The following is a 57,671-nucleotide window of genomic DNA, read 5'->3' as shown; positions in this document are numbered from 1 at the left end:
GACACAGAATATCGGAGCAGGACGTCCGGGAATCGCCTGCCAGGCAAGAAATCTCGGCTTATTGTTCAATGGTGTGCTGGGGATCGCAATGTCGATATTTTTGTTTGCCTGTTCCGGGATGGTTCTGCATGTGGTCGGTATTGCTTCGGCACTGAGACAGCCGGCAGAGCAGTATCTTAGAATCGTAGGTGCAGGAAGTATCTTAAACGCACTGATTCCCATAATGGCTGGTTATTTACGGGCATTCGGCTATACGAAGCAGCCGTTATTCGCAACAATGACAGGCAATATTTTGAATTTTATACTGAATGCGGTATTCTTATTTCAATTTCAGCTGGGAGTGCAAGGGGTAGCAGCGGCGACAGTGATTTCCAAGGTAGTGAATCTTATGTTGTTAGTAGTGCTTGCACAACACCTGGTTCCGGCTCGAAAGTATCCGGAGAGAGGGAACAGCCGGGATATTCTATGCCAGATCATCCGTATCGGATTCCCATCCGCATTGGAGTCGATCATTTACAATGTGGCGATGACGCTGGTGATCCGGTTCCTAAATCAGATGGATGCAGATGGAATCAATGTGGCGGCGCGTTCCTACACGGTGCAGATCACGAATTTGTCTTTCTGCGTTGGAAATGCACTGGCACAGGCAAATGCCATTATGACCGGATGGTACATGGGCGCCGGGGAATACGAGACCTGTGATTGTCAGACGAGAAAGGCAGCAGTGATCGGAACGGCGCTGGCGGCAGGAACGGAAATTTTATTTGCAATGTGCGCACCGTTATTATTGCCTGTTTTTACCAAAGATGCGACTATGATAGCGTTGGTACAGAAGCTTATGTTTATCGATATTGCTCTTGAGATAGGGCGAGTAACAAATCTGGTATACGGAAATGCGCTGAAGACCAGCGGAGATGCGGTATTCCCGGTAATCATGGGAGCGGTGTTCATGTTCTTGTGTGCAGCCGGCGGAACTTATCTGTTCGGTATGCGACTGCACATGGCAGTGGTCGGAGCTTATATCGGACTGACATCGGACGAATGCTGCCGTGCAGTTGGGATGATCCTTCGCTGGAGAAGCGGTGCATGGAAGAAAAAGGGACTGGTCAGAGGATAGGAGGAATCGGAAGGATGACAGAACAGGAAAAAATGTTAGCAGGAAAAATCTATGATTGCAGTGACGAGACTTTGGGAAAGCTTCGTCTGAAAGCACATAAGCTGTCACAGCATTATAATAATGTATTTGAAGATGAGGAAGAACTGCGCAGAAGCATCATCAAGGAACTGGTGCCGAATCAAGGAAAAGGAACTTATCTGCAGGGACCGGTGTATTTTGACTATGGTGTATTTACTACTTTCGGTGAGAAATGCTATGCCAATTTTAATTTTACAGTGTTGGATACCTGCCCGGTGACGATCGGCGATAATGTGTATTTTGGCCCCAACTGTACTCTGGCAACACCCATGCACCCCTTCCGCTGGCAGGAACGGAACATGAAAGAGAAGGCGGACGGAACACTGTATGATGACGAATACGGTAAACCGATCACGATTGGTTCTAACTGCTGGATCGCAAGTAACGTCGTCATCACCGGTGGTGTAACGATCGGCGAGGGCTGCGTGATCGGCGCAGGGAGTGTCGTGACGAAAGATATTCCCGCTAATTCTCTGGCAGTCGGCAATCCCTGCCGCGTGATCCGGGAGATTACGGAGGAGGATTCTATTCAATATAAAAAAGAGTTATTCTAATATCATCAAAAGGAATAGATAAAGAACAGAGCTTTTTTGCGAAGGCTCTGTTTTTGTGTACAGATAAAATTTTTGAAGCATGGCAATTATTGTGCGCATCAGAATATTAATTTTACAAATTAAAGATTGACAAGTCGGAAAAATATGATATAGTTCTAAATGCGAATGAGTTGCATTTGCATTTAAAATAAATATGTGATTATATGTTTATCTAATGAAACAATTCAGGATGAAGCAGATGCATAATTAATAAGTGCATAACAAGTTATGCAAGAGCGGTTTTGTGAATGGATTGATTCTGAACAGTTGCTGTTTGATATCATTTAATTAATAAGGATAATAAGGAAAGGTAAGAATCATGTTAGATGTCATTTTGGATACTTTGATCGATAGTGTAAAGCTGGTGCCGTTTTTGTTCCTGACCTACCTTGCTATGGAATATCTGGAGCACAAGGCCGGAGAAAGTACGGTAAAGATGGTACGTAAGGCAGGCAAGATGGGACCGCTTTTCGGCGGCGTGGCAGGAATCATGCCCCAGTGCGGTTTCTCCGCCGCAGCCTCTAATCTGTATGCCGGACGGGTGATCACGTTGGGAACGCTGATCGCTATTTACCTGTCTACGTCAGATGAGATGCTGCCATTATTGATTTCATCGGATGAAGTTTCGGTTGCATTTATCCTGAAGATTCTGGGAGCAAAGGCTGCCATCGGTGCGATTGCAGGATTTGTGATCGACCTGGTGATCCGGGAGCAGAGAGTGCATCACCATGATCATGCACATGCAGTTTCCGCGCATGGTCACAATGCGATAGGAACACATTCCCGGGAAGGTAATTCAGCGCATGCCGGTTCTGTGAAAGCTTCTTCCGTGGGGGTATCTGCAGCAGAATCAGACGGCCATGCGTATGACGATAATGGTCATCATGACGAGGACGATTACGCAGAACACGATCACATCCACGAACTTTGTGAGCATGACCACTGTCACTGCGAAGAGGATGGCATTTTCCTGTCCGCGGTGAAACACACCTTACAGATTACCTTTTTCATCATGGTAATTGGATTTGTGCTGAATCTGATCTTGCATTTCGTAGGAGAGGATGCATTAGCGAACCTGATTCTGAACAGACCGGTGATCGGGCCGGTATTGGCAGGCATTGTGGGACTGATCCCCAACTGTGCAGCATCTGTGACCATAACGCAATTGTATATCAGTGGTGTGATCAGCCTTGGAGCCATGATGTCCGGATTGCTAGTAGGAGCGGGGGTAGGACTGTTAGTGTTGTTCCGCGTGAACCCGGATAAAAAGGAAAATCTGAAAATCGTGGGAATTTTATATGTGATTGGTGTTTTGACAGGAATTGTGATAAACTGGTTGTAGGCACAAGCAGTGCCAAAATTGAGAGCTGACTCTTTGACTGCTTGCAGGCATAAGAGGCAGATCCAATTTTGATAGGGCGACGCCCGTCCAGTGAGGGAACGCAGGGCGTTACCGAGCTGAGCAGCACTGCGGATGCCCCGGATCGCGATATAAAAGGACAGATATCTATGGAAGAACATAAATGTGAACACAATGATATTTCTTATCCCAAGGGATTAAAATGGACCAAACAGAGAAAATGCGTGTATCAGGTGCTGGAGGAAGCGACCGAGCCCCTCAGCGCCGTACAGATTTACAATCGTATTGAGAAAGAACACGAAGGCAGCGATTATGCTGTATCCACGATCTACCGGATTCTGGCAACATTTGAAGAACACGGAATGGTAGAGAAGACAACGTTCATGGGAGATGGTACCGTAGTATACGAATTGAACCGCGGGGGACATACCCATTATGCGGTGTGCCTGGAATGTCATAAGCGGATTCCGCTGCCCAGCTGCCCCTTTGCACATGTGCATTTAGAGCAGGATACCGGAGACTTCACTGTCACCGGACATAAATTAGAGCTGTACGGCTACTGCAAAAAGTGCCAGGAAGCCCGTAAAAAACAGTAATTTCACCTATTGTACAAATAAATCGAAAAAAATATTTAAATTTTTTTCAAAAAGTACTTGCATTCTTGAAAACCATGTGATAATATATGTCTTGTCGTTGCGGGAGACATAACAACGACACAGAAAATGCACCGCTAGCTCAGTTGGTAGAGCACCTGACTCTTAATCAGGGTGTCCAGGGTTCGAGCCCCTGGCGGTGCACTCAAGAGGACTGTTTTTGGAGACTTAGGAGCTCCGGGGACGGTTCTTTTTTTTGCACAGATATGCTGTGAGGAGATTTTATATGACTGCGATATTTGATACACATGCACATTATGATGATGATGCATTTAACGATGACAGAGAACAGCTTTTGGCGGATCTGCCGGGGCAGGGCATTGCCCGGGTGGTAGATGTGGGTGCGAGCCTGGCATCCTGCCGGAAAGTGTTAGAGCTGATGGAGCAGTACGATTACATATATGGAGCTATCGGCGTACATCCCAGCGAGACCGCGGAACTGACTGAGGAATCTTATTCCTGGCTGAAGGAACAGTGCCGAAAAAAGAAATGCTTGGCGGTGGGAGAGATCGGACTGGATTATTACTGGCCGGAGCCGGACCACGAGACACAGAAGAAGTGGTTCCTGCGGCAGCTGGACCTGGCGCGTGAGATCAAAAAGCCTGTTATCATTCACTCCCGGGATGCGGCGAAGGATACCGTGGATCTCATGACGGAGGCGCACGCAGAGGAGATCGGTGGCGTAATTCACTGCTATTCCTATACGAAGGAGACGGCGAAGATTTTCCTGGATATGGGATTCTACTTTGGAATCGGCGGCGTGCTGACTTTTAAAAATGCAAAGAAGCTGAAGGAAGCGGTAGAATATATCCCTATGGATCGCATCGTACTGGAGACGGACTGCCCCTATCTGGCGCCGGAACCGAACCGCGGCAAACGTAACAGTTCCCTGAACATTCCCTATGTGATCGCTGTTATGGCGCAGATTAAGGGGATCACAGAGGAAGAAGTGCGCAAGGCGGCATGGGACAATTCGCTTAAGCTGTATCATATGGAAAGATAAATGGTCAGCTGATAAAAAGGTATGATTGGTGGGGGAATTTATAGTAGCAAAAGGTAAACATTATGGAAACAAGTACAACAAAGCAGCTATTTTCAAAAGATGATCTGAAAAAACTGATCATTCCACTCTTATTTGAACAGGCACTGGCAATCACTGTGGGCATGGCAGATACCGTCATGATCTCTTCGGCGGGCGAGGCGGCGGTCTCCGGCGTATCCCTGATCGACATGTTCAATAATCTGATCATCAGCGTGCTGGCGGCACTGGCTACCGGCGGTGCCGTGGTGACCTCCCAGTTCCTCGGAGCCGGGAAAAAAGAGGACGCCTGCAAATCTGCAAAACAGTTGATCGTGTCATCGGTATGCATTACGATCGGTATATCGATTTTGGTCATGGTGTTCTGTAACGGCATCATTTCCCTGTTTTTCGGTAAAATTGAAGCGGACGTATTTCACAATGCTGTGATCTATATGATGATCTCTGCGCTGTCCTTCCCGTTCCTTGCCCTGTACAATTCCTGTGCGGCGCTGTTCCGCTCCATGGGCAATTCCCAGATCACGCTGAAGGTATCCGTGGTGGAAAATATCATTAATATCGGTGGAAACGCCCTGGGCGTCTATGTGTTGGGACTGGGCGTGGCAGGTGTGGCGATCCCTTCCCTGATCTCCCGTGCGGTGGCAGGATTCATCCTATATCATTTGCTGAAAAACCCGTCCAACGAAGTGCATTTATTAAAAGAAAGATTCCACATCGACTGGCCGGTGATCCATAAGATTTTTTACATAGGTATCCCCAGCGGGATTGAAAATGGTATTTTCCAGCTGGGACGTGTCATTGTGGTAAGCATTATCGCGGGCTTCGGAACTGTGCAGATCGCTGCCAACGGCGTGGCGAACAGCTTGGACAGCATGGGTTGTATTGTGGGACAGGCTATGAATCTGGCAATGATCACAGTGATCGGCCGTTGCGTCGGCGCCGGAGATTCCGGTCAGGTGCGGTATTATACGAAAAAATTATTGAAGATTACATACTTGTGTACCTTTATGGTAAACAGCGTCATCCTGCTGTGTCTGTCGTGGATCCTGAAATGCTACGGATTAAGCCCGGAGACCACGCAGTTATCCTATATTCTGGTCATGATCCACAACGGTATGGCGGTGTTTTTGTGGCCGGCGTCTTTTGTTCTGCCGAACATGCTTCGTGCCTGCAATGACGTACGGTTTACCATGGTGCTGTCTATTTTTTCCATGTTCGTGTTCCGTATCGGATTCAGCTATATCATCGGTGTGAACATGGGTTACGGAGCCATCGGTGTCTGGATCGCTATGGTACTGGACTGGATCTTCCGTGTGATCTGTTTTGTGAGTAGATATTTGTCCGGACATTGGCTGAAGACAGCCGGATTACAGGATAACAGATAGCAACAGTTCATCTTGTGAACATATGCGGCCACAAAGCCATACGAGCATGATTTTGTGTGCCCGGATATATTCACGGATGAACTGTTATGAGGTATAATGTGGGAAAAAGAGAGAGAGGTATGCAATATGCAGGTAGTATTGGAAAATGAAGCTTTAAAAGTAACCATCAACAGCTTTGGTGCAGAGCTTGCAAGCATTCGGGGGAAAGCAACTGATACCGAGTATCTGTGGAATGCGGATGCAAAATTCTGGAAGAGAACTGCCCCGGTACTGTTCCCCTTTGTAGGAAGTCTGAAAAATAAGGAATATCATTATGAAGGAAAGACCTATTCCATGGGTCAGCACGGCTTTGCCAGAGACATGGAGTTTGCCGTGGATGTACAGACGGCGACAGAAGCATGGTTTTCCCTGCAATCCAATGACGAAACAAAAGCAAGATTTCCGCTGGAGTTTATCCTGAAGATCGGTTATGAATTGGAAGGAAAAGACCTGAAGGTCATCTGGCAGGTGGAAAATCCGGATACGAAAACACTGTACTTTTCCATCGGAGGACACCCCGCATTTATGTGCCCCGTGGATGGAAAAGGAAAGCAGTCGGAATATTATTTTAAGTTTGATACGGACAAAGATCTGACTTACGGATTGGTGGCAGATGACGGACAAGGACTTATGGGACAGCAAAAGGATGTATTACCAGTGAAAAACGGCTATGCGCAGATCACGGAGCACTTATTTGACCGGGATGCCCTGATCGTGGAGGATCGTCAGGCTTTGGCAGTGAGCCTGTGTACTCCGGACAAAAAGCCGTATGTTACCTTAAGCTTTGATGCTCCGTTATTCGGTCTGTGGTCTCCCGCAGGCAAGGGAGCACCGTTTATCTGCATCGAGCCATGGTATGGCAGATGCGACAAGACGACCTTTGACGGCAGCTTAGAGCAACGGGAGTACAGTAATACCCTGCAGGCAGGAGAGGTATTCCGCAAGGAGTACACTATCACAATAGTATAATTACGAGAAAGCGAAAAAGCTTCTGAAAAAAGCTTCGGGCACAGAAAAAGATTGTGCCCGGAGCTTTTCTTATGCTGCTATTCAATATAAATTTATCGAATATCAATAAATTTATATTGACATTCGTATCATAGAGTGATATGTTAAGGCTACCAAGAAGGAAAGAGGTATTTATTATGGAGAAGAGAGAGTTGTCGGAAAAGGAGTTGCGGGAGAAAAAGTTATCTCTGGCGAAGGGGACAAAGTACCTGCTGGATTTCATGTTCTATGCGGGAATCCTGGTGACGATAAGTCTGCCGCTTAGTCTCAAATACATAGGAAAGTATCTGGAGGCGGTGGAGGAGCATTACCTTCCGGCGGTGATCATATTCGCCATCCTGGGTGTGCTGGCATTATTGTTGGTCAATGAACTGCGCAAGATGTTTGGCACGGTGCTTGCGGAGAACTGCTTTGTACCGGAAAATGTGGCGAGCCTTAGGAGAATGGGAGACTTAAGCTTTTTCATCGCGGCCATGAGCGCTGTGAGATGTGTGGTGTACCTGACCATTGCCATGCTGGTGATCATTCTGGTATTTATCATTGCAGGCATGTTCAGCAAAGTGCTGGCGATGGTATTTGAAGAAGCCGTGCGCTACAAGGAAGAAAACGACTTAACGATCTAAAAATTCAGTCACTCAAAATTAGAAAGGCATCTATTATGGGAATCATTGTAAATCTGGATGTAATGATGGCAAAGCGGAAGATCAGCCTGACAGAACTGGCGAATCAGGTGGATCTGACACAGGCAAATTTATCCATCCTGAAAAATAATAAAGCAAAAGCCATACGTTTCTCTACACTGGAATCCATCTGCGAGGTGCTGCATTGCCAGCCCGGAGACATTCTGGAGTATGTAGAAGACACAAAAGAAGAGGAAACCAAATAAAATCTGAGAGGGGGAGATCATAATGCAGGAAAATACAGTAGTACAGGAAACAAATTCAATAAATCAGGAACAGATTTCCGGGCAGAATGTAGTCCGGGTAGTGGAAAAGACAGAGACTGTGGAGACAAAGCGCTTGCAGGAGCACTATAATTTCTTCGGACCGGTGACTTTTCTCTATGCCGTATTCTATGCATTTTGTATGTTCCGGAACGGCTCGGGGATCACCTTCCCTTTTTTTCTCGCAGGCACTTTACTGTATTTTGTCTTCTCGCTGTCAAAACTGGAGATTACCTTGAAAAAAGGAAGCGCCTTTTACATGATCAGCATTCTGCTGCTGGGGGTATCCACCTTCTGCACCGACGGATGGGCGATCATAGGTCTGAACAAGCTGGCGGTGTTTCTATTAGTGATGTGTCTGCTGCTGAATCAATATTTTGATACGAAAAAGTGGAATCTTGGGAAATATGTGGGAAGCATCTGTCAATTGGTGGTTATGAGCTTCGGGGAACTGGGGAAGCCTTTTTCCGATGGCAAAGCCTATTTTCGTGAAAAGGGAAAAGTAAATAAGAAGGTATGGTACGGACTGCTGGGAGTGGTGATCGCACTGCCCATTCTGCTCATTGCCGCCGGACTGTTAAGCTCTGCCGATGCGGTATTTCGTAAGATGACAACGGATTTCATGAACTGGATCCGTCCGGACAATATATTCAACGTAGTCATCCGGGTAATGTTTCTGTTCTTTGCCTCCTATGCACTGACTTCCTACCTGTGTAAGCGAAGCATCCCGGAAGAAGTGAAGGATCGCAGAAAGGGTGAGCCGGTACTGGCAATTACGATTATGTCACTGCTGTCACTATTGTATCTGCTGTTTTCCGGTATTCAGATCTTCGGATTGTTCTTAGGGAAAATGCAGCTGCCGGACGGCTATACTTACGCTCAGTATGCAAGAGAGGGCTTTTTCCAGCTGCTGGTTGTCAGCATTCTGAACCTGATCCTGGTACTGGTGTGCCTCAGCTTTTTTAGGGAGAGTAAGGTACTGAAAGTGATTATGACGATTATGTCATTATGTACTTTTATCATGATCGCGTCCAGCGTAATGCGAATGATCATTTACATCCGGTATTATTATCTGACTTTCCTGCGGATCTTTGTATTGTGGATACTGGCGGTATTATTCGTCATGTTTATCGGAGTACTGATCAACATTTACAGGGAAAGTTTTCCTCTGTTCCGCTATGGTGTCGTGATGGTGACCGTGCTGTATCTTGCATTGTCCTTCAGCCATCCCGACTATATTATAGCCAGAGTGAATATTGCCAATGCACCCGGCGCAGACGGTACAGGCTGGGAAGAATCCGTGGCGCAGGATTACGGAGACGATTTTTTCGCCGGACCGTTTTTCCGGGGATCGGAATATAATGACTACTCTTATCTAAGTGATCTCAGTGCGGATGCGGCACCGGTCATTATTCCTTATATGGAGAGCCTGGGGTATGATTTTGGCGCCTATGAACTGGAGAGACCCACAGATATTATGAGCGAAGATACGCAGGCTCAGTGGTGGGGGAGTTATCAACCGAAGGGATTCGGATATTATTACCTGAACCATAATAAGAAGCGTCTGGATCAGACATCTCTGCGGACATTTAATATTTCCAGATATATGGCGCGGAAACAGATAGAGGCGAGAATCGATGGAAAATAAAGAAATGAATACGGAAAAAATAAAGTTTTATAAAAAGCATCCGGTGATGCTTGCATGGCTGATTTCTATATTTATCGGACTGGGCTATGCGCTTTTTACGATCATAGCCTCTGTTATTCATTATGAGCAAAGAGATTATGTATGGGAGATCATTAAGGCTTTTACAGAAATGTTTACCTGGGCAATTTTAATGGGAGCGGTACTGGTATTTCCTGTGGTGCTGACGATCAGCGAAGGAATCTGCCTGATCAGTGAAGCATGGGAACGTCCGGTGAAGGGAGCCTGGCTGTTTGACCAGCATGTATTTTGGCTGGGCGGATTCTATGAACTTTGTTATTTGGGGTTGATTATGGATGTGACATCCGCTGACTGGCAGACGCAGTTAAGCAATTCCAATAAACATACACCGATTTACAGTGGTTCTATGGTTACTTTTATAGTACTCATTCTGCTGGCATTTATAGGGTATGAGATCCTGCAGAGTATTCCGCTTCGGAAGCTGCCGCCACTTGTGACAGTCCTGTCGATTTCCGCAATGTACCTGGGATTGTTAGAACTGATCCTGTTCACAGTACAGATATTCAAGCCGACGATTTTGCTTGATGGATATTTGTTATTATTTCCACTGTGCTGTGTGCTGCTAGTGGTGCGACTGCTTCTGAAGAAAATACGGGAGTGGAATCACATGGTGCAAAATGCGGAAGACGAGCACTTCGGAACGGGGAAAATTCAGCAGCATCCGGTACTTCGTCTGTGCGACAGGATCTTAAGAAAAGCAGAATTGTGGCCGGTGCTGGGACTGGTATTGATGTTCCCGCTGTTGGGAATCCTGATCGCAATCCTCATGCTGTTTGGGCAGGCACCGGATTCTGTGATTAAAGCATTCACGGAGACCAGCGACTGGAATCTGTCACTAAGACAGGCACCGCAGAATGTCATGTATGATGAACATTATCTCTGCACGGTAGCTGCCGGCGGTCATGAAAAAGTCGTAAAGCCTATCCGCCTGGGGAGGCGGCATGGGCATGAAGTGATCGTGAACCGTCAGTTGTGCATCGCCAATGCTTTTGAACAGGTGTTGGAAGAACGGACTCCCGGCTTACACCGGGCACTGCGTCATTTTTATGATACTTACGGGTTCCCTGTGGCGAGACTGATCCACAGTAAATACACGGCGGATCTGGTGTATTTTATCATGAAGCCTCTGGAATGGATCTTCCTGTGTGTGCTGTACCTGACGGACGCCCATCCCGAGAACCGCATTGCCGTGCAGTATACCGGGAAGACGGCGGCGCAGGTGGAAAAAATAGTAAAATATTAACTCCCTTTTCGGAATTGTGTACCCACTGAAAACGAGCCTATAAACATGCATTCACAATGCATAAAAACACGTTCCGGCTATTTCCCACACATTGAAATATACACTTAGATAACATATAATACGAAATATATTTTGGGGAGGATTATGACCATGAAAAAGAAATTATGCAGTATTGTTTGTCTTTGCTACTTTGTTTCAATTATGTTATGTGCATGTGGAAGAAAAGAACAGGGGAATCCTATTAGATTGCCAGCCAGAGAGGATATTGTATCGATTGGTGTCTCTGACGGTGACAAATATGCTATGTCACCTAACACAGAAGGTGAAGCTACGGAGTTTATTGATGAATTTTTATCTATGCTAATGGATATGGAAACAACCAGTCAGCAATCAATCAATGATGCACCGGTCAACAAAGATTCTATTACGATCAATATAAATTGTGATGGGGCGGCAGGAACTACTCTTTTTTACTATGTAGATAAAGGAATCGAATATGTAGAACAGCCATATCAAGGAATTTATAAACCAACGCCTGCTTTAGGTAATTGTATAACTGAAATGCTTGCTTCGGCAGATAATAGACCGCTAATGGTAACATTTCAGGCATCGGTAATTGAAACGAATCATGATTCAATAATAGTAAAACCGGTAGATGGTTCTTTGGAACTTGATTCAGCAGATAAGTTTTATATATCAAACGAAGAGAACCTTGAATTGCAAATTGGAGATTTCGTAGAAATTAGCTATAACGGAGAAATAATGGAATCATATCCTGCACAATTAGGAGAGGTTTATAAAATTACCGTGATAGAACAGACAGAAGCAAATGCCATGTGGGATAGAATACCTATGGTAAGAATAGATGGTAAATTATACTACGATACAGGGAGAGAAAGCATCATGGATGCACGTTGTGGCACTATGGATGGAGAAATAACATCAACTGTCGATGGAACTGAAATACCAACAGAAGATAATCAGTCTAATTTTGGAAGTGGATTTGGTTATCAGTATGGGGCAGACGATACAATAGAAATTTATATGAATGAAAAGTGGTTCGTCTTTGAATACAGAGAAGAATCTGAATGAGAGAATAAACGATAGATAAGTCAAATTAAATTCAAAAGGCTGTCTCAATAAAGGGATAGCCTTTTTTCAATTCTCAGCCTAAATTTTCTCAATATTCAGTAGGCAAAATCCAAGATACAGTTGCTCAAATTGCTCGAAAAATTAAGAAATGTATGAATATACACTAAAATTGGGGAAATGAACAGCGGGAACACTTTTCCGAAAAGGGAGAATATTAATGGAAAAAGCTCTCCCTTTTTGATATAATAATATTTGAAAGGGAGGCTTTTTTATATGATAAAAGTGAATTGAACTAAATCGGAATTTGAGGGAGGAAACAGTATGAAAAAGATTATTGCAATGGTTCTTTGTCTTGTGTTGGTACTTTCATTGGCTGATTGTGGAAATAATGATCAAAGTTCAGATACGCATGATGCGAACTACGAAGAAGGTTATACGGCTGGCTACGAGGTTGGATATAATGATGGGAAGCAGCAAATGGTCGAAAACAAAAAGTACTTTGCACAGTTTTCGGGATCTTTTACAGCTTCCGTTGAACAACTCTTGCCGGATTACTGTGCGCTTCCGGGAAAAACGATTGCGGTAGTTCACTTCTTTCAGACTGCACCCTTTTTACTTCGCTTTCAGGAAGATATGACCGGAAAGCTTGTTGAAGGAACGGTTTATGTGTTTGAGTTCAAGACATTTGAAGTTGAACTTCCGGCTGATGAGGAAAATCCAGATATTTCGGATTATATGTACTCAATAGATGTTACTAATTATAGAGTTGCGGAAGATGGCGAGCTCGGGTTGGAGAGCATATCGCCGACTGTTGAAATAATATCAAAGTAAGTAACCGGATTATTTAATAAGCAATCACCGTGGTAAATTCTATTTAGATATCCCAGTAAAAGAATCGGATTGAACTGATAGGGCAGAAGAGGTATACTTATTTTCGGAAACGAACGGAGGTACCGGGATGGAAAAGTTTACCCCTTCAGAGCTTTGTGCAGACATTAAGATCTATGATTATAAGAAAAAAGTAAAATATGATGACAAATCCCTGGTGATTTTTGAGAAAACAGGGAAAATGATAACAGCCGGAAAAGAGTGCGAAGGAATGCTTTACACTCTTCCGGCTGATTCTATTGGTTTTTCTCCGATCGTGTTGGGAAGAGTCAGCGACTATACCTGTGCGGAAAAGATGCTAAAGCAGATGCTGTGCCGGTATCTTGGCAAGGCATCATTTACGGGATACGGAGAAGGGCTTATTTTTATTCACGAGAAACTGAACGAAGTGGAAATGAAAGCCTATTTTGATCTCCTGTATCAGGCGGGAGCCAAAAATGTGGTCTATGCAGATGAAAGCGTGAAAGGAATCCCGGAGGGAACTCCCTGGGAGGATGTGATCTGGGGAATGAAGAACACTTATAAAAATCTTCGTTTTGCAGTAGAGATCACGAAGGAACAGCCCATGGATTACCTCAGATATTCACTGGCACAGTTGGCAGAGAACTGTAAGCGGTGGGGACTGGAAGAGGAAATGTCAAAATTGCATATTTAAGAAAAAGGCTAAGGATAAATGAAGTTATTTATCCTTAGCCTAAATTATTAGCTTTGCTGATAGTAATTATGCCGGTAAAGATGATCGTCTACCTGCTGCGCCAGGTGATTCATTTCTTCTTGTGCATCAGCACCCATGGCAATATTATAAAACGCATAGGAAAACTGCTTACTGAAGAAAGGATATGCGGGGGTCTGCGGTCTGGTAAAAGAGGTATTCCGTAATTGTGAAAATAAAATATTGCTGTTGCCGGAACCAGCCTGAAAGCTGTCCATTACGTCATAAATCTCTTTTAAAACAGGAATACCCGTTAACTGACTGATCTTCAACTGGTTCTGCAGACTGAAAACATAACGGATAAATTCACAACATTCCCTGGGATATTGTGTCTGTCTGGACATGCATAATCCCCAGCTTCCATGGGGAGAAGCTGCTTTTATACCATGGGGAAGAGGGATTATGCCGATATTACTATTCCTTTTCTGCGATTGAAAATAAGCACTGGGCAGGGAAAGACTCATGGCAAAGTTTTCAGGAAAATCGGCACTGAGATCCTCCACGTGGGTATAATGATATTTATGAAATAATTCGCCCAGCCAATTCATAGCAGCGACGGAAGCCGGAGAGTTAATATATCCAGAGGTTGCCGTCAGTGTATCGTTAAAAAAACTACCATTGTTCTGCACGATAAATGGCAATCCTGCATAGCTGTTCCATTCTCCGGATTTCGGAGAAAGACCGCGTCCGGAGTCCATAAGCAAAGGATAGGGAAAAGAAGTTTTGGTCTGTATTGTATGGCAGACATTCAGAAACTCATCCCAGCTCCAGGCATCTTCCGCAGAAGTCGGAATGCGGATACCAAGGGAATGGAACAACTCCTTGTTATACAGAATACATAAAGTGGATTCCGTATAACCCAGATGATATAGTTTTCCCTGATAGGTTCCCTGTGTCACAATGGGAGACAGAAAAGAGGATAGGAAAGACGAATCCATATATCCATCAAACGGCAGCAGAGAATTCATATATGCCCAATAGGGGACATCAGGACCGTCCAGGGACAGAATATCCGGTGCATTTCCACTGGTAAAGCTTTGCAACAGCGAGTCACGCAGAGGAGCCTTATCGTTGGTGAGAAAAGTCGGTGTTACAAAAAAACCGGAAGATGTCAGATTAAACTGTTCGATCAGAGAGATCCAAAAATGTTTCTCATTATCTTCCATAGGACATAAATAAATAGATAGGTTTATTTTATCTTTGGAGCGGTCTGCTACAAAAGTACCTTTTCCTTGCTGCCGTATAATATATCCTTCAGCTTCCAGACATTTCAGGGCTTGTGTAATAGTGCTTTTACTTACATTTAAAGTACGCATTAATTCATTATCGGAAGGGATGAGATCGCCGGGACGATAATATCCGCTTTCGATTTTCTGGACAAATTCATTTTTTATAAGCATGTATTTTGGTGTTCTGGTGTTCATAAAATCCCCCACATTTTGAAAAGTGATTGACAATATATTTTTGTTATGCTAATATCATAGCATAAGTTATTCGAACAAACAAGATTAAATAAAAAAACTCTCTGCAAAAGCAGAGAGTTAAAAAATAAAACAAGTTATTCGAACAACCGAACAACTAAAAGGAGGAGAAGATGAAAAAGACATTTTCAAAAGAGAAATTATTTGACAGAACACCGCGGGTCTTTAAGCGGGATGCAACGGAAGTTCGTTTTCTGTTGGGCGGAATCGGAACAGGTAATTTTTCTATAAATTCAAGAGGAAAGTTCCTGGACTGGGAAATTTTTAACTGGCCTTCCAAGAATACGAAATTTCCGCTTTCCTTTTTTGCAATTCGTACGGAGAACAAAGAACTGGAAAAACCTATATCGAAAATTCTGGAATCGAGAATGGTTCCGCCATATACCAGCTCACACGGATATCTTCAGGCTGAATTAGTAAATCTGCCAAGAATGGAAGATTCCGAACTGATTTGTGAATATCCTTTTGCAAGGGTGAATTTCAAAGATTCCGAATTGCCCGTAAAAGTATCAATGGAAGCATATACACCGTTTATTCCTTTAAATACAGATGATTCCAGTATTCCCTGCGCAATTATCCGATACACGGTGAAAAATGTTGCAGACTGTCCGACCAAAGTAAGCCTGGTAGGTACGCTTCCCAATGCATCCGGCTTTGAGGGATATGATGTTATTGAGAACCTGAAGCTGGCCGACAGTGTAAAAAATGAATATCGGGAATTTGATGATGTGAAGGGCTTGTATTATTCACCCGAACATTTGAAAGAGGATCATTTACGGTATGGAAACATGGCGATTCTGACCAGTGGATCCAATGTAACCTATAAAACACAGTGGTTTGACGGCGAATGGGTGGATGGAATACAGGATTTCTGGGATGACTTTACCAGTGATGGACTTTTGGAAAAAGAGACCGTATCTGACAGTGTGGGATGTGAATTTGCACAATTTCATAATTTCAGTTTCCTGAAAAGAAGAGAAAAGATCGGATCCATCGGAGCATGGGAAGAACTTCAGCCGGGAGAAGAAAAAACCTTCGAATTTGTCATTACATGGTATTTCCCTAACAGAGTAAAGGCATGGATCGAGTTTGATGAGGACTACGAGAAATTCCAGCGCGGTGAATACGGAACAGTAAGAAATTACTATGCAACAAAATTCACAGATGCATGGGATGTAGCAAAATATGTATACCATAATAAGGAACGACTGGAATCAGACAGCAGAAAATTTGCCGATGCTATGTTCCATAAGACTACATTACCTTATTATGTGATTGATGCTCTGACTGCAAACATTACGAATCTTCGAAGTAATTTATGTTTCCGTCTGGAAGATGGAACTTTTGCCGGATTTGAAGGAATACGTGACTACATAGGCTGCGGTTACGGTAGTGTGCCTCATGTATGGAATTATGCACAGACGGTTGCTTTTCTGTTCCCGGATCTTGAAAAAACTATGCGTAATGTAGAATTTTTGAGAGAAACAGATGAGACAGGTTGCATGTCTACACGAATGTTTTCCGTATTTGATCAGGAACGGTATGCAATGGTTCCGGCCTGTGATGGAGAACTTGGAAGTGTTGTTCGTGTCTACCGGGATTTCAAGAATCTCGGGGATGTAGAATTTTTGAAGACCATTTGGCCCAAAGTAGTGTTGGCAATGGAATATGCCCTGAAACAATGGGATCTGGATGGAGATGATGTACTGGACGGTCAGCAGAATACAACCTATGATATTGAATTCTACGGACCGAATCCCATGACGGACAGTATCTTCCTGGCAGCACTGAAATGCTGTGAAGAGATGGCTGAGATCGTAGGGGATGAAGAACATCATCAGCTATACGCAGATGCTTACGAAAAAGGAGCTGCAAGAGCCGATCAACTGATGTTTGACGGAGAATATTATATTCAGGTACAGAAGGAGATTGATAAATATAAATATCAATTCGGAAAAGGCTGCCTGTCAGATCAGCTTCTCGGACAGTTCCTGGCATATATGGCCGGAATCGGGGAGATTTTACCGAAAGAGCATGTAAAATCTGCTATGGAATCCGTATTCAAGTATAATTACAAAACGGATTTTTATCATACGGACAGTGTACACAGAGCATATGCAATCAATGAAGAGCATGGAATGGTAGTAGCTACCTGGCCGAAAGGCGGCAGACCTAAATTCCCTTTATCCTATGCCGGAGAGGTGTGGACAGGAGTAGAGTATGAAGTAGCCGTTAATCTGATTTATTCAGGTTGTGTAGAGGAAGGTCTGACGGTGGTAAAGTCAATTCGGGATCGTTATGACGGATACAAGAGGAATCCGTTCAGTGAGATCGAGTCCGGTCATCATTATTGCAGAGCAATGGCAAGCTGGGGAGTGCTGAATGCATTATTGGGACTGCAAAGTGATATGTATCGCGGAACCTTGTCATTCCATCCTGCAATAGAAGGTGAAATGTCCAGTTTCTTCATCTGTGGAAAAGCATGGGGTATCTACAGTCAGAAGGAAGAGAATGGGAAAATGTGCAAACATATTGACATCCTGTATGGGACGTTAGATGATATTCATGTACAAGAATAAGGAGGGTACAATTATGATGAAAAAGTATTGGAGAAAAATGATGGCACTGACTTGTGCGGCCGCTATGCTGTTTACGATGGCAGGATGCGGAAATGCAGAAGGAACGACAGACGGCGCAGAGACGGCGCAGAGCTCTACGACCGCAGATGGATCCGGACAGATTACGATCAAGTTTGCAGAGCATGTTGCGGATATTCAGGCACAGGAGCCGCATCTGCAGAAGATTATCGCTGCCTTTGAAGAAAGCCATCCGGGGATTAAAATTGATATTACGGGCAAAGAAGTGTCCGAGCATAATACACAGATGACCTTACTGGCAGGAGAAAATAAGCTTCCGGATGTATTTTGGCTGGAGCAGGCAACTGCAAAGGAGTTTGCACAGAATGGGTATTTATATGATCTGACGGATGCATTGGATCAGTATGGTATCAATGACAGCCTTCTTCCCGGACTGGTGCATTCATGTACCGTTGACGGTAAAGATGTGGGAATGCCCAGTGAAGTTATGATGGTAGGATTTTATTATAACAAAGATCTCTTCCAGCAGGCAGGAATCGAAGAAGTGCCTGTTACCTATGAAGAGTTCCTGGATGCGGTAGATAAGCTGAATGCAGCCGGAATCACACCGCTGACCGTGGGTGCGCAGGATAATTACAGTATCTGGGCATTTGAGACAATGCTGGCAAGATATGGATTCTTTGAAAAGCTTGACGGCCTGAAGGATGGAAGCATTTCCTGGAATAACGAAGACTTTATTCACTATTTTGAAAAAGTAGAAGAAATGCGTGAAAAAGGAACTTTCACAAAGGACATTTCCAATATTGGATATTTTGAAGCAAAAGAGCAGTTCCTGGGTGGAAATGCAGCAATGTTCAATTCCGGAGCATGGGATATCGGTGATTTTGAGGGAAGTGATATGGCTTCTAAAATCGGATTTTTCTGGGGACCTACCTTTTCCGACAGCCAGTATGAGCAGCAGATCGGAATCAAGGCATCCGGCGGTGTTTATGTAGTATCTTCAAAGGCAGCAGAAGATCCTGCGTTGTTAGATGCAATTATGCAGTTCTGGCAGTTCTATTACGGCGAAGAGGGAACCAGGATCATTGCAGAGGATACCGCGGCATTACCGTGCTCTACATATAATGGACAGATTGACGAGAGCCAACATCCTGTACTTTCCACGATGATCACGGCATTAAATGATGACTGGAAAGCAGTAACTGAGCCGTTTAATTCACTTTCGTCCAATGTGGCATATGGATATTTTGATGCTACCTTCGGTGTTATGACCGGCGTTTACACACCGGAACAAGCAGCTGATTATGTAGAAAATTTACAAAGTGCCGAAAGATAAAACCAAAAGAGCGGTATGAAATTAAGTAATACCGCTCTTTTCTATAGAATGGAAAGGGAGAAAGCTATGTATTGGTTGAGTACAAAGAAAGCAAAAATCATTATGCTGCTTCCGACTCTTATGATTTATGCAGTATTTATTATTATTCCTGTGTTTATCGCATGTTATTATAGCTTTACGGACTACAGTGGTCTTGGAAAAGCATCATTTGTGGGAATAAAAAACTATGTTGCTATGTTCCATGATAAGCTATTTCTGATCGCATTGAAAAATACATTTTTAGTATTGTTATTCAGTGTGATATTCCTGATCGTTGGATCTTTTATGGCAGCATTATTGATGAACAAGAATTTTCACGGAAACGCATTTTTTAAAATGGTGATTTTTGCTCCCTATGTAATAGCGCCTATTATCATAGGAATTATCTGGGGATATATCCTGAATCCTAATTATGGGCTGGTAAATAGTGTATTGCACAAAATAGGACTGGATATGCTTGCTATTGAATGGATCGGTGGAACTAAATGGTCTCCATTGTCATTGGCGATCGTATTCACATGGCAGGTACTGGGTTTCCATGGAACTATTTTTTTATCCGGAATCAAAGCAATACCGGGAGATATTTACGAAGCTTGCGATATTGATGGAGCCAATTTGTTACAACGCTTGTTTTATGTGACAATTCCTATGCTGAAAGAGACCTTTATTATTAATATTGTTCTGGTGGTAACAGGCGTATTTAAAATATATGAACTGGTATATCAGATGACAGGCGGAGGACCTGCTCATCAGTCGGAGCTGCTTACCTCATATATGTATTTTACAGTATTTACATCCAGAAGGTATGGATATGGAATGGCAATTGCGGTTGCAATTCTGTTACTTTCAATTCTGGGCTCATTTTCCTATATTAAGATCACAACGAGGAAGCAAAGGAGTTAAACATGAGAAACAAGAGAATATCGATAAAAAAAGTCATTTTTTACATATGTCTGCTGGGATTGATTATTCTTTTGGTCATGCCCATACTGTGGGCTATGTTGCTTTCATTAAAGACAAATAATGAGATTGTCAACAGTCCGCTTTCTTTGCCGCAGACAATAAGCTTTGAAAATTATCAGCGTGCGATCGATACTATTGATTTTTCCAGAATGTATTTTAACACGATTTTACTGGTAGTAATATCTACTTTTTTCAGTATTTTATTTACTTTTATGAGTTCGTTCGCAATTGCCAGAATGGTTTTTCGAAACCATAAGGCATCGGAAACATTGTATCTGTTCCTGCTGGTCGGGATTGGCATTCCTATTTATGTGCTACTGTTTCCGGTATACCGGATTGATTCATTGATGGGAATCCTTGGAACCCGTTTGGGACTGATCCTGCCGTATGTTGCAGTGAACATCTCGTTCAATACCTTACTGTTTACCGGATTTTTGAGAGATATCCCCGGAGAATTGGAAGAAGCAGCAATTATCGATGGCTGCAATCTATTTAAGCTGTGTACCAAAGTGGTGATTCCGGTTATGAAACCCACGTTCGTGACGATCATTATTTTTAATGCTGTTTATATTTACAATGAGTTCCCGTTTGCATCAACCTTTATTCAGGATAATGTCTTAAACACCGTGTCGTTAATGACATCTATGTTTAAAGGACAATATTCCATGGATTACAGTGGGATCATTGCAGCGAGTCTGATGATCATGCTTCCTGAATTGGTATTTTATGTCATTTTGCAGAAGTATATTATAAGTGGTATGACTGCAGGAGCAGTGAAAGGATAAGAAAATGAGAGAAATCGTAAGGCCATCCCTACATTTTACACCACAGAAAGGCTGGATCAATGATCCTAATGGCTTGGTGTTTTTTAAAGGACAATATCATTTATTTTATCAGTATAATCCGTACCATGATAACTGGGACAGTATGCACTGGGGGCATGCGGTAAGCCGGGACCTGATACACTGGGAAGAATTGGAACCGGCACTGGTCCCCGACATGCCCTATGATAATGATAAAAACGGCGGATGTTTTTCCGGATCGGTTGTTGTACATGATGATCAGCTATTTTTATTTTATACAGGAAGAACGGAAGATGAAACCGGTATTTTTGAGACGCAAAATCTGGCAGTGTCGAAGGATGGGATACATTTCGTAAAGGCAGAAGAAAACCCGCTGATAAAAGAAGTCCCGGAAAAGGGAGGAAGAGATTTTCGAGATCCCAAGGTGTTTTTTGCACAAGGGAAATGGAGAATGATCTGTGGAGGATCCACCGGAAGAATTGAACATCCGGACAGCTGCGGAAGAATTTATCTGTTCTCTTCTACCGATCTGTACCATTGGGCGTATAGCGGAATTTTGTACGAAGCAGAGCCCGGTGAGGGCAGAATGTTTGAATGTCCGGATGCCTTCTGCCTTGATGATGTCTGGTTTTTGACAACTTCGCCGATGTATGAAAAAGACAGTGTAACGACGCTGTATCTGTCCGGACAGGTGGATTTTGACAAATGTGAATTCCATAAAGAGACAAGAGGAACCTTGGATCTTGGAACTCATTATTATGCAGCACAGACATATCCGGTATTGCATGGGGAAATACGGTCTATTGCCTGGCTGGGCGGCTGGCTGTGGATGCCTTGGATCCGGGATTTCGGTCCGGAGGAAGGTTATCGTGGAATATTGGATGTATCACGAGTGTGGTATTTAGATGATAACAGGCGTTTGTGCGCAAAAGTGGCTGATAAAGTGAAATCTGAGATGAAGCTCTTCAGCAGAACATTGGAAAAACATTGGGCCGGTGAAAACATACTACCGCAAAGTCAGCCGGTTATGGTAGAACTGAAGGGAAAGCTGCCGGGAGATGGAGAGTTATTATGTATTGACCTATATGATGCAGACAGACATACAGTGACAATATGCTTTGATTCTACAAATAAAGAAATGACCGTGAATTATAACCGGGCAGACAGAGCTTCCAGATATGGTATACGGACTGTGCCCTGTGAAATGATGGAAAAAGAAACAGATATTGATATCCTCATAGACGGAAATACATTTACATTATTGTGGGAGCATGGTTTATATCGCTATACAGGAAAATTATACCCACAAGGAAATATAGGCGTAGATATAAAATATAGGGCAAAACGGCATTATGATATTACCTCTCTGGGAGAGATATTGATTGATTTTACCGGGAAAAAAGAGAGTGAAAGACAAACTTTGTCTTATACACAAAATCCGGGAGGTGCACCTGCTAATGTTGTGGTTGCGGCACAACGGCTGGGTGCCCAAACAGCATTTATCGGAAAAATAGGAGAAGATTTCCTGGGTGATTTCTTAAAGGAAACCTTGGATAAATGCGGTGTTTCAACCGAAGGATTAATAAGTGATGCAGACTATTTTACAACACTTGCTTTTGTTAAACTGGCGGATAACGGAGAACGAAATTTTGCGTTTGCCAGAAAACCCGGAGCAGATATCGGACTGAAGGGTGAGGAAGTACGGAAAGATATCATCTGCCAAAGCCGTATTCTTCATGTAGGCTCTTTGTCGTTAACTGATGAAATATCCAGAAATGCAGAGTTTATTGCATTAAAAGCTGCGAAAAATAATGGAACGATTATTTCTTATGATCCGAATTACAGAGCCAGTTTATGGGATTCACAGGAAGAAGCCTGTAAATGGATGAGAAGCATTTTAGAATATGCAGATATCGTTAAAGTATCAGAAGAAGAGATTGAGCTATTAACAGGTTATACGGATGTTCGGAAAGCAGCAGAGAGCATAACAGAGTATGGCGCAAAAATAGTACTCATTACTTTAGGCGAAAAAGGATCGTTTGTATATCTGCAGGATCAGCAGGAAGCATATGTTCCAGGCTATTCCAGCAAAGTTGTGGATACCACCGGTGCCGGAGATTCTTTTATGGGAGGCTTTTTATATAAGATTTGTGAATCCGGTAAGCGTATAGAAGAATATTCTTTACAGGAAATGATAGAATGTGTCCGCTTTGGAAATGCGGTGGCTTCCCTATGTGTTGAGAGAGAAGGAGCAATACCTGCGATGCCTGTAATGGAAGAAGTAATTAAGAGGATCAATAGCTAACATAATCCGATCGATGGACAGTAAGAAGGAGCAACTCTGCAGTACCGGGAGCTGCTCCTTTTTGATATAATTTATTGTCCGGAATATGCTTGCTTTTCACATAAATCATTGTCATAATAGGTGTGTTATAAAGAGATTGGAGAAATATAGAAATGTTATTAGATGTTTTAGGATTATTGTCAGCCTGTTCATATGCTTTGGACTGTGTGGAGGCAGAGCTGGTACATGTGTCTGACAAACATGCGAAGCGTGTGGCATACATGAGTGTCTGCATGGCAGAGCAGTTGGGGATCAGCGGTGAGAGCCTGCAGGATCTGGCAGCATGTGCCCTGCTTCATGATAATGCACTGACACAGTATATTCAGGAAGAATTACATAAGGATGTTGCAAATGCCCCGCAAGCTTCTCAGGTAGGAATTCACTGTACCCTGGGTGAAAAAAATATACAGAGACTTCCTTTCCATACGGATGTGAAGAATGTAATTCTGTATCACCATGAAAATGCCAATGGGAGTGGACCGTTTGGAAAAACATGGGAAGAGGTTCCGATTTTTTCCCGAATCATTCATTTAAGCGATCTGCTGGACCGGGCATACGGTGCAAAGGGCTTTACGGAGGATATTTTCAATAAAGCTTGTGGATATCTTCACAAAAATGAAGGAACCGTTGTGGACAAGGAATGTGTGGATGCTTTCCTGCAGGTGTTTACGCTGTCACATTTTCTGACGCTGGGAGAGGATAGCTTTGAGAAAAATCTGTGGGAGAAAATCCCCCGCATCAAACAGGAGCTAAGCTTCGCGCAGATCAAGGAGCTGGCGAGCTTTTTTGCACAGATCGTCGATTACAAATCTCCATTCACCAGCACCCATTCCATCGGTGTAGCAGAGGATGCAGAACGGTTGAGCCGTTATATGGGATTTGATGAAGAAACCGTGGAGAAAATGTACCTTGCGGGCGCTTTGCACGACATCGGAAAAGTGGCGGTAGGTAATGAGATCCTGGAGAAGCCGGGAAGGCTTACGGAGGACGAATTTGCTGTGATGAAACATCATGCGGCATATACCTATTATATTCTGTCAGGCGTAGATGATTTTGACGAGATCCGCGACTGGGCGGCATTCCACCATGAGCGGCTGGACGGAACCGGATATCCTTTCGGGAAGACCGCCGCAGAACTGAACACGCAGGAGCGCATGATGGCCTGTATAGACATCTATCAGGCACTGACGGAAAGTCGTCCCTATAAACAGGGCATGCCTCACGAAAAAGCTTGTGAGATCCTGTGGGATATGGCGAATAAGGGCTGGCTGGATGAAACGATTGTGAAACAGGTCGAGGATTGCTTTCGGGGATAAAAGATGTGAGGGCGATTATTGCAGGATTAATATGACGCAGATATAGGGAAGGTATAAAGATATGGACAACTTTATAGAAGCTTTGTATGGACAACCGGAAGGAACTATTCCGGAGGAGTATGATTGGTTTGCTCCGCTGTTGGGTGATTGGGAGTTTGATTATAAAGATAAGTTTATAGATGGTGATCATAACAGGCCACAGCGTCAATTAAAGGGAGAGTGGATCTTTAGGCGGGTATTGAACGGGATAGGCATTGAAGATATGTTCATATGTCCTTCCAGAGCGACGAGGGAGACTTCTCCACAGCCGGATGGTGAGTATGGTGTCGGACTTAGAATATATAATTCAAAGACCCATTGCTATGATATGGTATATGCATGCAAGAGTAAATTTACAAATTTGTGTTTTACCATGGAAAATGGAATATTGACGGGAACTGTTCTGGAAAATCCCAATCGAAAATGGCGATTTGTGGAAAGAAATGAAAATACATTTCATTGGCAGAATATTATCATCCAGGAGAATGGTGACATTACTGTAAATTGTGAGGTTTTCGGGAAAAGAAAAAGCGAGGAAGCGTAAAACATGAACGTTATAGACATTATGAAGCGCCCTGCGGCCTATGCCAGTGGCTATGAAAATATCCCGGGAGAGGAACAGAACCGGGCAAAACAGCTTTGCTGGGAATATAACCGGACAGCTCCGAAGGAACAGCAGAAGCGGCGGGAAATCTTACAGGAGCTTTTGGGAACCTGTCATCCGATGACAGGCATTGAACCAGATTTTCACTGCGATTACGGATTTAATATTCATACCCACGGACTTACAGTCATCAATTATAACTGTGTCATTCTGGATACCTCACCCGTCAATATCGGTGCGGGTGCATTTATCGCGCCCGGCGTCTGTCTGGCCTGCTCCGGACATGCGGTTGACCCGGGACAGCGCAGTCAGGGAATCGGTACTTCTGCACCCATCACGCTGGAAGAAAATGTATGGATCGGAACAAATGCCACGGTCTGCGGTGGTGTAACCATCGGCGCGGGTTCTGTGATCGGCGCCGGAAGTGTGGTTACCCATGATATTCCGGCGGGAGTGATTGCAGCAGGCGTTCCCTGCCGGGTGATCCGTCCCATTACGGAGAAAGATAAGATCCGGCCGGAGGACATTCTTTTCTAAAAAAGATGACGATAGCCCCACTCTTGTGTTACTATGGTGGAAAATAATACAAAGGAGTGGGGAGAATATGTTTACAAAAAGGAGTTGGGAATCCTTTTATTCCGGTCTTATTATGGTGGGACTGGTATTTATGGTGTTCCCGGTTATTTATTTCTGCGGTGCGACAAAGGAGAAGCAGATCCTGCCGCCGCTTATCATGTTTCTGCTGGGTCTGGTGATCTTTGTGATTAGTGTTCACTTTTCTGTCAAATACCACAAGGAGAAAACGAAATACACCAAGTATAAGATCGACAAGTCTCTGACCTACACATTCACCTTAACTTACGGGGATAAGGTGGAGACCGTCACGGATTTTTCCCAGATCGAATATGCCATCAAGTGGCTGGCGAAATACCGGACGGGCCATGTGGAGATCGCAGTCACGCCTACTATGGGAAGCCTGAAAAAGTTCTACATCTGCTACACCGACAAAGATCCGTACATTCACATGCTGATCGAGCAGGAGAGAGAAGACGGCGTGGGATATTGGGAAGAACGGGGAGATTCTTACAAGATTCCCATTATGACACTCGAGCGGCTCTATGTGAAACATAAGATGATTTCGTTTGATTACCTGAACCGCAGGGAGACTGGTGTGGATGCAAGGGAGGGACTGATCTTATGATGCAGCGCTGGCGGGAAAAATTAAAATACATAGAGGCTGGTCTGATCGTTACCTCACTTATCATGTTTGTAGTATCCTTATTTGTGGATTATGAAAATACCGGATTAGAGGCTGCGATACTTATCATCGGAACGGCGGTAATTTCTGTCATAGCAGAGAAAATCAATAAAAAAGAAATCGAGAAAATGAAATGCCAGGAAGAGGAAGAACTGAAAGATATTGTCTGAGAATAAATCCTGTTTCCCAAAGGAAGAATGATTGACACGGAGGTTAGCGAGTGCTAACCTTGGGAAGAGATTTTGAAAACTTTGGGAGTGACAATATATGGATCTGGCATTCTGGCTGGCGATTGCAGCAGCGGTCCTGTGCGTTGCTGTCGCCATTTACGGTGAAAGTAAAAAGGATAAAAAATAGGGAAAAGAATGACACTTCAGCAATTAAAGTATGTAATAACGGTAGCAGAGACCGGCACCATCACGGAAGCAGCCAACAGGCTGTATGTTTCACAGCCTAGTTTAACCAACGCGATCCACGAGTTGGAAAAGGAAATGAATATTGTTATTTTCAACCGGACCAACAAGGGGATCACGCTTTCCAAAGAGGGAGATGACTTTTTGGGATATGCGAGACAGGTGCTGGAGCAGGCGGCGATCCTTGAGGATAAATACAAGGGAAATCCCGGGGGCAAAAAACAGTTCTGCGTATCCACCCAGCATTATTCCTTTGCCGTCAACGCATTCGTGGACCTGATCAAACAGTACGGGCAGGAAGAATACGATTTCAGCCTGCGGGAGACACAGACCTATGAGATCATAGAAGATGTGGCGCGTCTGCGCAGCGAGATCGGAATCCTGTTTTTGAATGATTTCAATGAAGCGGTACTCAGCAAGCTGTTGAAATCCCATGATCTGGAATTCCACCAGTTGTTTGTTGCCAGTCCCCATGTATTTATCAGCAGAAAACATCCGCTGGCGGGTAACAGCATAATTACGAACGAAGAACTGGAAGAATACCCGTACCTGTCTTTTGAACAGGGAGAGCACAATTCCTTTTATTTTTCAGAGGAAATCTTCTCTGATTTTGAACGCAGGAAAAATATCCGTGTGCGGGACAGAGCGACACTGTTCAATCTGCTGATCGGCCTGAACGGTTACACCGTGTGCAGCGGCGTGATCGATAAAAAATTAAACGGAAAAGATATTATCGCCGTGCCACTGGCAGATGAGAGTGACATGCGGATCGGTTATATCACACACAGAAAAGGAATGCTCAGCAGACTGGGTACTACCTACCTGGAAGCACTGCAGAAGTATTTAGGATGAATGGGTTGCCCATAGTTTTAAACTATGGACAACCCTTATTTTTACGTATTTTGCGGATTTCATCATTTCTCTTATAATGAGGACAATTCAAAAAACGACAAAGAAATGGAGAGAATGACAATGAGCAATTTACAGACACCTTTTCGCTATGATTTCGTAGGAAGTTTTTTAAGACCGGAGAAGTTGAAGAAAGCAAGAAGACAGTTCAATGAAGGAAAGATCGATGCTGCGGCACTGAAGAAAGTGGAAGATGAAGCCATCACAGAGCTTGTGAGCAAGATCAAAGAGCTGGGCTATCATGTGATCACAGACGGTGAATTCCGCAGAGCCACCTGGCATCTGGATTTCATGTGGGGATTCGACGGCATCAGCCATACCCCTACCAAGACGGGACTTCCGTTCCACGGCGAGGCGGCCATGGTGGATGATACCTATATTGTAGGCAAGATCGGACTGACCGGGGAGCATCCTTTTGTAGATCATTTCCGGTTTGTAAAAGCATTAGAGGATGAAAATACCGTAGCAAAGCAGACCATACCTTCTCCCGCCCAGTTCCTGGCACAGTTTACCATGCCCTTTAACCGAGGCTGCACAGAGAAGCATTATCCGAATGAGCAGGAACTGGTAAATGACATCGTGGCGGCCTACGGAAAAGTGATCGATGACCTCTATGCTGCCGGATGTAGAAACCTGCAGCTGGATGACTGTACCTGGGGTATGTTTGCGGATAAGATCGGCCACACCCTGTACGGAACTACCAGAGAAGGAATTGTGGATTTCCAGAAATCGCATAAGGATATTAATAACAAGGTAATCGCGAATGCACCAAAGGATATGATCATTAACACCCATGTATGCCGCGGTAATTTCCATTCCACCTACGCAAGCGAGGGTGCCTATGATTCCGTAGCGGATATCCTGTTCGACGAAGAGAATGTGAATGCCTATTTCCTGGAGTTTGATGATGAGAGATCCGGCGGTTTCGCACCTTTGGCCAAGGTATCCGGGGAGAAAAAGGTCGTTCTGGGACTGATCACTACCAAGTCTCCCGTACTGGAGGACAAACAGCTTGTCATTGACAGAATCCATGATGCGGAAAAATACATTCCACTGGAGAGATTATACTTAAGTCCTCAGTGCGGATTTGCCTCCTGCGAGATCGGCAATAAGCTGACCGAAGAAGAGCAGTGGGCGAAACTCCGGCTGGTGAAAGAAGTAGCGGAGGAAGTCTGGGGAAAATAAATAAACGTGGTTCCGGCGATTACCAGAGAGGTGGTCGCCGGAATTTTAATTATATTCAATTGTCTCATTTTTCTGGATAGGCTATAATATACCTATGGTTATCCCTGTTTAACATTTTCTAAATGGGGATTTTTGAAATATTTTGAATATGAAAAATAATACGGAGGAAGCAGAAACATGAATAAACAAACAGCCCATTACCATCTTCCCGGTCTGTTTGAATTCTATGAATTATACAGAATGTTCCTGCCGTTGTTTCGGGAGCATGGGGAATATTTTTACGACTGGTGCGACATCGGTTCCATCTACGGAGCCCCGCCGGACTGCATCTGGGGAGGCGGCCGGGTCTCACTGGAGGATCACAACGCAGGAGAAGTGCTGGCACTGTTACAGGAATACGGGATCTCAGCCCGTCTGACCTTCAGCAATTCGCAGCTCTGCGAAGAACATCTTTCCGACAGAAAATGCAATGAACTCTGTGCCCTGTTTGCGGAAAATACAGAGCCGGAAAACGGCGTGATCGTCCATTCGGAACTGCTGTTACAGTATTTGAAAAGTCATTATCCGCAACTTTATCTGATATCCTCAACCACAAAAGTACTGACGGATTTTGAAGCGTTAAAAAAGGAAGCAGACAGAGAAGATTTTCGCTACGTCGTACCGGATTTCCGCCTGAACAAGGCTTATGAAGAATTAAATACGCTGACAGAATCACAGAAAGACAAAGTGGAGTTTTTGTGCAATGAGTGCTGCTATTTTGGCTGCAAGGACAGGAAGGAATGCTACGAAGCCGTCAGCCACAGGAATCTGGGAGAGAAGCCGGATTTTAGTTGTACCTCACCGGGGGCGGAGGAGGGGTATCGTTTTTCCAAAGCTATGAAAAATCCCGGATTTATCAGCGTGGAAGATATTCAGAAGATCTACTTGCCCATGGGATTTTCCAATTATAAGATCGAGGGCCGGGGACTGGGCAGTGCACTGGTTCTGGAATTTTTACTGTATTATATGACGAAACCGGAGTATCAGCTGCAGGTCAGAGAAGAAATCTATCTGGACAATATGCTGGATCTGTTTTAATAAATGAAATCAAAAGATGAGGAATGCTGTCATGGAATACGAAACCAATGAACCAAAGCATATCAAGGTAAGAGGTGCAAAGGTTCATAACCTGAAAAATATCGATGTGGATGTTCCCTTACACAAAATCGTGGGAATCGCCGGGGTATCCGGTTCGGGGAAATCTTCGCTGGCGTTGGGTGTCCTCTATGCAGAGGGCTCCAGACGTTATCTGGAATCTCTGTCCACCTACACCAGAAGACGTATGACCGGCGCGGCGAAAGCCCAGGTGGATGAAGTCCTCTATGTTCCGGCAGCGCTGGCATTGCATCAGCGCCCCGGAATTCCCGGGATTCGCAGTACCTTTGGAACCGGAACAGAACTTTTGAACAGTCTGCGTCTGATGTATTCCCGTCTGGCTTCCCATCGCTGCCCCAACGGACATTATGTGCCGCCGACCCTGAAAGTAGCGGCGGAGCAGGAGATCCTGTGTCCCGAATGCGGAGCAAAGGTACATGCTCCCAGCGCAGAGGAACTGGCATTCAATTCTCAGGGAGCCTGCCCGAAATGCGGCGGTACGGGAAGTGTGCGGACTGTGGACCTGGATTCTCTTGTGCCGGATGATTCCCTGAGTATTGATGAGGGAGCGGTGGCACCCTGGAACAGTCTCATGTGGTCTTTAATGACAGATGTCTGTCGGGAAATGGGAGTGCGGACGGATGTGCCTTTCCGGGAACTTACAGATCGGGAAAAAGAGATTGTCTATCACGGTCCCGCGGAGAAGAAACATATTTTTTATAAGGCGAAAAAGACCAATCAGGCGGGAGAACTGGATTTTACATATTTCAATGCGGTATACACGGTAGAAAATGCCCTGGCAAAAGTGAAAGACGAAAAGGGCATGAAACGTGTGGAAAAATTCTTAAAGGAGGACATCTGTCCGGAATGCGGTGGCAGCAGACTTTCGGATGCGGCCAGAGCACCGAGACTTCGGGGCATAGGGCTTGCGCAGGCCTGCCAGATGCCCCTGAAAGAACTGGTGGACTGGGTAGTGGGAGTGCCGGATTCCCTGCCGGAAGAGATGCGGCCTATGGCGGAATCTATCTGCGAATCCTTCCAAACTGTGGCCAAAAGGCTGATGGATCTGGGACTTACTTACCTGTCTCTGGATCGTGCGTCAGCCTCTCTGTCCACCGGGGAGAGACAGCGGATGCAGCTGGCACGTGCAGTGCGGAACCGTACCACAGGAGTGCTCTATGTGCTGGATGAGCCTTCCATCGGTCTGCATCCTTCGAATATTGTGGGGTTGAATGCGGTGATGCATGACCTGATCGCTGACGGCAACTCCATTATTTTGGTAGACCATGATACTCAGATTCTGTCCGAAGCGGACTGGCTGATCGAGATGGGACCGGAAGCCGGTGCCGGAGGCGGCTATGTGATCACACAGGGTACGATTCCACAGGTAATCGCCAAAAAGGAGTCCATGATCGGTCCTTTTCTGGCGCAGACTGCGGATATGCGTATCCGTAAACCCATCGCCCGGGAGGAAATATTTGCACCGGGAAAGCTTCATTTGTCCACAGATGCCATCCATACGGTAAAGCCTCTGGAAATAGACATTCCCAAAGGAAGACTTACGGTCGTTACCGGTGTCTCCGGCTCCGGTAAGACCACCATGGTGCTGGAAAGTCTGATTCCCGGACTGGAAGCAAAGTTAAACGGCGAACATTTGCCCGGCCATGTAAAAAGTATCACCGCGGAGGGTATCGCCCATGTAAAACTGATCGATGCATCCCCCATCGGTATTAATGTGCGTTCCACGGTAGCCACTTATGCCAATGTGCATGACGAACTGCGGAAGATCTATGCGAAAACCGCGGATGCAAAAAATAAAAAATATAAGGCGGGAGACTTTTCTTACAATACCGGAAAACTAAGATGCCCGGTCTGCGACGGTACCGGACAGATCAGTCTGGACGTACAGTTCCTGCCGGATGTGGATGTGCCCTGCCCGGAGTGCGGCGGTTCCCGCTATGGCAGAGAGGCATGGGACATCTGCTATGCGAACAAACGAGGGAAACGTTATTCTCTGCCGCAGATGATGGAGATGGATGTAACGGCTGCATTGCAGGCGACAGAGGATTGGAAAGTCGTGCATCAGCGTCTGGAAGTCCTGAAAAATCTGGGACTGGGATATTTAACATTAGGCGAAGAGACACCAAGCCTCTCCGGCGGGGAGGCTCAGCGGTTGAAGCTTGCCAGCGAAATGGGAAGAGGACAGTCGGATTCCGTATTTGTATTCGACGAACCGACGATCGGACTGCATCCGTTAGATGTACAGACTCTGTTGCAGGTATTTCAGGCGCTGATAGACAATGGGGCAACGGTACTTGTCATTGAACATGATCTGGATGTGATCCGCAATGCCGATTACATCATTGATATGGGACCCGGTGGTGGAGAAGACGGCGGCAGAGTTGTCGCTGTGGGAACTCCGGAGCAGATCAGGGCAAATGCCGACAGCATTACGGGAAAATATCTGTGATTAAAGACAGCGATGTGTGCGTGAGCGCCCATCGCTGTCTTTCCTTATGCCTATGCGCGGCTCATTGCTCGCGTAATTTCCACTACAATTTCCCCAGTTTGATTTTGACATACGTATAGTGACTATGATACACTGAATAAGAAAAAAGTGGGATAGTCTGCTTTGGTGAAAATAGGAACTTAGGACAAGAAAAGGTTAAGGGAGCGAAATACCTTGGATAAGAGTGAATATAAATTAAGAGCGGAAGAAATCAAAGACCTGATCAGCCGGGGAGAATATGCACAGGCTGCTGAAATTGCCGACACGATTGACTGGCGTCGTGTAAAAAGTGTCATGATGCTGTGTACGATCAGTGATCTCTATAAGATCAATCGCAGATATGAGGATGCCAGAGATATGTTGCTTCTGGCATATGAACGTCGTCCCGGTGGAAGGACCATCTGCTATTCCCTGTGCGAACTTTCCATTAAAATGGAAGAATACGTACAGGCGATAGAATATTATAAGGAATTCGTACAGGTGGCGCCCAAGGATTCGGGAAGATATATTCTGCAGTATAAATTGTACGAGGCGCAGGACGTGAGCCTTGAAGAACGAATCTCAGTTTTGGAAGAACTGAAGAAGAGAGATTACAGGGAAAAATGGGCATATGAACTGGCATACCTGTATCACAGAGTGGGACTGGCAGCCAGATGTGTAGAGGAATGTGATGAACTGATCCTTTGGTTCGGCGAAGGAAAATATGTGATTAAGGCGATGGAACTGAAAATGCTCCATCAGCCGTTGACACCGGAGCAGCAGGAAAAATACGATCATCGGTTCGATGCACCCGGAAGCTTTATCCCGTCGCAGAACTCTGTGCAGGACAACGGGTATAGCGCAAATCAGGGTTATGATCAGGGTTACGCCCAGGACGGAAGCTATGATCAGGGTCAGGGGTATGATCAGAATTATACTCAGGATTATTCCCAGGATGGGAACTATGACCAAAGCCAGGGGCATGCGCAGGACTATCCTCAGGACGGAAACTACGATCAGAATCAGGGCTATGTTCAGGAGGATAACTATGACCGGGTATCCGGAGATACCCAGGTCTATGAACCCATGCAGCAACCGGCGCAGGAGACCTCCGCACAGCCGGAGCAGGATGATTTCGATATTCATGTGAAGACCATGGATGTGGGTCAGTATAATACTATCAATCTGCAGGCAGAACTTGCAGCGGGACTTCGTGAAGTCCTCGGTGAGGAACCAAAAGAAGATACCGCGAAAGCGACAGCGGACTCCATTACCCGTTCTATCGTAGCACCTATGATGGATTCCGATACAGAATCTCTGGATTATCCGGAGATTGCAGAGGTCAGTGAGGATGATCTGGAGCCGGAGACCGAGCAGATCGAAGGTTCCGAGGTGTTCTTTGGTGAGACCGGAGAGATCGGTGATCTGTCTCAGGTTCCTGAGGTAGAGACCGAGGAGATCCTGCCGGAGGAACCGGCATCTCTTAAGAGACAGGATGTTGTACCGGAATTGTCGGAAGCAGAGCCGAAGGCGCCTGTGGAGACAGAGAGTAAGCCGGAGAACCCTGCCGAAGAGATTCATGAAATGCATGAAGTGACCGTACCGGTGGAACCTCCCAAGGAACTGGCAAATGTACTGGCACAGGAATCCGACGGACAGATCAGCCTGGTAATGCCCGAGGCGGAAAGCATCGAGAAGCAGATTACCGGTCAGATGAATATTGAAGACATTCTGGCAGAGTGGGAACGCAAAAAGAAAGAAAACCTCGAAAAGAGAGAAGAAGAAGTCCGCCAGCATGTATTGCAGCAGACCGGTGCCATGTTCACGGAATTTGAACAGGCAGTAAGAGATGGACTGTTAGAGAAACTGGAAAAAGAAAAAGCAGCGGATGCTGATGTGGTTACGGACACAGATGAAGTTGAAGAGCTGGAACCGGAACCTGCTGATACGGATATCGTTGACACTGAAGAGGTAAAAGAACTTGAAGAGGTAGAAGAACTTGAAGAGGAACCTGCCGTAGCGGAATATGAGGAAGAACCCGCAACAGAGGAACCGGAAGCTGCCGCCGATATGGAAGTGACGCAGGAGCCGGCTGCAGAAATCCCAGAAGTGTCGGAGGAAACCACAGCAGAGACCCAGGAAGCATCGGAGGAATCCGTAGCGGAGGCCAAAGAGGAGGCCAAAGAGGAGCCGGAAGAACAAGCAGTAGAACAAGCGGTAGAAGAAGTCCCTGAGGACGAGCAGCCGCAGACCCCGGAGCCTCCCGTAGTGGAGAGAGACAAGGCAAAAGTCCGTGCGCTTACCAGAGAAGAGCGCGAGCTGTATGCGCCCTTTATTCAGAGTAAGTCCGCAAGAGAACAGTTAGTCAAAGCCATTGATAATATCAGCCTGGCTGCCTATACCGGCAATGTGATCATCACCGGTGAAGAAGGCATGGATACCTTATCCCTTGCGAAAAATATGATTCGTGAGATTCAGGCTACCGACAGCAATTTCTCCGGAAAAGTTGCCAAAATCTCCGGACATGCGCTGAATAAAAAGGACGCTGCAGATACATTATCCAAGCTGAAGAACGGAGCACTTATTATCTGCAAGGCATCGGAAATGAACGATACTACGGTGAACACCCTGTATAAAGCCCTGCAGCAGGAGAATCAGGGAATCGTTATTATCCTGGAGGATACCAAGCGTGAGATCGACCGTTTCCTGGAAAAGCATGAAAAACTAAAAGAAAGCTTTACAGCCCGCATGGATGTGGAAGCTCTCAGTAACGATACACTGGTGGCATTCGGAAGACAATACGCCCGGGAAATGGAATACTCCATTGATGAGCTGGGAGTTCTCGCACTGCATACCAGAATTGAAGATATGCAGACCATAGACCATGTGGTTACCGTGGTAGATGTGAAAGAGATCGTGGATGAGGCAATTGCGCATGCGAATAAAAAGACATTAAAGCATTTCTTTGATGTTCTGTTTGCCAAGAGATATGACGATGAGGATATGATCATCCTCACTGAGAAAGATTTTGTATAACTATTCAGAGCCATGTAAACATTGACGAATGGGCGTCGAATGCTTGCATTCGTAAGAACATTTATCAATGTTTATAGGGCGAATGGGGTTCTGAATAGTTAAAAATATATAGCGGGAGGCGCAGCTATGATGAAGGAGAAGGTATTTATTTCCGAAGCAGATCAGTACCTTTTTGCCCAGGGAACGCACTATGATATTTATAAAAAACTGGGCGCGCATCTGTCGACGGAAGATGGTGTGCAGGGAGTCTATTTCGGGGTATGGGCACCAAATGCAGCACAGGTGAATGTCATCGGCACATTCAATGAATGGAACGAGGAGTCTCATCCCATGCAGAAGCTGGGAGAAGGTGGTATCTGGGGGTTGTTCGTTCCCGGCGTGGAAGAAGGAACAATGTATAAGTTCCTGATCTATGCGAGGGATGGCAGAAGACTGTATAAAGCCGACCCGTTTGCAAATTATGCGGAATACAGACCCGGAACAGCGTCCATCGTTACGGATATCACGGGATTCGACTGGAAGGATTCCAAGTGGATGGAAGCCCGGGATAAAAAAGATATGAACAAGGAGCCCATGGCGATCTATGAGTGTCATATCGGTTCTTTCATGAAGCATCCGAATAACGGTACTGCGGAAGGATTCTATAATTATCGGGAGTTTGCCGACCGGATCGTGGAATATCTGAAAGAGATGAAATACACCCATGTAGAGCTTATGGGAATCGCAGAGCATCCGTATGATGGCTCCTGGGGGTATCAGGTAACCGGATACTATGCGCCTACATCCCGTTACGGAACGCCTAAGGATTTTATGTATCTGGTCAATGAACTGCATAAGGCAGGCGTTGGAGTTATTTTGGACTGGGTACCGGCACATTTTGCAACCGATGCACACGGACTGGCAGAATTTGACGGACAGTGCATATTTGAACATCCCGATCCCCGTTTGGGAGAACACCCTGAATGGGGAACGAAGATATTTAATTATGGCAAAAATGAAGTGAAGAACTTCCTGGTAGCCAATGCTCTGTTCTGGCTGAGAGAGTTCCATGTAGACGGTATCCGTGTAGATGCAGTAGCATCCATGCTGTATCTGGATTACGGTAAAAAGGACGGACAATGGCTGCCGAATAAATTTGGCGGCAATAAGAACCTGGAAGCCATTGAGTTCTTCCATCATCTGAATTCAGTGATCCGCGGAACTTATCCGGGATTTTTGACAATTGCCGAGGAATCTACCGCATGGCCCAATGTCACCAGTGGTATCGGGGAGGAAGGCTTAGGATTTTCCTTCAAGTGGAATATGGGCTGGATGCATGATTTCTGCGAGTATATGAAGCTGGATCCTCTGTACCGGAAAGGCGATCATTACGCTATGACCTTTGCCATGAGCTATAACGACAGTGAGAATTATATTCTTCCATTGTCTCATGATGAAGTGGTACATCTGAAGTGCTCCATGGTGAATAAAATGCCCGGATATCCGGCAGATAAATATGCCAACCTTCGTGTGGGGTATAGCTACATGTTCGGGCATTCCGGCAAGAAATTATTATTTATGGGACAGGATTTCGGACAGGAGCGAGAGTGGAGCGAAGAGCGTGAGCTTGACTGGTATCTGTTAGGAGAGAAGCTGAATCAGGGCGTACATACTTATGTAAAGGAGCTGTTAAAGCTGTATCGTAAATACCCTGCTCTGTACGAGCTTGACAATACCTGGGACGGCTTTGAATGGATGAACGCGGATGATGCGGAGCACAGTACATACTGCTTCGTGAGAAAATGTTCCAGTGGCAAGAATAATCTGCTGTTTGTACTCAACATGACCCCGATGAAATGGGAGAACTATACCGTTCCCGTGCCTAAGAAGAAAAAGTATAAGCTTTTGCTCAACAGTGATGAGGAGCGTTTCGGCGGCTGGGGTAACGAGATTCCCGCAGAGATTATGGCGGAGAAAAAGCCTTATCATTATAAGGATTACTCCATCAGCTTTGATCTGCCGCCCTACGGTGCAGCAGTATTTCTGTTCTAGGTCAGGTTAAGAAATTACATAAAACAACCGAAATAAAAGATGAGTGTGACCAAAAGTACACTCATCTTTTTTCATAACTATTCAGAGACATGTAAATATCACTAAGACCTCTTTGAATGCTTGTATTCGTAAGAGGATTTAAAGGACGACAGGCGTGAAGATAACATTTCAGAATCAGACGATCAATGAAAATGACAATAGAACAGAAAGTAACCGGACAGAGAAAAACAACTGGGGCAAAGACAAGACATGGCGCAGTAAAAAGAGCGTAAATGTGAATTTCGGGGCAGTATACGAGAGTGGGCAGGCCGCAGTGCCCATGTCTTCTTTAGAAAAGGAAGAGAACAACAAAGGAAAATCTCTGATGGAGCTGCAGCAGGATGCCGGGAATGCTAATGTGGCACTGCAGCAGAACTATATGACATTGCTGTCGCATACCATGTCACAGGAGGACTATGCGAAGGCCTGTGAGGATGGATTTGATCCCAGAGAGCTGGATCAGGATACAGCGGTCACCATCGTGGATAAGATCAAGGCAGAACTGGTGCGTTCCGGTCAGCAGATCGCAGGATATACGGATGATATCGATATGGATACCCTGGCGGCAGCGGTAGGAAGTGATACTTTAGCCCGAAGCATCGAAGAGCAGTTCCGTTCCGCGGATCTTCCTCTGACGCAGGAAAATATAAATGAACTGAAAAGCGCCTGGGATATGGCAGCTTCCCTGAAGGAACCGGAAGAAGGTGCGGTCAGCTACCTGGTGGATAACGGACTGGAACCGGAGATCTGGAACCTCTATGTGGCAGAGAACAGCGGTGCGAAAGTACAGAATAATGATGTTCCGCAGGAACTGCAGGAGCAGATGGACAAGGTAATTGCGGATGCGGGATTGACGGTAAACGATGAGAACAGACAGAAGGCACAGTGGCTGATAAGTGCAGGACTTCCGCTGACTACGGATACGCTGCAGCAGCTTGTGGAACTGGACGGCATTTCCTATCCCGTTACGGAGGATGCTTTTGCGCAGGTGGCAGCAGCGGCAATTGCGGAGGGGAAATCCCCGATGTATGCGAACCTGGGCAGACAGGATACGATTTATGAAAAAGCAGATAAAATGCTGCAGGACTGGTTCTCGGATGCAAAGTGGGATGCCACGGCAGAGAATCTGGCAGCAAGAAAACAGCTGGAAGAGATTCGCCTGCGCATGACGGCAGAAGTGAACGTAAAGCTTTTACAGAGTGATTTTTCCATTGATACAGCTCCTATGGAGCAGCTGATCGAAGCGCTGCGAAAGGCGGAGGCAGAGGTTGCCGGAAAATATTTTCCCGGTGAGTCTCAGGCAGTGATGAAATATGAGACTTATACCCAGGCAGTGCAGGTGGCTTCCGAATTACCTGGATTACCTGCCGGAGTACTGGGATCCTATGGTCTGGAACAGAAAGCTGCCACAGAGACAGTTTCTGACTTCCATAAGGAAGGCGCTGCAATGCAGAAAGCCTATGAAGAAGCGGGCGAACGTTATGAGACTCTGATGACGGCACCGAGAAGCGACCTGGGAGACAGCATCCGGAAAGCATTTTCTAATGTAGATGATATTCTGACAGACATGTCATTAGAAAAAACACAGGAAAATCAGCGGGCTGTCCGGATTCTGGCATACAACAGTATGAAAATTACGCCTGAAAATATCGAGAAGATCAAGGAAGCTGACAGACAGGTCAGCGCAGTGGTGGACAGACTGACACCGAAAAATGTGTTACAGATGATCCGGGACGGTGTAAATCCTCTGGAGAAGACCTTTGACGAACTGGAGGCCTATTTTTCACAGAACCCCCAAAGCTATGAGGAAGAAGCGGAGGACTACAGCCGTTTCCTATATCAGTTGGAACGGAAAAAGGATGTTACAGAAGAGGAACGAAAAGCGTATATTGGAATTTATCGAATGGTGCATCAGGTCGAGAGAGAGGATGGCGCAGCGGTAGGCGCGGTAGTAGATACCGGTGCAGAACTGCAATTTTCCACTCTGCTGGCGGCAGCCAGAAGCAGAAGGACTTCTCATATGGACTGGAAAGTATCAGAGAATACCGGGCTGACACAGGAGATCCATTTGTCCGAGAATAATATATCTGAACAGATCCGGATGGGCATGGCAAAAGAGGTTCTGACAGAGGTGTCAGATGATGACGAAAGCAGAGCAGCGTATGACCGGGAAGGACTGCAGCAGATGCGTGAGGCGGGGAATACGACGCCGGAAGCCGTAGAATTGCTACAAAGGGGAGAACTTCCCACCAGCGCGTCGAATCTTTTGGCTGCCCAGGCACTAATGGATGATCCGGCGGAGATGTTTGGCAATCTGCGCAGATACAGAGAAAAGTATCGGCAGGAAAAAGAAATGCTGCAGACAGCAGGCAGCGAAGTGCCTGCCGGGACAGAAACTTCCGAACTGTGGGAACAGCTGGATCAGCAGAATTTTGCAGAGGATTATCGGACCATGCTTCAGAATACGGCAGAAGATGTGGAGACCATGAGTCTGGAACAGGCGGATGAACATCTGGATGTAAAACAGCTGCAGCTGGTACACAAGCAGCTGCGCCTTGCGGAGAGCCTTCAGGCGAAGCAGGAATATTTTCTTCCGATGTACCTGGGCGAGCAGCTCGCGGGAGTCCATCTTACCTTACAGCAGGGAGTTGGAACTGCCGGAGCTGTGGAGATTAGGGTGAATGCCGGAGATATGGAGCTGGAGGCACATTTACAGGTAAAGGGAGACACCATCGATGGCTATCTCGTAGGAAATACACCGGAAGAGGTTACGAAATTAGAGAAGACCTCCGATATATTCCTTGAATGGATTCAGACAGATACTTCTGCAGACTGGAAAGCAGAAAAGCTTCCTGTCGTCAGCTCCCGGGATATGACAAGGATGGCAGCCGGAGAGACAAAAAATGCAGACACCATAGAGAGTCGGATCGATACAAAACAGTTGTATCGTCTGGCAAAAGGATTCCTGCAGGCTGTCGCAGACAGCAGCGGAAAGTAAGGAGTAACACATGAGAATCAATTACAATGTATCGGCAATGTTATCCAACAATGCTTTATCTACAAACGATGACCTGCTGTCCAAATCATTAGAGAGACTTTCTTCCGGACTGAAGATCAATCACGCCAAGGACAATCCTGCCGGACTGGCAATGTCCAAGCGTATGAATGCTCAGATAGAGGGACTGTCCGTGGCAAACCAGAATGCCAGTGACGGCGTATCTATTATAGAGATTGCGGATGGCGCAATGACAGAGATCAGTGAGATGCTGCAGCGTATCAATGAGCTTTCCGTCAAGGCTGCCAACGGCACTATGACAGATGATGACCGCGCAACCATACAGGATGAAGTAACACAGTTGAAGGAAGAGATCACCCGTATTTCCGATACCACGGAATTTAACGGTCAGAAACTGCTGAACGGAGAATTTGATCTCAAGGGATACACCGATAAGCAGGAGATTAAAGTAAATTATTGCTCTCCGGATGTGCCGATAAAAGAATATACGATACAAACTTTGAAATTTAAAAAAGATGCAGAAGGTAATTTGGAAGTAGACGGCGATGTAAAATTCGGAAACGGCTTTAAAGAGGTAGAACCCTTAAAGACGGATATCAAGGATAATCTTCTCACGATCACCGGCACGAATGGATTCGAGATACGTTTGGACGTGTCTGAAGCAAAGGAAGGAAATGCTTATGATGGCATGAAGATTGATGCCACAGGCATCGGCGCAATGCGCCTGCAGATCGGAGCTAACGAAGGACAGGTCCTTGAGGTTAATATTCCCGCGGTTACTCTGCAGAACATGGGAATTGAAGATATTGATGTGAATACACAGGATGGGGCAAAGGATGCCATCTCAAGAGTTGATGGTGCCATCAAATATGTATCCTCCGTTCGCGGCAGACTAGGTGCATTCCAGAACCGACTGGAGTCTTCCATTAACAGCCTGGATATTACCAGTGAGAACATGACGGCTGCTTATTCTCGTATTATGGATGTGGATATGGCGGAGGAAATGACTTCCTATACCACTTATCAGATCCTAGCACAGGCAGGAACCTCCATGCTGGCACAGGCAAATGAGAGACCTTCCCAGGTATTGCAGCTGTTACAGTAATGAGCTTGTGACAAAGTGAGGACTTGAAATGACAAAAGAGTGTAAACAACAATTTACTCTGCGGATCACCCAGGCGAACGCCACACAGCTGGTAGTCATTCTCTACGAAATGACATTACAGTATCTTGCAGATGCCGAACAGGCAGCAGACGATGCGCAGTTTCTGGAAGCGGTTCGCAGAACCAGGGGATGCATCAATGAACTTTTGAATTCTCTTCACAGAGAATACAGTCCGGCGGCGGAATTGTCCGGTCTGTACTTGTACTGTATCCGCAGACTCGCCGTATGCGAAGCAAAATGTGACAAAGCGGCATTAGCGGATGTACGCAAGGTGATCGCACCTCTCTGTGAAGCATACAGACAGATCCAGGATCAGAATCCGTCCGGCCCTGTGATGAATAACTCTCAGACAGTATATGCTGGACTGACCTATGGCAGAAATCAATTAACCGAAAACATGGCTGACCAGGGCACGAATCGGGGAATGCTGGTATAGAGAAGTTTCCTGTTCCTTTGGCAGGGTGGCAGCGAGATCGGTCAGATGCTGATATCTTTTTTGCAGAGCATTGATCTCGTAAATATAACTGTCGATCAGATCACTTTCCAATGCGTTATCAAAACCCGCATAGGCGATATCCAGAGCCTGGCGGGTTTTTCTTATGGACTCTTTTAAATCTAAGCGGGAGAGATCTTCTTCCACGGTTTCGGAATTCGTATTTATCTGACTAAAAAAGATTTTCATAAATTATCCGTCCTTTCTACTAACAGTATAGGAATTAAAAAGGGAAAATATACCTGCCGTGCATGAATGTGGCAGACATTTTTTCTGAAAAACAGGAATAGATTGTAGCAACAGCAGAAGTAAAGGAATGAATTGCCATGGAATATCCGAAAATACTGTTAGGCCTGATCGGAGTGGGTGTATTGCTGCTTGTGGTAAGTTTTCTGGGCAAACGCGCAGAGTGGTTTCTGAATCTTGTATTACGAAGTGTTTTCGGTACGATTCTGATCTGCTTTATAAATTGGGGACTGGGAATGCTGGGGCTCGCTGTGACTGTGGGGATCAACGCGGCTACGGTTCTGACAGCGGGTATCTTAGGCTTTCCGGGGATCCTTGCATTGTACGGATTGGTAGTTTATCGAATGCTTTGACAGGCAAAAATCCAGTAAAATCAAGGACTTGCGCGAATGTGGCAGGAAACTTTACAAGCGTGATTGTTAAAATGTAACAAAGATTATTTTTTTACGAAAAAGCACTTGTCAGATAGAAAAACAACGACTATAATCCATCTTACAACCAATCGCGATGGTTGTAAGATATCTTATAAGATCTGCAATTCTTTTGGGATTATTTCATCCCGCATTACCACTTGTACAGTAACTGAGAGGAGAGTGAGAATGTAACGAATACCGGAACAAAATTAATATTGTGTTTTCTTTTAGGCATTGCCTGCCGCTATGATTACAAAAGCCGTAGGATTCCCAATGGATTAATTTTAGGATGCCTGCTCGCAGGGCTGGGAACGAGACTGTGGGAGCAGGGGATTTCGGGGATTGGTGGATACCTGGGGAATATTCTGTTAACGACCATGGCATTTTATCTGTTCTTTTACATCGGAGCCATGGGAGCGGGAGATGTAAAGCTTCTGGGCGCCTGTGCCGGTTTTTTTCCGGCAGGCAGAGTTCTGTATTTTCTGTTTTTCGCGCTGCTTTTCGCAGCAATTTTCGCACTGTGTAAAATGTACCGGGCACATAATCTTTTGGAGAGATTGTGCTATCTGGGAGAATATGTGTGGGATGTTGTCCGTTGTGGGCAGTGGAGAGTGTATTTTGCGGAGGATAGAGCATCGGAGGCGGCGGGAATCTGCATGGCAGGACCGATTTTATGCAGTGTGCTGCTGTACGTGGGAGGGATTTATTGATGGAACAGAAGGAACCGATTATTGTCCTGTATGACCGGGAAGAAGAATATGCGCGACTTTTTTCGGAATATTTAAAAAGACAAAAGGAACTGCCCTGGGAAATTCATACTTATACAGGAATAGAAGAACTATTGGACAGTGAAAAGACCGGAGAGGTGACTATGCTGGTGGTGGCAGAGTCATCCTATGCGGACAGACTGGAGACGCTGCAGCCTGTCTGCCAGGCGATTCTGAACGAAAGCGGTACACTCAGATGGCACCAGTTTCCCAATATTAATAAATATCAGGAAGCGGAAGGGGTGTGGAAAGAACTGCTGGAACTGTATGTGGAGGCGGTAGGAGTACGGCTGCCGCTTTTGTGTGCGGAGTATAAGACAAAATTTATAGGGATCTATTCTCCGGTACACCGGTGTCTGCAGAGTTCTTTTGCGCTGACATTTGCACAGTTGATTGCAGAAAAGCATCCTGCGCTATATCTGAATTTTGAACACTATATCGGAATCATGGAGCTTCTGCCTGAGAGACAGAACAGGGACTTGGCGGACCTGCTCTATTTTCTGGCAGGAGATCCGGACAAATTTTCACTGCGGATGCAGACTGTAATTCAGAAAAAAGGAAATCTGGACTATATTCCGCCGATGCGCAACGGACAGAATCTGCTGGAAATCACACTGGATGAATGGAGAAGTCTGTTTCAACGCATTGAAGAGCTCGGGAAATACGAATATGTGATACTGGATCTGAGCGAAAGTATACAAGGATTGTTTGAGGTGCTGCAGATCTGCACGGTGATATATACGCTGACGAAGGAAGATCCGATCTCGCAATGTAAATTGAACCAGTACGAACAGCTGCTGGCTTTATGCGAAAAGGAAACGGTAAAGGATAAGACGAGAAAATTGAGTCTGCCGTATTTTCACAGGCTTCCATCGGATCTGGAGCAATACACCCGGGGAGAGTTCGCGGAATATGTAAGGAAAGAGATAGAACTGCTGGAAAAATAAAAGGGAGAAGGATAATTATGGATTACTTGGAACAGAGAAGAAGACTACGTCAGATGGTGCAGGAGAGACTGGATTACGGAAGAGATTATACGGATGAAGAGGTGGAAGACACCATTGATGAAGTACTTATGGAGCAGGACAGCCTGGAGCTGTGCTCAGTAGAACTACGGAGACGCCTGCGTAAGGAATTGTTTGACTCCTTGCGAAGACTGGATATTCTGCAGATTTTTGTGGAGGATAGTTCTGTTACGGAGATCATGATCAATGGGATGGAACACATTTTTGTCGAAAGGGACGGACAATTACAGGAACTGGATCGGGGATTTGATTCCATGGAAAAATTGCAGGATGTGATCCAGCAGATCGTAGCGGGATGTAACAGAGTGGTAAATGAGGCATCTCCGATCGTGGACGCCAGACTTAGCAACGGCTCCCGTGTCAATATTGTCATGAGTCCGATCGCACTGAACGGTCCAATCGTTACGATCCGGAGATTCCCGGATAAGCCCATTACCATGCAGAAGCTGATCGCTATGGATACATTATCCGTGGAGGCTGCGGAATTCTTAAAAATGTTGGTGAAAGCCGGTTATAACATTTTTGTAAGCGGAGGAACCGGCAGCGGCAAAACGACTTTCCTGAATGTACTGTCAGGTTTTATTCCGTCGGAGCAGAGGATCATTACCATTGAAGACAGTGCGGAACTGCAGCTGCAGGGGCTTCCGAATCTGGTACGCTTAGAGACCCGCAATGGCAGTGAGGATGGCTGCAGAGAGATCGGAATCCGTGAACTGATCCGGTCTTCACTGCGCATGAGACCTGACCGCATCATTGTAGGGGAGGTTAGAGGTGCGGAAGCTATCGATATGTTGCAGTGTATGAATACCGGGCATGACGGAAGCATGTCCACCGGTCATGCCAACAGTGCGGCAGACATGTTGTCCAGGTTGGAGAATATGGTACTTATGGGAATGGACCTTCCACTGTCGGCAATCCGGAACCAGATCGCTTCCGGAGTAGATATTATAGTGCATCTTGGAAGGATCCGGGATAAGAGCAGAAAAGTACTTGAAATTACCGAAGTCATCGGATGCGAAAACGGAGAGATACGACTGAATCCTTTGTACCGGTTTGAAGAGCTGGGAGAGAGCAGCGATGGGAATGTGGTCGGTAAATTGCAGAAAACAGGAGGACTGCTTCATGAAGGAAAGCTCAAAGCGGCGGGATTTTCGAGCGTCGTTTCATGACAAAGTACATATTATAAAACCATTGTTGCAGACGACAGGTATGATTCTCTTTTTTTCCTGGTTCTTTTATCGTTCCGTATTTGCGGTCATAGTTCTGATCCTTCCGGGAATCTGGTATTTCAAAGGATGTGTCCGCAGACAGAGGAACAGAAATCAATGGGAACTGACCATACAGTTCAAGGAGTGCATCCTGGCAGTGTCCAATTCTCTGAAGGCTGGATATGCCGTGGAAAATGCATTTTTGGAGAGTAGAGAGGACATAAGGATGCTTTATGGAGAACGCTCGGTAATGTACTGTGAACTGGAATTGATACGCAGAGGCATGATATTGAACATCACATTGGAAGAACTGGTGGAAGATCTGGCAGAGCGAAGCGGCTGTGATGAGATCCGACAATTCTCTGCGGTGCTGTCAGTAGCAAAACGTGGAGGTGGAAATATTTCACAGATCATACGGAATACCGCAACACTCATAAGCGATAAAGTTGACACAACACAGGAAATGATGACATTACTCCGGGGAAGGCAGATGGAACAGACTGTTATGGAGATAATGCCGTTTGTCATAGCTCTGTATATAGGAAGTACGTATCCCGGATATTTTGCACCGCTATATCACAATATGACCGGTTATATTGTCATGACAGTATGCCTTGTAATTTATATAGGTGCTTATATGACAGGAGAGAAGATCATGGACCGTATTGCGGACAGCCTTTGATGGGGAGAGGATATGGATCGTAAAAAAGGCATTTTTGGAATTTGTTATCAAATAGTGCTGAAAATCTATAAAAAACTGCATCTGTGGAAAATACCGGTTCCCGGAAGAGATAGAGTAAGGGCGGATCTGAACCAGCTGTATCCCGGGGAAAATACGGAAGAACGCATAACGGAGTATTATGTAACGAAACTGACAATGTCTGTCATACTATTGATTGCCGGAATATGTGTTGCATTCTTGGTAGTGGTCACCGGCAGAGAACGTGATCCCATCGAGAACGGCCGGATGCAGCGAGAGGACTATGAGAGTGGGGAGAAGGATCATATTATAACCGCAAAACTGGAAGACGGTGAGAAGTATTCTTTTCCGATCCAAGTAATTCCCAGAAAATATGAGGAACAAGAGCTGGAGCAGATGGCATTGACATTCCGGGAGGAACTTTCGGAGTTAATACTGGGGGAGAATGAATCGCTTGACAGAGTGGTTACGAATCTGGAACTGGCGGAAGAATATACGGGATATCCATTTTGGGTAGAATGGAAAAGTGATTCTCCCGATGTGGTTGACCGGGATGGAGTGGTACACATGCGGGAAGAAGACTGCATGGTACACCTGAATGCGGAATTGCATTATGAAGAATACTGTGAGACAGCAGACGTGACCGTTACGGTAAAAACCAAAGATATTTTACAGCAAAGTGAAAAAGAGCTTATTGAGGAATTGTTACGGTCAGCACAGCTGACAGATCCGGAAAAGGAAAGTTTTCTGCTGCCGAAATCGGTGGAAGGGAAAAAGATTACCTGGGAAGTAAAAAATACGATCGGTTTTCAAGTCTTAGGGGGAACACTTCTGACGGCGATTGCGATTTTTTTCTTCAAAGACAGAGATACTCATGAACTGGCAGAGAAAAAGAAGCAGGAAGCCAAAAGAAAGTATCCGGAGATTGTACAGAAACTGACACTGTATATGGAAGCCGGATTGACGGTGCGGGCAGCATTTGGCAGGGTAGCGGAGGATTATGAACAGGCGCGGAACCGTGGCGCTGCAAAACAGGCGGCATATGAAGAACTTCTGATGGCTAACAGAGAACTCCGAATGGGAATATCTGAGAGTGCAGCGTATGAGAACTTCGGAAAGCGGACGGGGGTCAGAGAGTATATCCGGCTGAGTACTTTTCTTACCCAAAACGTAAAAAAGGGAAGCACGCAGCTGTTACAGCAATTACGGGAGGAAGCAAAGACAGCGGAAGAGATGCAAATGCAGAATGCCAGAAAACTCAGTGAGGAAGCATCTACAAAATTATTACTGCCTATGATGCTGCTTCTTCTGATGGTTATGATACTGATTATGTATCCTGCATTTTCTAATGTAGGAGTCTGAAAATGAAATCACGAACAGGAGGAAAATTATGTCACATTTAAAAACAGTTCGACAATTTTTAACAGAAGAAGACGGAATGGGAACGGTAGAGGTGATTCTGATCATCGTGGTGCTGGTAGGGCTTGTGGTGATATTTAAAGAGAAGATCACGGACATCGTCAATTCTATTTTTACCAAGATTACGAATCAGACCAAGAAAATATAAGGTGCATTATTTATATGAAAGAAAACGGATATATGACGGTGTATCTTGCACTTACGCTGGGAGTACTGATCTCACTGTGCCTTGCACTGACGGAAGGCTGCAGGTACGGAGGAATACGCCTGGAGACAGAATGCGTCATGGATATCGGAATGGACAGTCTGCTGGCAGAGTACCATCGGGAACTGTTCCGGCAGTATAACCTGTTTGCCGTTGACTGCTCTTATGGGACTGCAGCCGGCACGACAAAGGCGACGGAACAGAGACTTTTGGAATATATGAATCATAATTTCTCGCTGAAGGATATATTCCTGGATAAGATTCTGTATCGTGATTTCTTTGCATTAAAAGCGGAAGAGGCAAAGATGACGAAAGCCGTCTTTCTGACGGACGCGGAAGGGGAGGTATTTCGCCGTATGGCGGTAAACGCCCTGGAGGATGATATCGGAGTCGGAATCGTGCAGCAGGTAACCGAATGGCTGCAGACCATAGAATCCGAAGGATTGCAGGAACGGAATATCGCGGAAGAGAAACAGGCAGTAGATGCGCAGATTGAAGAATATGAGGGGAAGCATATCGAAAGTCCCACAAAAGCGTTAGAGGAAAAACGGAGTGGCGGATTGCTCTCACTGGTTCTGCCGGAAGAAGATATCTCCGATCGGCAGATGGAAGAAGGAACCCTGATTGCGGCGAGGATAAAGGAAAATGCGGTCAACCATGGAAATATCGACATATCGCAGCCCGAAGGGTGGGAAGAGACAACACAGAGAATCCTATTTCATGAATATCTGTTGCGCTATATGGGAAGATACAGCGCGGAAAAGGAAGGAAATCCACTTTGGTACGAAGTCGAATACATAATCGGCGGAGCACTGAGCGACCGGGAAAACCTGCGCTTTGTGGTAAATCGTCTGTTTGCTGTCAGAGAAGCGGCAAATGCAGTGTATCTGTTTGGCAGTGAGGAAAATTATGCAATTGCAAAGGCATTAGGAGAGGCAATTGCGGCAGCTTTGATGGTTCCCGAAATTGGAGAATTATTTACTGTATCTCTGGTCCTTGGCTGGGCATTTGCGGAGAGCGTATATGATGTGAAGACGCTACTTTCGGGAGGGAGAATTCCCTTATTGAAAAATGACGACAGCTGGCATTATGGATTACAGGGAATTTTGCAGGGGGACCTGGTGAAAGCATCCGATTCTGAAGAGGCAAGTAAGACAGAGGGAATGAGTTATGAGGATTATCTGAGGGTATTTCTTTTTCTTACCGATTCCCGGGAGGTGACATTCCGGGCAATGAATGTGGTCGAGCAGAATATACGGAATACAGAGGGAAACAGTGCGTTTCGACTGGATGCGTGTCTTACGGAGATAGAGATGAATGTGAAAGTACAAAGCCGATACGGTTATGAAGTGGAAATCAGGCGCAGAAAATCCTACACGGAATCGTTAGAAGCAGAAGCCTCTGCGGCAAAAAAGTAGCCCTTATCGCAGAATCAAATTTGAAATTTGATCCGCGATTCCTCCGACGGAAGGAATCGTCTGTAGAATGGAGATTAATATGCAGAAGAAGGGAGGTGGGTAGTGATGTCCTCTTTATGGAAACGATGGCAGACAACCGTTAATAAAAAATACATGAGACCTTCTCCGAAAATAAGAAAGAAAATAAGAAAAGTTCTTAACCCATGTAAAAACATTCTCCCCGTAGTTTTTTCCTATGTCACTGGCTACATAAAGAGGATATCACTACCCACCTTACGACACTGGTGCGTGGAAGGCAGCATGACGATAGAGGCAGCATTGGTACTACCTTTATTCTGTCTTTTTCTGATGACTATGGGAAGCGCCATGGAAATGATACGACTGCATAATAATCTGGAGGTAGCATTGTGGGATGCCGGACGAAAAATCAGCATTTATGGTTCTCTGTTTGCTGATCGGGAGGATAGCGAGAATCGGTCGGAAGCAGTGGCAATAGCCTATACCTTGATAAAGGCACAGATTGAAGAACAACTGGGTAGGGAATATCTGGAAGATGCGCCTCTGGATGGAGGGAGTGACGGTCTGCAATTCCTGGAGAGCACTATGGATGGGGATATTTATGAGATCAATATGACATACAGAGTTCGTCCACCATTCTCTTTTCCGGGATGGAGAGGATTCCGGATGGCAAACCGGTATTATGGGCACAGATGGAGTGGCTACCGCATTCCGGGAACGGAAGAGGAGAGAGACTATGTGTATGTTACGGAGGACCCGGAAGTATATCATACCAATGAAGCGTGTACTCATATCCGTCTGTCTGTGGAGCCGATGGAGGGCAGCAGGATACCGCAGGAGTACAGACCCTGCGCGAAATGTATGGATGGCGTGGATGGTTTATCCGGGATACAGGGGAATCGCATTTATTTTGTTCCTGAGAGTGGTGACTGCTATCATAGCTATCGCGACTGCCCGGGGATAAAAAGAACTGTGCATAAAATTCCGGCAGAGGATGCTATAAATTACGAAGAATGCAGCAGATGCAGGGAATATGAAGGAAAGACAGGTAATATGTAAAATATGGTATGGATGGAAAAGATGGTATGGTGTGGATATCTGGGATGGTTAAGTCTGTGTGATATCCGAAAAAGGGCAATTCCTCTGTGGATGTTGTCAGCCGGGGGATTACCGGTGCTTTTGGGATTGTTGCGAAACGGATGGAATGTCAGTGTTATCACGGCGTTGCTTCCGGGTGCGTTATTACTTTTATTGTCTGTGCTGACAGATACGGTTGGCAAGGCGGACGGCATTATTCTGATGCTGCTGGGCTGTGCTTGCACAGATGGAAGGATATGGCTTCTTCTTTGCCTGAGCCTTATTTATATTTTTTTGTATTCTATGATTCTTTATATATCTACAAAAGATCCGAAAAGACGTATTCCATATATTCCATTTTTACTGATAGCGTATATAACGACATGGATCATCTAGAGAGGGAGTGGAAGTGATATGACATACCAAAAGCGTAAGAAAATGACCGATGGAATGGCAGGAGCTTTTTTTACCGTAGAAGCAGCAATCCTATATCCGTTGGTACTGGCAGTTATAGTATTAATGGTATATTTGCTGTTTTTTCAATATGATCGTTGCCTATTGGATCAGGATATCGGAAAGGCAGCAGTTCAGAATGCGGGGAAATGGACACTGACCAAGTCCGGGCTGGATGAATACATGAAAAAAGAGACTATGTATTTTGATGAAGAGAAATACATCGCATGGGAAGGAGAAGCGGCACGGTGGATATTGGAGAAAACCGATATTGTTGTGGAGAAAGCGGGCAGGTTGAAATATCCTTTTTCCGGACTGGGTACCAACGAGAAAAACTGGAGTGCCAAGGCTTCTTTCCGGGTGGATCGAAGTTCTCCGGTATTCTATCTGAGAAGGATTGCTACGCCGGGAAATAAGACAGAAGAAAATATAGAAGAAAAGACAGAAGAAAATGCAGAAGAGAATGCGGATTAACGGAAAGCGGGAAGGAAAAAATTATGTTAAATACAGAATATATCAGAAGCTTAAACGCAAACTACGAGCGGTTATTGCTGGGGGAAAAACCGGAAGAAAAAAGGTACCAGTATTGCATGATCAGTCGGGGAGGCATCAGAGGATTATTGCCCTGCAGTCTGAGATATATCGATGGTAATGCTTATCTGTATTACGATATTACATCACGGCAGAATATAGCACAGCTATTTGATAAAAAGGTTATAACGAGGCAGTGGCTGACAGATTTTCTGTGGAGCATGCGCAGAGTCCGCATGGAAATGTCCAGATTCCTTTTGGAGGAAGGGAACATTGTGTGGTTCCCTGGGCATATTTATCAGGATCTGGAGAAGAATGATTTTCACTTTATTTACATCCCGTATTGCAGCGAAGATACAGGATTTCAGGATCTGATGGAATATCTGATAGAACATGTTGATTATCAGGATGAAGAGATGGCGGAATATCTGTACAAAGCGTATGAGCAATATGAGACTGCGGGGGAGGTATACCTGCAGAGTAAGTTTTTTGAGGATGCGGAACGGCTTAGAGTGCCGCAGAAACAAGTGGTTCCGGAGTCTGATGATACAACGGACAGACAATTGCCCTCCGAACAAAATAAGGAGCAACAGGAGAAGGAACTGCCGGAGGAAAAAGTAACAAAAGAAGATCGCAGGCGGGAAGAGAACGGTCATGCTACGGAGAAAAAGGGACTGTTTACATTGTGGGAGAATCGCAGGAAAAAGGAAAAGCAGGAAAGAGAAAACTATAGTAGAAATCTTCAGCTTACCATGAACGGATATGCCGTGGCGGAAGAGACTGTCTATGAAGAGGACGATATGGGGAAAACGGTATATATGGAAGAGCAGCCGGAGACCAGAGAGACTCGTCACAGATTAATGACAGAAGAAGGAAAATTGTTGGTATCGCTGGAACAGGATACTTATACAATAGGTAAGAAGAGAGGGGAAGCGGATCTGGTGCTGGAGGAGCCGTCCGTAAGCAGACTTCATGCGCGCATTGTAAAGGAAACGGATGGGTATTATCTGGAAGATATGAATTCTACTAACGGGACTCTGAAAAACGGGCTTCGATTGCAACCATATGAGAAGAGGAAACTTGAGGAGGGAGATGAGATCACTTTCGGGAAAAGAATATTGATATATCGATAAATGCCGGACCAAAGTCCTTTTGGTTGACGTGACAATGCAAACAGTGGTACATTTTAAATATTGATAGAGACAGAAAATATCCCGGGAGGAATACCGTAATGAAAAGAAGGCAGGAACTGCCGATCGTCAGCGGAATACTTGTGGCGGCCAATGTTATTGTATATCTGATATGTACTTTTACGGGCAATCTGTTATATAATATAGGCGAACTGGATGCTGCGGCTGTGCTGCTTCGCAGAGAGTACGGGAGAATCATTTATTCCATGTTTTTGCATGCCGGAATAGATCATCTTTTTAATAACATGGTAATACTGTTTTTCCTGGGTGCAATGATAGAAAAAGTGACAGGACATATCCAGCTTCTGCTGATATATCTGTTGTCGGGAATCGGTGCGAATATCTGTTCACTGCTGTATAAAGTGATGACTATGGACAGTATGGTTTCCGTGGGAGCGAGCGGTGCAATCTTTGGATTGGATGGTGTGCTTTTGGCATGGATCTTGCTTGACAGACAAGCTATGCCGGATGTTACTCCGAGACGTGTACTTCTCATGATTGTGTTATCTCTGTATAGCGGATTTACAGCACATAATATAGATAACGCAGCCCATGTGGGAGGACTTTTGACCGGATTCGCGGCGGGAGCTCTTCTCTGTGCACTGCGAAGACGAAAAAGAAATCGAGAGGTGTAGACTTGAATATCAATATTTATTACGGAGGCCGGGGGATCATTGATGATCCTACGATCTATGTTATTAACAAGATGCAGGAGGTTCTGGAGGAACTGCGTGTTCATGTAGAGAGATATAACCTCTATGATGGCAAGACGAATATCACCACTCTGCCGCAGACATTAAAAGAAGCAGATGGCATTATTCTGGCGACTACCGTGGAATGGTATGGTATCGGCGGATATATGCAGCAGTTTTTGGATGCCTGTTGGCTGTATGGTGACAAAGAAGCGATCTCAGGTATCTATATGTGCCCGGTAGTAATGTCTACTACCTATGGAGAGCGGGAAGGCAAGCTGAATCTTGCTACCGCCTGGGAGATCCTGGGGGGATTGCCTTGTAGCGGAATCTGTGGATACATAGAAAATACAGTGTCTCTGGAAATGAATGAACAGTATGTTCAGATCGTTGAGAAGAAAGCGGAGAATATGTACCGCACGATCAATCAGAGGATTGCAAGTTTCCCGGCAAGCAACAAAGTCATGCGGCAAAAGATCACCATTCCGAAATCCATCAATCTTACACCGCAGGAGACGGAGCAGCTGTCAGAGTATGTGTCGGATGACAGTTATGTCCAGAGGCAGAAGGAAGATATTCAGGAGCTGACCAGTATGTTCCGCGGAATGTTAGATAACAGCGGAGCAGACAGTGAAGAGGAATATGTTTCTGAATTTAAGAAAGCTTTTGTTCCGCAGCCGGGATTTGAAGCAGCGTATTCCATTAATATAGAAGAAAAAAAGAATCCTATGTGGATCACGGTAAAAGGTCCTATTGTGGAGTGTGGTTATGGAGAGACATCGACCCCGGATGTGGAAATGTCATTGCCGCGTGCTGCAATGGAAGACATTATCAATGGAAGAATGACTTTCCAGAGAGCTTTTATGTCTGGAGTTATGCAACGGATGAAGGGAGACTTCCGAATCTTAAGAACTTTGGATCAAATGTTTCCTTTTGAAGAAAAAGACAGATAAACAGATAGGAGCGTAAGACTGAAAATGAAAAAAGACGATTGTATTTTCTGCAAAATTGCAAATGGAGAAATTCCTTCCAAAACTTTATATGAGGATGAGGATTTCCGTGTGATACTGGATCTGGGACCGGCTACCAGAGGACATGCTTTGATTCTCCCTAAGGAACATGCGGACAATTTGTATGAACTGCCGGAGGATACTGCGGCAAAGACATTTGTGCTGGCAAAAAAGATGGCAACGAAAATGTCAGAAAAGTTACAGTGCGATGGGTTAAATATTGTACAGAATAACGGCGAGGCAGCAGGACAGACAGTAAAGCATTTTCATATGCATCTGATTCCACGCTATGAGAACGACGGACAGCATATTTTGTGGAATCCGGGAGAGAGTACACCGGAAGAACTGGAAGAGATTCGCAAAACCATTACAGAATAGCAGGGAGAAACTATGAGGACGGTAGATGTAAACGTACTGACGCAGAATATCAGGGAAATGTGCATAGAGGCAAATCATTTCCTGTCACCGGATATGAAGAAGGCATTTACAATGGCAAAGCAGCAGGAGAAGGCTCCGTTAGGCAGGCAGATCCTGTTGCAACTGCAGCAGAATATGGAAATTGCCGCACAGGATATGATTCCAATCTGTCAGGATACCGGGATGGCGGTGGTATTTTTGGAAGTAGGACAGGATGTACACCTAGTGGGAGGTAATGTGGAAGATGCCGTCAACGAAGGAGTCAGACAGGGATATGTGGATGGTTATCTGCGCAAATCTGTGGTGAAGGATCCTATCTACCGGGAGAATACGAAGGATAACACGCCAGCGATCATTCATTATAGTATTGTTCCGGGAGACCGTGTGAAGATCACTGTGGCACCGAAAGGCTTTGGAAGCGAGAACGTGAGCAGGGTCTTTATGCTCAAGCCGGCAGATGGTATAGAAGGTGTGAAAAATGCGATTTTAACAGCAGTAAAAGATGCAGGACCGAATGCATGTCCTCCGATGGTAGTCGGAGTGGGTATCGGTGGTACTTTTGAAAAGTGTGCACTTATGGCGAAGAAGGCATTGACGAGATCTGTGGATGAACATTCGGAGATTCCTTATGTCAGAGAGCTGGAAGAAGAATTGCTGCAGAAAATTAACAAATCGGGTATCGGACCGGGCGGTCTGGGTGGTTCCACCACTGCTTTGGCAGTAAACATCAATACCTATCCCACACATATAGCTGGATTACCGGTAGCGGTTAATATCTGTTGCCATGTGAACCGGCATGCAGTCAGAGAAATCTGAGGATAGTGTTTAGAAATGGAGTATGAAAAGCATGGATAAATATATAAAGGTACCTCTCAGTGACGAAGATGCCCGCTCTTTGAAGGCGGGAGATTATGTGTATCTGACGGGAACTATATACACTGCCCGGGATGCGGCGCACAAGAGAATGCAGGAAGCCCTGGAGCAGGGAGAAACATTGCCGATGGAGATGAAGAATAATGTAATCTACTATATGGGACCGTCACCGGCGAGAGAAGGAAGACCGATCGGCTCTGCAGGACCTACCACAGCCAGCCGTATGGATAAGTATGCACCGAATCTGTTAGACCTCGGTCTGAAAGGAATGATCGGGAAAGGGAAAAGATCCCAGGCAGTAATAGATGCGATTGTACGTAACGGTGCAGTATATTTTGCCGCGGTCGGAGGAGCAGGAGCTCTTTTATCCCGGGCAATTACCTCTTCTGAGGTGATCGCCTACGAGGATCTCGGAACAGAGGCAATCCGTAAGCTGACGGTTAAGGATTTTCCTGCCATTGTTGTAATCGATGCAGAAGGAAATAATCTGTATGAGACAGCGGTAAAAGAATATAACGAAGAGTAGACTGGGGCAGATTATGTATAGAATCATACTCATGGTGGTAAGACTGTTCTATAAGGTACCGTATTATTTGATCAGAATATGGTGGCTGGGAACCAGGAAGAATTTTGACCTGGAGAAAAATTACGCATTTATCAAGAAGGTAACAAAAGCGGCAAACCGTGCCGGAAGAGTAACGGTAGAGAGCTATGGAGTGGAAAATATTCCGAAAGAAAACGGATTTATTTTTTTCCCGAATCATCAGGGCATGTTTGATGCACTTGTATTTCTGGAATCCTGCCCGGTTCCGTTCTCTGTTGTTTATAAGAAGGAAGTCAGCAATGTAATATTGCTGAAACAGGTATTTAAAGCATTGCATGCCATAGCAATAGACAGAGAGGATATTAAACAGTCGCTTCGGGTGATCAATCAGATGACGGTTGAGGTGAAACAGGGAAGAAACTTCCTGATCTTCCCGGAGGGTACCAGAAGCCGTATGGGGAATCAACTGCTTCCGTTTAAGGGAGGAACCTTTAAGAGTGCAGTCAGAGCGAAATGCCCTATTGTGCCATGCGCTCTCATTGACTCCTATAAACCGTTTGATGAAAAGTCCATAGCTCCGGTAACGGTAAAATTGATTTATTTGCCGCCAATCTGTTATGAGGAGTATAAACAAATGAAGACTCCGGAGATTGCTGACCTTGTAAAAATGAGGATCGAAGAAGCAATTAGACAATATTCATAAACAATATCTACAATTAATAAAAAAGCGATTGACAAATGCAGACAGCTTATGTATAATAATTTTTGCGTCACGAAATGACGCGAACAACATATTTGGTAGAGACGATATTCAGGTTATGGAGAAATACTCAAGAGGCTGAAGAGGCGCCCCTGCTAAGGGTGTAGGTCGGGCAACCGGCGCGAGGGTTCAAATCCCTC

The 57,671-nt window shown here is 45.3% G+C and carries 53 protein-coding genes and 1 tRNA gene (1 of these 54 running past the window's edge); 52 read left to right on the top strand and 2 right to left on the bottom strand.

Translation table 11 applies throughout. The features are described 5' to 3' along the window. The 15 genes from ACTRDR_RS01710 to ACTRDR_RS01640 form a co-directional block, all read left to right on the top strand. Positions 1–1,117, top strand: partial view of an MATE family efflux transporter gene (locus ACTRDR_RS01710; RefSeq protein WP_440525992.1) — the 3' portion only. 206 nt of this gene lie to the left of the window's left edge; the window shows 1,117 of its 1,323 coding nt (coding positions 207–1,323); its start codon lies beyond the left edge, outside the window; it ends in the stop codon at positions 1,115–1,117. 14 nt (positions 1,118–1,131) lie between these two features. Beyond that, on the top strand, positions 1,132–1,749 hold the full coding sequence (locus ACTRDR_RS01705) for a sugar O-acetyltransferase (RefSeq protein ID WP_440525933.1): 618 nt from the start codon (positions 1,132–1,134) through the stop codon (positions 1,747–1,749). A 358-nt stretch (positions 1,750–2,107) separates the two neighbouring features. Then, a complete protein-coding gene (locus ACTRDR_RS01700; RefSeq protein ID WP_440525932.1) occupies positions 2,108–3,130 on the top strand; it encodes a putative manganese transporter in 1,023 nt (340 codons plus the stop codon). Between the two features lie 68 nt (positions 3,131–3,198). Next, positions 3,199–3,744 carry a Fur family transcriptional regulator gene (locus ACTRDR_RS01695; RefSeq protein WP_440525931.1) on the top strand — a complete coding sequence of 182 codons (546 nt, stop codon included), beginning with the start codon at positions 3,199–3,201 and terminating at the stop codon, positions 3,742–3,744. A gap of 128 nt (positions 3,745–3,872) precedes the next feature. Then, a tRNA-Lys gene (locus tag ACTRDR_RS01690) sits at positions 3,873–3,945 on the top strand. Positions 3,946–4,027: 82 nt separating this feature from the next. After that, positions 4,028–4,804: a TatD family hydrolase gene (locus tag ACTRDR_RS01685; protein ID WP_440525930.1), complete on the top strand. Its 777-nt coding sequence runs from the start codon at positions 4,028–4,030 to the stop codon at positions 4,802–4,804. 62 nt (positions 4,805–4,866) lie between these two features. Beyond that, complete coding sequence (locus ACTRDR_RS01680; RefSeq protein ID WP_440525929.1) at positions 4,867–6,225, top strand: MATE family efflux transporter; 1,359 nt, start codon at positions 4,867–4,869, stop codon at positions 6,223–6,225. A gap of 126 nt (positions 6,226–6,351) precedes the next feature. Next, complete coding sequence (locus ACTRDR_RS01675; protein WP_440525928.1) at positions 6,352–7,233, top strand: aldose 1-epimerase family protein; 882 nt, start codon at positions 6,352–6,354, stop codon at positions 7,231–7,233. Positions 7,234–7,409: 176 nt separating this feature from the next. Continuing rightward, a complete protein-coding gene (locus tag ACTRDR_RS01670) occupies positions 7,410–7,895 on the top strand; it encodes a DUF2975 domain-containing protein (RefSeq protein WP_118545899.1) in 486 nt (161 codons plus the stop codon). Between the two features lie 35 nt (positions 7,896–7,930). Continuing rightward, positions 7,931–8,158 carry a helix-turn-helix domain-containing protein gene (locus ACTRDR_RS01665; protein ID WP_022154045.1) on the top strand — a complete coding sequence of 76 codons (228 nt, stop codon included), beginning with the start codon at positions 7,931–7,933 and terminating at the stop codon, positions 8,156–8,158. Between the two features lie 22 nt (positions 8,159–8,180). Then, complete coding sequence (locus tag ACTRDR_RS01660) at positions 8,181–9,863, top strand: DUF4153 domain-containing protein (RefSeq protein ID WP_440525927.1); 1,683 nt, start codon at positions 8,181–8,183, stop codon at positions 9,861–9,863. Next, positions 9,853–11,184, top strand: coding sequence for a DUF6688 domain-containing protein (locus ACTRDR_RS01655; RefSeq protein WP_440525926.1), 1,332 nt, complete (start codon positions 9,853–9,855; stop codon positions 11,182–11,184). The genes ACTRDR_RS01660 and ACTRDR_RS01655 overlap by 11 nt, the downstream gene beginning before the upstream one ends. A gap of 150 nt (positions 11,185–11,334) precedes the next feature. After that, positions 11,335–12,276, top strand: a complete 942-nt coding sequence (locus ACTRDR_RS01650; RefSeq protein WP_242993434.1) for a DUF5301 domain-containing protein — start codon at positions 11,335–11,337, stop codon at positions 12,274–12,276. A gap of 321 nt (positions 12,277–12,597) precedes the next feature. Then, the gene (locus ACTRDR_RS01645) at positions 12,598–13,107 is read left to right on the top strand and encodes a hypothetical protein (protein ID WP_440525925.1); all 510 of its coding nucleotides are present in this window, start codon (positions 12,598–12,600) and stop codon (positions 13,105–13,107) included. 127 nt (positions 13,108–13,234) lie between these two features. Next, the gene (locus ACTRDR_RS01640; RefSeq protein WP_440525924.1) at positions 13,235–13,819 is read left to right on the top strand and encodes a rod shape-determining protein; all 585 of its coding nucleotides are present in this window, start codon (positions 13,235–13,237) and stop codon (positions 13,817–13,819) included. Between the two features lie 47 nt (positions 13,820–13,866). On the opposite strand, the gene ACTRDR_RS01635 is transcribed toward ACTRDR_RS01640, so the two are convergent. Beyond that, a complete protein-coding gene (locus ACTRDR_RS01635; protein ID WP_118669493.1) occupies positions 13,867–15,300 on the bottom strand; it encodes an extracellular solute-binding protein in 1,434 nt (477 codons plus the stop codon). 170 nt (positions 15,301–15,470) lie between these two features. On the opposite strand from ACTRDR_RS01635, the gene ACTRDR_RS01630 reads away from it, so the two are divergent. From ACTRDR_RS01630 to ACTRDR_RS01540, 19 genes are all read left to right on the top strand, one after another. After that, on the top strand, positions 15,471–17,936 hold the full coding sequence (locus ACTRDR_RS01630; RefSeq protein WP_440525923.1) for a GH116 family glycosyl-hydrolase: 2,466 nt from the start codon (positions 15,471–15,473) through the stop codon (positions 17,934–17,936). 13 nt (positions 17,937–17,949) lie between these two features. Then, the gene (locus ACTRDR_RS01625) at positions 17,950–19,290 is read left to right on the top strand and encodes an ABC transporter substrate-binding protein (RefSeq protein WP_440525922.1); all 1,341 of its coding nucleotides are present in this window, start codon (positions 17,950–17,952) and stop codon (positions 19,288–19,290) included. 15 nt (positions 19,291–19,305) lie between these two features. Then, the gene (locus ACTRDR_RS01620; RefSeq protein WP_242993439.1) at positions 19,306–20,232 is read left to right on the top strand and encodes a carbohydrate ABC transporter permease; all 927 of its coding nucleotides are present in this window, start codon (positions 19,306–19,308) and stop codon (positions 20,230–20,232) included. Between the two features lie 2 nt (positions 20,233–20,234). Next, positions 20,235–21,077 (top strand): ABC transporter permease subunit, encoded by an 843-nt coding sequence (locus ACTRDR_RS01615; RefSeq protein ID WP_176865856.1) that lies wholly within the window; start codon positions 20,235–20,237, stop codon positions 21,075–21,077. 4 nt (positions 21,078–21,081) lie between these two features. Then, positions 21,082–23,400, top strand: a complete 2,319-nt coding sequence (locus ACTRDR_RS01610) for a PfkB family carbohydrate kinase (RefSeq protein ID WP_440525921.1) — start codon at positions 21,082–21,084, stop codon at positions 23,398–23,400. Positions 23,401–23,552: 152 nt separating this feature from the next. After that, positions 23,553–24,755, top strand: a complete 1,203-nt coding sequence (locus ACTRDR_RS01605) for an HD-GYP domain-containing protein (protein WP_440525920.1) — start codon at positions 23,553–23,555, stop codon at positions 24,753–24,755. A 61-nt stretch (positions 24,756–24,816) separates the two neighbouring features. Next, positions 24,817–25,338 (top strand): hypothetical protein, encoded by a 522-nt coding sequence (locus ACTRDR_RS01600; protein WP_176865862.1) that lies wholly within the window; start codon positions 24,817–24,819, stop codon positions 25,336–25,338. Positions 25,339–25,341: 3 nt separating this feature from the next. After that, positions 25,342–25,935 carry a sugar O-acetyltransferase gene (locus ACTRDR_RS01595; protein WP_118669498.1) on the top strand — a complete coding sequence of 198 codons (594 nt, stop codon included), beginning with the start codon at positions 25,342–25,344 and terminating at the stop codon, positions 25,933–25,935. Positions 25,936–26,002: 67 nt separating this feature from the next. Next, positions 26,003–26,599: a hypothetical protein gene (locus ACTRDR_RS01590; protein WP_022313157.1), complete on the top strand. Its 597-nt coding sequence runs from the start codon at positions 26,003–26,005 to the stop codon at positions 26,597–26,599. Beyond that, positions 26,596–26,826, top strand: coding sequence for a hypothetical protein (locus tag ACTRDR_RS01585; RefSeq protein ID WP_118692897.1), 231 nt, complete (start codon positions 26,596–26,598; stop codon positions 26,824–26,826). The genes ACTRDR_RS01590 and ACTRDR_RS01585 overlap by 4 nt, the downstream gene beginning before the upstream one ends. Positions 26,827–27,021: 195 nt before the next feature. Then, positions 27,022–27,921: a LysR family transcriptional regulator gene (locus ACTRDR_RS01580; protein ID WP_022313155.1), complete on the top strand. Its 900-nt coding sequence runs from the start codon at positions 27,022–27,024 to the stop codon at positions 27,919–27,921. 120 nt (positions 27,922–28,041) lie between these two features. Next, positions 28,042–29,163: a 5-methyltetrahydropteroyltriglutamate--homocysteine S-methyltransferase gene (locus ACTRDR_RS01575; RefSeq protein WP_440525919.1), complete on the top strand. Its 1,122-nt coding sequence runs from the start codon at positions 28,042–28,044 to the stop codon at positions 29,161–29,163. Between the two features lie 177 nt (positions 29,164–29,340). Beyond that, entirely contained in the window at positions 29,341–30,240 is a 900-nt protein-coding gene (locus ACTRDR_RS01570; RefSeq protein ID WP_440525918.1) for a hypothetical protein, read from the top strand. Between the two features lie 31 nt (positions 30,241–30,271). Next, complete coding sequence (locus ACTRDR_RS01565; RefSeq protein ID WP_440525917.1) at positions 30,272–32,767, top strand: excinuclease ABC subunit UvrA; 2,496 nt, start codon at positions 30,272–30,274, stop codon at positions 32,765–32,767. Between the two features lie 213 nt (positions 32,768–32,980). Then, positions 32,981–35,821 carry a tetratricopeptide repeat protein gene (locus ACTRDR_RS01560; RefSeq protein ID WP_440525916.1) on the top strand — a complete coding sequence of 947 codons (2,841 nt, stop codon included), beginning with the start codon at positions 32,981–32,983 and terminating at the stop codon, positions 35,819–35,821. Positions 35,822–35,950: 129 nt separating this feature from the next. After that, positions 35,951–37,852, top strand: coding sequence for a 1,4-alpha-glucan branching protein GlgB (gene glgB, locus ACTRDR_RS01555; protein WP_440525991.1), 1,902 nt, complete (start codon positions 35,951–35,953; stop codon positions 37,850–37,852). 154 nt (positions 37,853–38,006) lie between these two features. Continuing rightward, positions 38,007–40,889: a DUF6240 domain-containing protein gene (locus ACTRDR_RS01550; protein WP_440525915.1), complete on the top strand. Its 2,883-nt coding sequence runs from the start codon at positions 38,007–38,009 to the stop codon at positions 40,887–40,889. 10 nt (positions 40,890–40,899) lie between these two features. Further along, the gene (locus ACTRDR_RS01545; protein WP_440525914.1) at positions 40,900–42,012 is read left to right on the top strand and encodes a flagellin N-terminal helical domain-containing protein; all 1,113 of its coding nucleotides are present in this window, start codon (positions 40,900–40,902) and stop codon (positions 42,010–42,012) included. A gap of 28 nt (positions 42,013–42,040) precedes the next feature. Further along, entirely contained in the window at positions 42,041–42,508 is a 468-nt protein-coding gene (locus tag ACTRDR_RS01540) for a flagellar export chaperone FliS (RefSeq protein ID WP_440525913.1), read from the top strand. Here the strand turns inward: ACTRDR_RS01540 and ACTRDR_RS01535 are convergent. After that, positions 42,458–42,754, bottom strand: a complete 297-nt coding sequence (locus tag ACTRDR_RS01535; protein ID WP_440525912.1) for a DUF2508 family protein — start codon at positions 42,752–42,754, stop codon at positions 42,458–42,460. The genes ACTRDR_RS01540 and ACTRDR_RS01535 overlap by 51 nt on opposite strands. A 137-nt stretch (positions 42,755–42,891) precedes the next feature. On the opposite strand from ACTRDR_RS01535, the gene ACTRDR_RS01530 reads away from it, so the two are divergent. The 18 genes from ACTRDR_RS01530 to ACTRDR_RS01445 all read left to right on the top strand — a co-directional run bounded on the left by ACTRDR_RS01530 (position 42,892) and on the right by ACTRDR_RS01445 (position 57,474). Beyond that, positions 42,892–43,164 (top strand): pro-sigmaK processing inhibitor BofA family protein, encoded by a 273-nt coding sequence (locus tag ACTRDR_RS01530; RefSeq protein WP_440525911.1) that lies wholly within the window; start codon positions 42,892–42,894, stop codon positions 43,162–43,164. Positions 43,165–43,439: 275 nt separating this feature from the next. Further along, positions 43,440–43,934, top strand: a complete 495-nt coding sequence (locus tag ACTRDR_RS01525; protein ID WP_440525910.1) for an A24 family peptidase — start codon at positions 43,440–43,442, stop codon at positions 43,932–43,934. Continuing rightward, the gene (locus tag ACTRDR_RS01520) at positions 43,934–44,938 is read left to right on the top strand and encodes a hypothetical protein (protein WP_440525909.1); all 1,005 of its coding nucleotides are present in this window, start codon (positions 43,934–43,936) and stop codon (positions 44,936–44,938) included. Before ACTRDR_RS01525 ends, ACTRDR_RS01520 begins: the two co-directional genes overlap by 1 nt. A gap of 26 nt (positions 44,939–44,964) precedes the next feature. Continuing rightward, positions 44,965–46,185, top strand: a complete 1,221-nt coding sequence (locus tag ACTRDR_RS01515) for a CpaF family protein (protein WP_440525990.1) — start codon at positions 44,965–44,967, stop codon at positions 46,183–46,185. Continuing rightward, positions 46,139–46,906, top strand: coding sequence for a type II secretion system F family protein (locus ACTRDR_RS01510; protein ID WP_440525908.1), 768 nt, complete (start codon positions 46,139–46,141; stop codon positions 46,904–46,906). Before ACTRDR_RS01515 ends, ACTRDR_RS01510 begins: the two co-directional genes overlap by 47 nt. A 12-nt stretch (positions 46,907–46,918) precedes the next feature. Then, positions 46,919–48,286: an immunoglobulin-like domain-containing protein gene (locus ACTRDR_RS01505; RefSeq protein WP_440525907.1), complete on the top strand. Its 1,368-nt coding sequence runs from the start codon at positions 46,919–46,921 to the stop codon at positions 48,284–48,286. Positions 48,287–48,314: 28 nt separating this feature from the next. Further along, complete coding sequence (locus ACTRDR_RS01500; RefSeq protein WP_176865892.1) at positions 48,315–48,491, top strand: Flp1 family type IVb pilin; 177 nt, start codon at positions 48,315–48,317, stop codon at positions 48,489–48,491. A 14-nt stretch (positions 48,492–48,505) separates the two neighbouring features. Continuing rightward, on the top strand, positions 48,506–49,966 hold the full coding sequence (locus tag ACTRDR_RS01495) for a DUF5702 domain-containing protein (RefSeq protein WP_440525906.1): 1,461 nt from the start codon (positions 48,506–48,508) through the stop codon (positions 49,964–49,966). A 300-nt stretch (positions 49,967–50,266) separates the two neighbouring features. Further along, a complete protein-coding gene (locus ACTRDR_RS01490; protein ID WP_440525905.1) occupies positions 50,267–51,043 on the top strand; it encodes a TadE/TadG family type IV pilus assembly protein in 777 nt (258 codons plus the stop codon). Positions 51,044–51,046: 3 nt separating this feature from the next. Beyond that, a complete protein-coding gene (locus ACTRDR_RS01485) occupies positions 51,047–51,457 on the top strand; it encodes a hypothetical protein (RefSeq protein WP_440525904.1) in 411 nt (136 codons plus the stop codon). Positions 51,458–51,475: 18 nt separating this feature from the next. Then, on the top strand, positions 51,476–51,988 hold the full coding sequence (locus ACTRDR_RS01480; protein WP_440525903.1) for a hypothetical protein: 513 nt from the start codon (positions 51,476–51,478) through the stop codon (positions 51,986–51,988). Positions 51,989–52,011: 23 nt separating this feature from the next. Continuing rightward, positions 52,012–53,178, top strand: a complete 1,167-nt coding sequence (locus tag ACTRDR_RS01475; RefSeq protein WP_440525902.1) for a DUF6382 domain-containing protein — start codon at positions 52,012–52,014, stop codon at positions 53,176–53,178. Positions 53,179–53,276: 98 nt separating this feature from the next. Then, a complete protein-coding gene (locus tag ACTRDR_RS01470) occupies positions 53,277–53,870 on the top strand; it encodes a rhomboid family intramembrane serine protease (protein WP_440525901.1) in 594 nt (197 codons plus the stop codon). Between the two features lie 2 nt (positions 53,871–53,872). Next, on the top strand, positions 53,873–54,880 hold the full coding sequence (locus tag ACTRDR_RS01465) for an SCP2 sterol-binding domain-containing protein (RefSeq protein ID WP_440525900.1): 1,008 nt from the start codon (positions 53,873–53,875) through the stop codon (positions 54,878–54,880). Between the two features lie 24 nt (positions 54,881–54,904). Beyond that, on the top strand, positions 54,905–55,315 hold the full coding sequence (locus tag ACTRDR_RS01460) for an HIT family protein (RefSeq protein WP_440525899.1): 411 nt from the start codon (positions 54,905–54,907) through the stop codon (positions 55,313–55,315). Between the two features lie 12 nt (positions 55,316–55,327). Continuing rightward, a complete protein-coding gene (locus ACTRDR_RS01455) occupies positions 55,328–56,170 on the top strand; it encodes a fumarate hydratase (protein ID WP_440525898.1) in 843 nt (280 codons plus the stop codon). Positions 56,171–56,201: 31 nt separating this feature from the next. Continuing rightward, a complete protein-coding gene (locus tag ACTRDR_RS01450) occupies positions 56,202–56,753 on the top strand; it encodes a Fe-S-containing hydro-lyase (protein WP_440525897.1) in 552 nt (183 codons plus the stop codon). A 13-nt stretch (positions 56,754–56,766) separates the two neighbouring features. Next, complete coding sequence (locus ACTRDR_RS01445; protein WP_176865913.1) at positions 56,767–57,474, top strand: 1-acyl-sn-glycerol-3-phosphate acyltransferase; 708 nt, start codon at positions 56,767–56,769, stop codon at positions 57,472–57,474. The last annotated feature ends 197 nt before the right edge of the window (positions 57,475–57,671 follow it).

It is taken from the genome of Simiaoa sp. (assembly GCF_051972595.1).
In the GTDB taxonomy this organism is placed as follows: domain Bacteria; phylum Bacillota; class Clostridia; order Lachnospirales; family Lachnospiraceae; genus Acetatifactor; species Acetatifactor hominis.
Note: the sequence above shows the minus strand (reverse complement) of the source record. Positions and strands in the feature narration are given on the sequence as shown.

What these genes read in the sequence shown, in the direction of transcription:
- ACTRDR_RS01705 (WP_440525933.1), top strand. Translation starts at nt 1,132, where the DNA reads ATGACAGAACAGGAAAAAATGTTAGCAGGAAAAATCTATGATTGCAGT.
- ACTRDR_RS01700 (WP_440525932.1), top strand. Translation starts at nt 2,108, where the DNA reads ATGTTAGATGTCATTTTGGATACTTTGATCGATAGTGTAAAGCTGGTG.
- ACTRDR_RS01685 (WP_440525930.1), top strand. Translation starts at nt 4,028, where the DNA reads ATGACTGCGATATTTGATACACATGCACATTATGATGATGATGCATTT.
- ACTRDR_RS01680 (WP_440525929.1), top strand. Translation starts at nt 4,867, where the DNA reads ATGGAAACAAGTACAACAAAGCAGCTATTTTCAAAAGATGATCTGAAA.
- ACTRDR_RS01675 (WP_440525928.1), top strand. Translation starts at nt 6,352, where the DNA reads ATGCAGGTAGTATTGGAAAATGAAGCTTTAAAAGTAACCATCAACAGC.
- ACTRDR_RS01670 (WP_118545899.1), top strand. Translation starts at nt 7,410, where the DNA reads ATGGAGAAGAGAGAGTTGTCGGAAAAGGAGTTGCGGGAGAAAAAGTTA.
- ACTRDR_RS01665 (WP_022154045.1), top strand. Translation starts at nt 7,931, where the DNA reads ATGGGAATCATTGTAAATCTGGATGTAATGATGGCAAAGCGGAAGATC.
- ACTRDR_RS01660 (WP_440525927.1), top strand. Translation starts at nt 8,181, where the DNA reads ATGCAGGAAAATACAGTAGTACAGGAAACAAATTCAATAAATCAGGAA.
- ACTRDR_RS01655 (WP_440525926.1), top strand. Translation starts at nt 9,853, where the DNA reads ATGGAAAATAAAGAAATGAATACGGAAAAAATAAAGTTTTATAAAAAG.
- ACTRDR_RS01650 (WP_242993434.1), top strand. Translation starts at nt 11,335, where the DNA reads ATGAAAAAGAAATTATGCAGTATTGTTTGTCTTTGCTACTTTGTTTCA.
- ACTRDR_RS01645 (WP_440525925.1), top strand. Translation starts at nt 12,598, where the DNA reads ATGAAAAAGATTATTGCAATGGTTCTTTGTCTTGTGTTGGTACTTTCA.
- ACTRDR_RS01640 (WP_440525924.1), top strand. Translation starts at nt 13,235, where the DNA reads ATGGAAAAGTTTACCCCTTCAGAGCTTTGTGCAGACATTAAGATCTAT.
- ACTRDR_RS01635 (WP_118669493.1), bottom strand. Translation starts at nt 15,300, where the DNA reads ATGAACACCAGAACACCAAAATACATGCTTATAAAAAATGAATTTGTC.
- ACTRDR_RS01630 (WP_440525923.1), top strand. Translation starts at nt 15,471, where the DNA reads ATGAAAAAGACATTTTCAAAAGAGAAATTATTTGACAGAACACCGCGG.
- ACTRDR_RS01625 (WP_440525922.1), top strand. Translation starts at nt 17,950, where the DNA reads ATGATGAAAAAGTATTGGAGAAAAATGATGGCACTGACTTGTGCGGCC.
- ACTRDR_RS01620 (WP_242993439.1), top strand. Translation starts at nt 19,306, where the DNA reads ATGAAATTAAGTAATACCGCTCTTTTCTATAGAATGGAAAGGGAGAAA.
- ACTRDR_RS01615 (WP_176865856.1), top strand. Translation starts at nt 20,235, where the DNA reads ATGAGAAACAAGAGAATATCGATAAAAAAAGTCATTTTTTACATATGT.
- ACTRDR_RS01610 (WP_440525921.1), top strand. Translation starts at nt 21,082, where the DNA reads ATGAGAGAAATCGTAAGGCCATCCCTACATTTTACACCACAGAAAGGC.
- ACTRDR_RS01605 (WP_440525920.1), top strand. Translation starts at nt 23,553, where the DNA reads ATGTTATTAGATGTTTTAGGATTATTGTCAGCCTGTTCATATGCTTTG.
- ACTRDR_RS01600 (WP_176865862.1), top strand. Translation starts at nt 24,817, where the DNA reads ATGGACAACTTTATAGAAGCTTTGTATGGACAACCGGAAGGAACTATT.
- ACTRDR_RS01595 (WP_118669498.1), top strand. Translation starts at nt 25,342, where the DNA reads ATGAACGTTATAGACATTATGAAGCGCCCTGCGGCCTATGCCAGTGGC.
- ACTRDR_RS01590 (WP_022313157.1), top strand. Translation starts at nt 26,003, where the DNA reads ATGTTTACAAAAAGGAGTTGGGAATCCTTTTATTCCGGTCTTATTATG.
- ACTRDR_RS01585 (WP_118692897.1), top strand. Translation starts at nt 26,596, where the DNA reads ATGATGCAGCGCTGGCGGGAAAAATTAAAATACATAGAGGCTGGTCTG.
- ACTRDR_RS01580 (WP_022313155.1), top strand. Translation starts at nt 27,022, where the DNA reads ATGACACTTCAGCAATTAAAGTATGTAATAACGGTAGCAGAGACCGGC.
- ACTRDR_RS01575 (WP_440525919.1), top strand. Translation starts at nt 28,042, where the DNA reads ATGAGCAATTTACAGACACCTTTTCGCTATGATTTCGTAGGAAGTTTT.
- ACTRDR_RS01570 (WP_440525918.1), top strand. Translation starts at nt 29,341, where the DNA reads ATGAATAAACAAACAGCCCATTACCATCTTCCCGGTCTGTTTGAATTC.
- ACTRDR_RS01565 (WP_440525917.1), top strand. Translation starts at nt 30,272, where the DNA reads ATGGAATACGAAACCAATGAACCAAAGCATATCAAGGTAAGAGGTGCA.
- glgB (WP_440525991.1), top strand. Translation starts at nt 35,951, where the DNA reads ATGAAGGAGAAGGTATTTATTTCCGAAGCAGATCAGTACCTTTTTGCC.
- ACTRDR_RS01545 (WP_440525914.1), top strand. Translation starts at nt 40,900, where the DNA reads ATGAGAATCAATTACAATGTATCGGCAATGTTATCCAACAATGCTTTA.
- ACTRDR_RS01540 (WP_440525913.1), top strand. Translation starts at nt 42,041, where the DNA reads ATGACAAAAGAGTGTAAACAACAATTTACTCTGCGGATCACCCAGGCG.
- ACTRDR_RS01535 (WP_440525912.1), bottom strand. Translation starts at nt 42,754, where the DNA reads ATGAAAATCTTTTTTAGTCAGATAAATACGAATTCCGAAACCGTGGAA.
- ACTRDR_RS01530 (WP_440525911.1), top strand. Translation starts at nt 42,892, where the DNA reads ATGGAATATCCGAAAATACTGTTAGGCCTGATCGGAGTGGGTGTATTG.
- ACTRDR_RS01520 (WP_440525909.1), top strand. Translation starts at nt 43,934, where the DNA reads ATGGAACAGAAGGAACCGATTATTGTCCTGTATGACCGGGAAGAAGAA.
- ACTRDR_RS01510 (WP_440525908.1), top strand. Translation starts at nt 46,139, where the DNA reads ATGAAGGAAAGCTCAAAGCGGCGGGATTTTCGAGCGTCGTTTCATGAC.
- ACTRDR_RS01505 (WP_440525907.1), top strand. Translation starts at nt 46,919, where the DNA reads ATGGATCGTAAAAAAGGCATTTTTGGAATTTGTTATCAAATAGTGCTG.
- ACTRDR_RS01500 (WP_176865892.1), top strand. Translation starts at nt 48,315, where the DNA reads ATGTCACATTTAAAAACAGTTCGACAATTTTTAACAGAAGAAGACGGA.
- ACTRDR_RS01495 (WP_440525906.1), top strand. Translation starts at nt 48,506, where the DNA reads ATGAAAGAAAACGGATATATGACGGTGTATCTTGCACTTACGCTGGGA.
- ACTRDR_RS01490 (WP_440525905.1), top strand. Translation starts at nt 50,267, where the DNA reads ATGACGATAGAGGCAGCATTGGTACTACCTTTATTCTGTCTTTTTCTG.
- ACTRDR_RS01485 (WP_440525904.1), top strand. Translation starts at nt 51,047, where the DNA reads ATGGTATGGATGGAAAAGATGGTATGGTGTGGATATCTGGGATGGTTA.
- ACTRDR_RS01480 (WP_440525903.1), top strand. Translation starts at nt 51,476, where the DNA reads ATGACATACCAAAAGCGTAAGAAAATGACCGATGGAATGGCAGGAGCT.
- ACTRDR_RS01475 (WP_440525902.1), top strand. Translation starts at nt 52,012, where the DNA reads ATGTTAAATACAGAATATATCAGAAGCTTAAACGCAAACTACGAGCGG.
- ACTRDR_RS01470 (WP_440525901.1), top strand. Translation starts at nt 53,277, where the DNA reads ATGAAAAGAAGGCAGGAACTGCCGATCGTCAGCGGAATACTTGTGGCG.
- ACTRDR_RS01460 (WP_440525899.1), top strand. Translation starts at nt 54,905, where the DNA reads ATGAAAAAAGACGATTGTATTTTCTGCAAAATTGCAAATGGAGAAATT.
- ACTRDR_RS01455 (WP_440525898.1), top strand. Translation starts at nt 55,328, where the DNA reads ATGAGGACGGTAGATGTAAACGTACTGACGCAGAATATCAGGGAAATG.
- ACTRDR_RS01450 (WP_440525897.1), top strand. Translation starts at nt 56,202, where the DNA reads ATGGATAAATATATAAAGGTACCTCTCAGTGACGAAGATGCCCGCTCT.
- ACTRDR_RS01445 (WP_176865913.1), top strand. Translation starts at nt 56,767, where the DNA reads ATGTATAGAATCATACTCATGGTGGTAAGACTGTTCTATAAGGTACCG.